Origin of the sequence: Shewanella ulleungensis (assembly GCF_014648315.1) — a bacterium.
Lineage (GTDB): Bacteria > Pseudomonadota > Gammaproteobacteria > Enterobacterales > Shewanellaceae > Shewanella > Shewanella ulleungensis.
In genome coordinates this window covers 1-52,909 of record NZ_BMQW01000017.1, presented here as the reverse complement: position 1 = coordinate 52,909, position 52,909 = coordinate 1, and the positions used below count along the sequence as shown (strand labels likewise).

The following is a 52,909-nucleotide window of genomic DNA, read 5'->3' as shown; positions in this document are numbered from 1 at the left end:
GAAACTAACTGTGCAAAAAGCACCTCTGACTTGAATAGTGCCATCTTAGGGTTAACCGATAAATGTCTCGGCTTTGGCTTCCTGCGTCGCTCTACCTCCTAAATCCATTTAGTCGTAGTGCCCCTGATATTTCAACGGATTGAAAAGAGTCAGGCAGCGATAAGATCGCACTAAGAGAGCCTCTATATGTGTTTGCTGTAAACGATGATTTGACAGCTAAATGACAGACGAAGTAGATGAATTTGTTGATTGATTTTAATTTGACTGCAAAAGCAGTCAAATAAGTTAGGCTCGCCTATTGACTGGCGGAAGGCTCATATGTGTTATGCATAATTGAACTCCACATGTTTCGCTAGTGTGGGTATATCAAGGTACTCATAAGCTGCATTTACCTTTTTAATAAAATGCTCATCGTTGGATAAGAGAATATTACAAAATGATGCTATTGATGCATGACTATTATCACTCGCTGCTGCAATGAACCGTCTTTCTTTGTGTACTTTTGAATCTGGATAATACCCCAAAGTGTTTAACATATTATAAATGCCCGTCACTTTTTGGTGCTTAAAATATGACTGTTCTGGGTAAATAGGATTCTTTTTTAGTTGAAAAAAGTCATCTATATCCACGTTTACTTGGCTATAAGCTGGAAGTGCTCTTAATTTATCAAAAATTTTGACAAGTACATTTGGCGGTTCAATATTATTAAGTTGTTTGGGACCAATTCCAACCTGTGAACGAAAATCTTTAATACCATCCCAATTTTTATCATCTTCAATGTTCTCAAGCATCAAGCTTTCAGTTTTTTCTAACGTTGCTTTGTACTGAGACGTCATTTTCTTGGTATAGATTTGTAATTGTCTTTGAGCTTCTTCGGGTAACTCATCAGAGTTTTCCATTATCGAATCCATTAGATCCGAGAATGCGGAGATTTGTTCGTTATGAATATCATTTAAACTATCGCCTTTTCTTCCTCCAGAAAATTTGAACAACCATTGCTGCATTGCATGTTCCATGTCGACACCATCGTCACTATTTTCACAATACTCTTTATATACATCAAAAGGATCGCGTATGCTTATTGTCGCCTTGTCCGTAATAGTAAAGTGAGGTTGCTCAACGATTAGTTTTAAATAGTTAGCTTTAAGATTCTTAAGCACGTTAAGGAAGCTTTCTTCAAAACCTTTAGAGCGACGAATTTCTTTGAGCGTTTCATCTGAGTACACTACTTGATAATCATTTATAAGTATTTGCCCGAACTCGCCTAATCCTTGTTTAGTGAAAAAATCTAAAACATTTTGATCAAGATAAACAGTAGGCTTTCCTTCGTATGGTGGAATTGACTCCATTGCTTAATCCTTTATGCATAACGTTTATTGAACGGCCAAATAAATTTAAAGTCGGCCGTTTAAGTTATTGATTAATATCATCCTACATTTACTATCTTATTGATGCAAAGCAGTTTTATTTAACGCCACTGACACATAATAGCGAGCTTGCGCGTTAAAAGTGGACCCAATAATCGAAAATAAATTAAAAGACACTAATATCAATGCATTAGAGGGTTCGTGAATTATTACTCGTACTACTTTAGTTTACTTATCAACCGATTAAACTTAAAAATACGCAAAAAAACCATTACAACTGTTTTTATGCACAGTACACACCACATAAAGGTGAGAGACTAGCTGCAACTGGATAGCTATCCGACATTTGTAAGCCTGTTAAAATGCAGTCAGGAGCTGGGTGAGTGCCACGACGTTAGTGGCCGCAGGCCATAAAAAAGAACAAATACCTGGATTCCGGCTCAAAAGCAAAGCCGGATAGTGTGTTACAGATAGACTTACGCTCATCTGCCGTGTACGAAGTACTTCGATGAAGTTGCCACAAAGTTAATCTTTATTCATTGCAACAGGGTCAGACTCATTCTTTTTCGCTGGCAGTTTTTGGATTGGCTGATTTCTAACGCACATTAAAGCGTCAGACATATACTGGCAACTGCCTATGTATAAATCCTGATGCCCACCTTCAAACTGGCAGTCATCTGAACGGGCTTTGTCATGGCATACGCTCACAGCCTTTTCATTGAGATGGCCTGAATGAGCCTGGGAAAAGCTTGCTATTAACATCAACAGACAAGTGACTATTACGGCTGGTAAACGCCTTTGCGACACTGAAATGGGCATGAATACTTGCGCTCCTATTACTTTCTTTCTGGCGGGTGGCCATCTCTTGGGGGCTTACCGCCTTCTGGTGGACGGCCTCCATCTGGTGGGCCTCCTGCTGGCCCGCCAGCGGGAATGACCGTTTCGCCATGCATGCAACCAATAAACATATTTTCACTCGGGCTTGCCGCATGGTAATGATAACCACGAGTATCATCCGTGATGCCACGGCATTCATCTAACGATTCCTCTTTTCCCTCAGAATTTCTCATAGCATAAATACCATAACCATCTGACGCATAACCGATAAGCGGTGCATGTCCATCACTGGTGGTCGTTGCCTGTTTATCGGTACAACCTGTGGTTGAATGATAATGATATCCTTGATGCGCATTAATGTGCCCCCCACAGTCATCAAACGCGGCAATGGTATAGCTCCCTAAAATAGCATTTACCGGTGCCGGGCCTGATAATTCTGCACCATCAAGCGCAATACCAACAGTATGCACCCGGCTAGATTGGGCCGCTGGAATAGGCGTTGTGGGTATAAGGTAAGTAAGAGAGAAGTCATCATCAAGATAGGATAGTTCACACTCGATACAATTTTGTTTGTATTGCTCTGCAACATCTGGACGTGCTGCGCCTAAACAAGCTTCTTTGGTTGCGGTATAACGGACTTTATTAGTCTTGGTATCATAAACGAGCCATTTTTCATCACCATAGTATTCACCCAGTTTTAAGATAAATTCACCAGTGATATCCACCAAATCGCCACTGCCCGTTTTACTGAACCACGCACCACCGACCTCGGCACCATCGGTAGTATTTCTTGGGCAAAAGGGACCAGGCTCTCGACCTGCTGGGGCGCCAGAGGTCGTAAACTCGTAACAGGTTGTTACCGTACCCTGCGCGGTTTCACACTCAACGATTTTAGGCGGTTGCGTAAATGCCCCCTCTGTAAACATTCCAAGATCGATTCCCGTGGTTTTTATTGTTGGTTCAATTTTATCGCCAGAGGAAAACTCACAACCGCTTAATAAAGTGAGGCTTAAAACCATAAGGCCTATCGATACGCTTGCTTTAGATTGCGTCATGAATGATTTCCTTTTCAATGAGTCACATTGATATTTGAATTGCTCTGCGTTGTAATATAGCTGAACCCTATTAATGTAGTAAGTACTAATTTAACTATCAAAACTACAACACTGAATAAAAAGGAGGCTTTCGCCTCCTCTCTTTATCCAACTAGCTAACACTACTTAGCGTCTTGCACTCGACGCTTTTTAAAGTCTGACTCTTCGAGCCATTTTGGCCAGTCGCTGTTGTTGGCAAGCTTTGCAATAATATCGCTGATCAAGGCTAAGTCTTGCTCTACCCCGCCTAAATTCCAGTTAACATCGTAATCGTCAGCACCTTGATGGTACTTATGGGCAATGTAGTCTGGATCGGTGTCGCCTAAACTCATAAATAACAATCCTGGGACACCTTGTTGCGCTAAGGCAAAGTGGTCTGAGCGAAACATAAGGCCATTTTGTGGACGAGGGTCGGCTTTGACTGTGCGCCCTTGTGCTTTAGCGGCATCATGTAAATAGGTCTCTAACTCTGACACGCCTTGGCCGTAACGCAGGATGTAATTAACGCCTTTACCTACATTCATGCCGTCAATATTTAAAAATGACACCAGTTGTTTTGTCGGAACAGGTGGATTGGCTGCAAAATATTGCGCACCAATGAGTCCAGTTTCTTCTGCTGTAAAGGCTGTAAATAGAATCGAGCGTTTAGGTGCTTTATTTTGCAATTTAAAATGACGAGCTAACTGCATTACACCTGCAACGCCAGAAGCATTGTCGACGGCACCGTTTAAAATAACCGTTTTACCGTCTTGAACGGTTTTGCCTAAGTGGTCCCAATGGGCATGCATGACTACCCATTCGTCGGCTTGAGTGGTACCAGGGATAAGTCCTGCTACGTTATAGGATGTAGCTAATTCAATAGTATTTTTTACTGTTAAATTGGCGTTGAGTTTAAGTGGTATAGACTTAAAACCAGCTTTAGCTGCAGTGAGTTTCACTTTGTCGAAATCTAAACCTGCGGCTTGAAACACCTTTTGCGCTGTGTTGTGTTGTATCCAGCCCATAACGCCTATGTGTGATTGATTATTTTGATCATCCACTAAAGTGTATTTGGTATTAGTATTACTGTTTTCAACGACATTCCAACCGTAAGCTGCTGGTGCAGTTTCGTGGACAATAAATACCGCTTTGGCCCCCTGCCTTGCAGCTTCTTCATACTTGTAGGTCCAACGGCCATAGTAGGTCATGGCATTACCTTTAAACACGTTTGGATCTTGAGTGGCAAAGCCTGGGTCGTTAACTAATACAATGACGGTTTTGCCTTTTACATCAATGTTGGCGTAGTCATTCCACTGATATTCTGGCGCATTAATACCATAACCAACAAACACCACATCACTGTTATCTAAACTGACTTGAGGTTGAACTTGTTCGGTACGTGCAGTGAAATCAGTGCCGTTATTGAACACGACATCACCTATAGTCAGCTGCATTGTTTGATCGGCTGTAATTTTAGCCATAGGCACAGCTTGGCGATAACTGTCACCAAAACCTGGGGCAAGCCCCATCGCTTTATAGGCTTTTTCTAAATATTCAACGGTAAGTGTCTCGCCTCGAGACAAAGGCCCACGACCTTCAAACTCATCACTGGCTAGTGTTTGCACATCTTGGCGGTAAGTTTTTTCATCGAATTGAAATGGTGTAGCGTTGACACTTGGTAGTAAAAGCACACCAAACACCGCTAATAAACGAAAGGTATTCACAGACAACATCCTTTGTTAAATATTAAGAAAAATAATTGTAACAGCTAGTGAGTAAATCGAAAGAAGTATATCGGCCCTTTTTAAATCAAGGTTAACGAATAAACTCAAAGCTTGACATATTATGTCGCAATAGTTAACTTAGGCTATCACATTGACATATTATGTCGTTTGCATTCCAGTAAAAACAAGGAAAGTATATGAAAATTATCATCATAGGAATTGTCAGCTTTATTTTAGGAATGAGTACCGCTGGTGTTGTCGGATTGAAGATACTTGCTTATGGCGGACAAAGTGTTGCAGCAGCTGAAATCCAAATGGCCACCACAACATTACAACTAATTGATTCAAAGCAGCTCGATGTGGCTGTCAGTAAATTGTGCTCAATACTGCCCATTGCATTAAACAATAAAGCAGACATGGACTCTTCATGGTTTGCTACTGAGTTTAACTACGGTACGAACATAAATGGGGAAAACATTGAAGCACAAGCTACTTCACTGCTTAAACAACATGGCATATGTCAACATGACTAGGCCTAATCGCTTTTTTATCTCTTTGTCAAAAGCGGCAAGCTAAGTCCCGGTTGTCCGGCATGAGCAATGTAACGTTTATCTATCCACAATCCGATGGCTGCAACTAATATGTCATCGTAAAAGATTAATGGGATTTGCTGGCGGCGCCATGGCGGAATTTGACACTCCTGCCAGAGCTTTTTAAGCTCTCGGGGTTTGGTACGTTGCGATGTGGCGAACTGTGGTTGGCATTTAATTGAACCCGCTGCGCCATATTTTATCGTAACTTGTACGTGAGTGGCTGGCAATGCAAGTAATGGTGTTGTTGATACTGAACCTTCTTGTTGTGCAAATTCAGCTTTACGCGACTGTATTTGCAAACTCACTGTCTGTTGTCCTACTTTGCCGTTAGCTTGATTTAACTCACCGGCAAACAACGCACGGATATCATTTTGCAGTCTTGTGGCATCCAAAGGCGCTAACGCTAGATTAGTTAACACATAAGCGCTATTGGCAAAGCGTTTAACTTGATAATCGCCCCATTGAATCGCCACATTTGCATCATCTTTTGCATCCAGCAGTTGTGACAAAATTTGCTGCAATTGCGATTGCGATGGCAAACTCACACTGCAATGTTGTAAATATCCCCGAAATAACAATGCTTGCCAAGCAGGGCTTAATTGGTTTAATTCTGCCAGTTTAAATCCGCTAGACTCTGTTACTAATCCATCGATATCCATTGGTAAGGTTAGCCAATGGGGTAAGCGATTACTGACTTCATCATCAATCACTTGCTGTTGCTCGGCGCACAATGCTGCGCTTCTTGCTGCAGTGGTGGCAATACTTGGCCAGCGTTGTTTTAAGCGGGGAATGATCTCTAAACGTAAGAAATTACGGTCATAACTGTCATCTTGATTACTTTCATCTTCTATATGATTAACACCATATTGCGCGGCAAACTGCTCTATTTGTGGGCGGCTAATGGAGAGTAAAGGCCTAACCAACCATGACTGCTTATAGGATTGCATCGGCGCCATTGCACCTAAGCCTTTTGGGCCTTGACCGCGCTTTAATGCGAGCAATAGTGTTTCGAGTTGATCATCTTGGTGATGGGCAGTAAGTAAGATATCTCCAGGATTGAGATAGCGTTCAAACGCCTGATAGCGTGCATCGCGAGCCTTCGCTTCTAAGCTTTCTCGTGGGCCTTTGTTAACGTTCACTCGTTCAATTTGTACAGGCAGTTGATAATAATTAGCACGAGAGATGCAATGGTCAACCCACGTGTTGGCATTAGGGCTTAGCCCATGATGTACGTGGATAAGCAGACAAGCGATATGCGGGTGTTTTTGTGCAAATGCACTCAAACCAAATGCTAATACCTCAGAATCAACACCGCCACTGTAAGCCAGCACTAACTTAGGCGCTTGCGCCTTGCTTTGTATACCTTGCTCATACAGCGGCAATATGGCTTGTTCTAGTGTCGTTAGCAGCTGTATTGCTGTTATTGAATCAGACATTAACGAAGTTTGTGTCATGATGTTAGCCTAATTAAAGGTGATTTTGACGTTATTAGACCCTAGCATGCTTTCAAGCGATAACATGAGCTCATCACTTGGATTTACTCGCCATTCATCACCTAAGGTAATTTTACCGCTGGCTTCTGGTTTAACATAATTAATCACTACTGGTACAGCGCCATTGCGCCATGGTGTCAAGGTTTGTTCAAAGGTTTCAAGCCATTCTGGCGTAACATCATTACCTTGAACATTAATTTCAACTGCGCGAGCAAAGTGGCTGCGAGCCTCACCAATTTCGATAACATTACGGGCATTCATGCGGTTGCCACCGGAGAAATCATCAAAGCTGACATCGCCTTCGCAGATTAAAATACGGTCTTTTTCAAGCAGGTGGCCAAACTTTTCAAACGGCTCGGTAAATAGCATTATTTCGAGACGCGCACTTTTATCATCTAGGGTAACCAGTCCCATTTTAGAACCACGTTTGGTGATCATCACTCGGGTTGCAACCACAAGCCCTGCCGCTTTAACGGTTTTACCGCGCTCGGTTGGGTGAATGTCTTTTAAACGACCATTGGTGTATTGCTTAAGTTCTTTTAAATACTGGTTTATTGGATGCCCAGTCAAATAAAGCCCTAAGGTTTCACGCTCGCCTTCTAGCCAAATTTTATCTGGCCATGGTGTGCATTGGACAAAGTTTTGCTTACTGTCTTCTGGCTCACTATTGAGCAAACCAAACATATCATGTTGTCCAATAGCTTCTGCTTTGGCATGTTGTGCCGCAGCGCTAATGGCTTCTGGTAATGTTGCCATCATTGAGGCGCGATGAGGGCCGAGAGTATCTAATGCCCCTGCTAAAATGAGTTTCTCAATAACGCGCTTGTTGAGCTTTTTTAAATCGACACGGGCACAGAAATCGAATAAATCGATAAAAGGTCCGTCTTTGCGGGCTTCTAAAATCGAATCCACAGGGCCTTCACCCACGCCTTTAATCGCGCCTATGCCGTAAACAATATTAAGCTCGTCATCAACAGTAAATTTAAACAAGCCTTTGTTCACATCAGGCGGAATAAGCGGTAAGCCCATGCGCTCGCACTCATCAACTAAGGTGACGATTTTGTCGGTGTTATCCATATCGGCAGACATTACCGCCGCCATAAACTGCGCAGGATAGTGGGTTTTAAGCCACAATGTTTGGTACGACACTAAGGCATATGCGGCTGAATGCGATTTGTTAAAACCGTAACCAGCGAACTTTTCAACCAAGTCGAAAATTTTCATCGACAGGTCACCGTCGATGCCATTATTTATCGCGCCTTCCTTAAAGGTACCTCGCTGTTTTGCCATTTCTTCTGGCTTTTTCTTACCCATTGCACGACGAAGCATGTCGGCGCCACCTAGGGTATAACCTGACAACACCTGGGCAATCTGCATTACCTGCTCTTGATACAGAATAATGCCGTAAGTGGGTGACAATAGCTCTCTCAACGATTCGTGTTGATATTCAGCATCTGGGTAAGACACTTCTTCACGACCATGCTTACGCTCAATAAAGTTATCAACCATACCTGATTGCAAAGGACCAGGGCGGAACAGTGCCACAAGCGCAATCATGTCTTCAAAACAGTCAGGCTGTAGACGTTTAATCAGGTCTTTCATACCGCGGGATTCAAGCTGGAATACGGCAGTAGTTTCATAACGTTGCAATAATCTGAAACAAGCGGGATCGGTAAGCGAAATGGATTCGATACGAACAGGCTCTTTGCCTTCTTTGACTTGGCGCGGATTAATCATCTGCAATGCCCAGTCAATAATGGTTAAGGTACGTAATCCCAAGAAGTCGAACTTAACTAAACCTGCGGTTTCAACGTCGTTTTTATCAAACTGGGTTACAGGGTTTAAGCCTTCTGCGTCACAGTATAGCGGTGCAAAATCAGTAATCCGAGTCGGTGCAATAACCACACCACCGGCATGCTTACCGGCGTTACGAGTTACGCCTTCTAAGCGGCGGCACATGTCGATTAGCTCTTTTACATCTTCATCGGCGGCATAGGCTTCAGGAAGCGACGGTTCGACCTCAAATGCTTTCGCAAGCGTCATCCCTGGTTCTGCTGGGATCATTTTGGTTAAACGTTCAACAAAACCGTATGGATGGCCTAATACTCGGCCAACATCACGTACTACCGCTTTTGCCGCCATAGTACCAAAGGTAATAATCTGTGATACCGCTTCGCGGCCATAAAGCTCGGCGACATGGTCAATAACCTCGTCACGACGGTCCATGCAAAAGTCGACGTCAAAGTCGGGCATAGAAACACGTTCTGGGTTTAAGAATCGTTCGAATAGTAGGTCATATTCTAACGGATCAAGATCGGTAATTTTAAGTGCATAAGCCACAAGTGAACCCGCACCAGAACCACGACCAGGACCAACGGGAATACCATTATCTTTACCCCATTGAATAAATTCCATTACGATGAGGAAGTAGCCTGGGAACCCCATCTGGTTAATCACTTTTAGTTCAATCTCGAGGCGCTCGTCATACTCTGGTCGTTTTTCGAGGCGAACTTGCTCATTTGGGAACAAAAACGCCAAACGCTCTTCTAAACCTTTACGTGAAACTTCGACTAAGAAGTCTTCAATTGATAAGTCACCGGTGGGGAAATTCGGTAAAAAATACTCGTGTAATCGAATGGTGACGTTACAACGTTTGGCGATTTCAATGGTGTTTTGAATTGCTGACGGAATATCGGCAAACAGCTGGCACATCTCATCTTGACTGCGTAAATACTGTTGATCGCTATAGGTTTTAGGCCGGCGAGGATCAACCAAAGTATAACCATCGTGGATCGCCACCCGAATTTCGTGAGCTTCAAAGTCATCTTGTTTTAAAAACACAACTTGGTTAGTTGCAACAACAGGTAAACCTCTGTTTGATGCGAGTTCGACCGCCATGTGCAAGTAGCGTTCTTCATCTGCTCGACCGGTTCGGATCAGTTCTAAATAATAGCGATCGTTAAAGTGTTGTTGATAAAAACTAACTAGTGAGTCTACTTGAGTTTGATTGCCTTTTAATAAAGCTTTACCGATATCACCCTCTTTTGCGCCCGATAATATAATTAAGCCACGATTGAACTTCACCAACCAATCTTGATCTATCACAACCCGACCATCAACTTGGCCACGTAAGTATGCTTCACTGATGAGCTGGGTTAGGTTTTGATAACCTTCGTTGTCCATGGCAATAATCGTTAACGCACAAAACTCCTTTTCAAAACCTGGGGTTTGCACCCAAAAATCAGCGCCAACAATAGGTTTAATTCCGGCACCATGGCAACCGCTGTAAAATTTGACTAAACCACAAAAATTGTTTTGATCGGTTAACGCTATCGCCGCCATATCGAGGCTTTCTGCTGCTGCAAGAATAGGCTTAACTTTTGCGACGCCATCAGACATCGAAAAATCACTGTGAACGCGTAGATGGACAAAACGAGGATCGGACATAGATTAATTATTCTTCGAAAAAGATGAATGAAACAACACGAAAAAGCGGGATTTAGACTATCAAAATAACCTAGTTTCTCCAATGATTAAGTAGGTTATTGTCTTTAATATCAGAATTTATTCTGCAGTAAAATACGTTCAGCCACAGGTTTAAAACTTTTACGATGCTCAGGCAACACACCATGCAATGCTAAAGCTTCAAAGTGCGCTTTGGTTGGATACCCTTTATGTTTAGCAAAACCATACTGGGGGTATTGGCTGTCTAATATAGCCATTTCTGCATCACGGGTTACTTTAGCAATAATAGATGCAGCGCTTATTGCAGCAACTAAACCGTCTCCTTTAATCACAGCATGGCTGGTAATACCAAAATCAGGTACCCGGTTACCGTCTACAAGCACGCGATGTGGTTGAATGCTTAATCCTGATACAGCACGCTGCATGGCTAACATAGTCGCATGTAAAATATTAAGCTCATCAATTTCAGCAGGACTGGCGCGGCCAACGCAGACACTGAGTGCGTTATCCATAATATCTTGGTATAGAGCATTACGACGTTTTTCACTGAGTTTTTTAGAATCGTTTAGACCAATAATAGGTTTATTAGGATCTAAAATCACCGCTGCGGTTACCACGTCTCCCACTAGTGGTCCACGGCCGACTTCATCAACACCGGCAACAATCCCTTGTGACAACAAATCGACTTGCTCTTGAGTGATATTTTTAATTACTACAGGAATGGTATCCAGCATCGTCATTAAGATTGTCCTATTGTCAGTAATGCGTCAACAGCATCGGCTGCGCGCTCACTGGCATTGCATTTAAGTAACAGATGCAATTGCTCGAATCGGGCATTTAGCGGCGTAAAATCTTGGTTAAGCTGGTTAATTACAGCATCTGCAATTAATTGCGGCTGGCAATTATCCTGAATCAGTTCAGGCACAATCACTTCATTGGCTAATAAATTAGGTAGCGAGTAATTCTTTATTTGCATCATGCGGATAGCAATAGCATAGGTTATCGGGCTAACACGATAAGCCACTACCATTGGGCGTTTTACTAGCATGGCCTCTAATGTGGCTGTGCCTGATGCGAGTAAAATACAGTCGGCTGCAGCCATCACTTCACGCGAATGACCATCAACAATATGAATTTCTAAATCAGGCGCATGTTGTTGCAGGGCGTCGTTAAATTGTTGCTTGCGAGCCTCATTAACCATTGGCGTAACAAACTTAATGTCAGGATAGGCTTGTTTAACGAGCAAAGCCGCTTTAACAAAAGGTTCGGCAAGTTGAGCTAACTCGCCGCCACGAGACCCAGGTAAAATGGCCAGGTATTCTGCTGAAGCGTCTAAACCTAGTTCAGCTCGAGCGGCTAACTTATCACTTTGCATCGGAATATCATCAGCTAAAGTATGACCGACAAAAGTACATGGGACTTGATGTTGGTCGTAAAACGCTTTTTCGAATGGCAATAAAGACAACACCATATTGGTGGCTTTAGCTATTTTAAAGATGCGTTTTGGGCGCCAGGCCCATACAGAAGGACTCACATAATGCACAGTTTTAATGCCTTTAGCTTTTAATTTAAGCTCAAGGCCGATATTAAAATCAGGGGCATCTATACCAATAAAACAATCTGGTGCTAATTCAGTAATTTGTTTGATTAGACTTGAACGAATATGCAGTAATCGAGGCAGTCGCGATAACACTTCCACTAACCCCATTACAGCAAGCTCTTCCATTGAGAAAAGACTTTCAAATCCGAGGGCTTGCATACGTGGACCACCGATACCAATAAAACGGGCATCAGGATGGCGTTGCTTAAGCGACTTAACTAAGCCGGCACCTAAAATATCGCCGGAGATTTCTCCGGCGACAATGGCAAATACTTTTTGTGAACGTTGAGTCATCATTTCTTCTATCGAATAATGCCGCGACCAGGTTGATTAATGAATTCCATAAATGCTTTTACATTATCATCTTTGTCAGCCAACTCGCTGATTTCAGCGTTCGCTTCTTCAATAGTTAAGCTCTTACGGAATACAGCTTTATAAGCATTTAAAATCGCACGCTGGCTTTCTTTAGTAAAACCACGACGCTTTAATCCTTCAAGGTTTAAGCCACGTGGCACAGCAGGAGAACCCGCAGCCATTACAAACGGAGGGACATCTTGTAAAATCAGTGACGCACCAGCAGTAAATGCATGATTACCAATGCGAACAAATTGATGCACACCTGTCATACCGCCAAGGATAACCCAATCGCCGACATGCACGTGTCCAGCGATTGAAGCATTGTTAGCCATAATCACGTTGTTTCCCACGACACAGTCGTGAGCAATATGAACATAAGCCATAAATAAGCAATTAGAACCAATACGGGTTTCGTTTTGATCTTGTGTTGTACCACGATGGATAGTCACAGACTCACGAATAATATTGTTGTCGCCGATAATTAAGCGAGTTTGTTCTCCAGCATATTTTTTATCTTGGCACTCTTCGCCAACAGAAGCGAACTGAAAAATCCGGTTACCTTTACCGATAACGGTTGGGCCTTTAACAACCACATGAGAACTAATCCATGTGTCGTCGCCAATCTCAACATTTTCACCAATATATGTCCATGGGCCAATTGTTACATTTTGACCAATTTTGGCAGTTGGGTGAACAAACGCTAATTTATCTATCACTTTTTAATCTCTCTACGTGCGCACATGATTTCAGCAGAACACACTAATTCACCATCAACCAATGCTTCACCAATAAATACTCCGATACCACGGCGTTCTTTGATCATTTTGACGTGAAAATGTATTTGATCGCCTGGCTCAACCACACGTTTAAAACGTGCTTTGTCGATACCAGCAAAATAGTACAATACGTCAGGAGAAGGTTCGGTGCTCATGGTTTTAAAAGCAAGTAAACCTGTGGCTTGTGCCATCGCTTCTAAAATCAACACTCCCGGCATGACCGGCTGAATAGGAAAATGACCTTGGAAAAAAGGTTCATTTATCGTGACGTTTTTAATCGCGTGCAATTGCTCGCCCACGGTAAAATCCAATACACGATCGATCAACAAAAACGGATATCTATGAGGTAGATATTTAAGTATCTCTTTAATATCCATGGTGTTTAATTGGTTTGACACACTACATTCCTTAATCAAGGCAGAATTGGCTTATTCTTCGCCTTTGGTGCTTTTCTCGAGATGTTTCACTCGATTAAATAATTCATCTAATTGACGGAAACGCACAGTGTTTCGACGCCATAGTTTGTTTTCCATTGCGATCGTCGCAGAAGAATACACGCCTTTCTCACGGATGATACTGGTTACGTTAGTGCCGCCAGAAACATGAACACCATCTGCAATACTTAAATGTCCAGCAACGGCAGAATTTCCACCAATAATACAGTATTTACCAATTTCGGTACTACCCGCAATCGTGGAGCTCCCTGCGATAGCAGTATTTTGGCCAATGATCACGTTATGGGCAATTTGAATTTGGTTATCGATAATCACGCCGTCATGAATTTCGGTATGAGACAACGCACCGCGATCGATACTGGTACACGCACCAATTTCAACCCGATTACCAATACGAACCCCGCCAGTTTGAGGAATTTTAATCCAGTTTCCACGCTCGTTGGCATAACCGAATCCATCAGAGCCAATCACTGTACCTGATTGAACAAGACAATGTTGTCCGATGTGCACGTCATGATATACGGTGACGTTAGCCCAAAGACGAGAATCAGAACCAATAATGCTGTCTTCACCGATAACACAGCCGGGTCCAATTTGGACGTTCTCACCCAGAATTGCCCGCGCACCAATAACCACATTAGCGCCAACAGCTGCACCCGAACCAATGATAGCCGACGGGTCGATTTGTGCAGATGGATGAATGCCCGACACTTGCTTGGGCGTGGTATCTAGGAGTTGTGCTACACGAGCAAATGCAACATAAGGGTCACTTATAATTAACGCATTCCCTTGATATAACTCAGCTTCTTTTTCGCTTAGCAATACCGCGCTAGCTTGAGTTGCCTCAAGCTGAGCACGGTACTTACTATTGGCTAAAAAAGAGAGTTGACCTTGGACCGCATCTTCAAGAGTCGCCACACTGGTAATTTCCAATGTGGCATCACCTTTAACCGTTGCCCCCAATTGCTGGCCAAGCTCTTTTAAAGTCACTTTTTGCATATTACTTATTTGCCTTTACTTAAGGCTTCAACCACTTTACCGCTGATATCAGCTTCTGGCTTAACAAAAATAACTGCGCCACGTTGTAGCACTAGGTCATAATTTTCTTTACCAGCAATGGTATTAATGGCTTTTTGAACTTGAACTAATAGCTTATTTTGCTCTTCACCTTGACGACGACGCATGTCTTCATCAAGTGCTTTGCCTTTTAATTGGAATTCTGATTTTAGAGAATCCATTTTACGCACTAGTTCAGTTTTTTGTGTGTCGCTCATTAATGCGCCGTCACGTTGTTGCTTTTCTACCAAAGAACGCATTTCTTCCTGCATTTTTTGAACTTCTGCAACACGATCACCAAACTCAGCTTTTAATGATTTAGAAATTTGCTCGCGCTGTGGCAACTGCTCAAATACTTCACCCATGTCAACCACAGCAATTTTTTCTGCGTGTGCAAGCATAGGCGTAGCAATTAATGCCAATGTTACTAGTGCGCGATTTACCATCTTTTTCAAAGTAGACTCCTGTTAAATTTGTTGTTATCAGCAAAACCTGCCGAGTGTATTTGTTTTAGAACGTTTTGCCAATATTGAACGAGAAAATCTCTGTGTCATCGTCTTCATATTCTTTTATCGGCCAAGCTAAACTGAACACCATTGGACCCATTGGTGATAGCCACTGCACGCTCATACCCCATGACGCACGAATACGCGACGGGTCACTATAATCACTTAACTGCGAGAATTGATCTGCTGGCAAATAACGATAGCCATCATAATCAAACTCGGTATCCCATACGTTACCGGCATCTAAGAAGAAACTGGTACGCACTGAGTTGGTGTAAGCCTCATCTAAAAATGGCGTTGGTACAATCATTTCTAAACTTGCTGTGGCAATCGCGTTACCACCAATAGAGTTACCTTCACTCACATAAACAGCGTCAACATCACCAGGCAAGCTACAACCATCTCCCGATGGATCTGGCGAACACGCTGAACTACCACGGTATAGGTAGAATGAACGCGGACCTACAGAGTTAGATTTAAACCCACGCAATGAGCTTGAACCACCTGAGTAGTAATTCTCCCAGAATGGTAAAATTTGCTCATTATCATTAAAGTTACCATAACCATTTGCGTAACCTAAATGCGCACGAGCTAACAACACAAATCCATGCTGACGGGTCAACGGGAAATAGAAGTTAGTATCAAAATCGGTTTTGAAATATTGTAAATCCGATCCTGGAACCGTCATTTTACCGCTTAGTCGCTGAGACGAACCATCTGTTGGGAATGTGCCGCGGTTAAGCGTGCTGCGGTACCAACCTGCGGTCAATTCAAAGTTATCAAAACTTAAATCTGAATCCACTTCATCGTTTTCACGGTAAATATTGTAAAAACGAACAGCTTGTTCATATGATGAAATTTCAGAAATCGTATTATGACGATAACCAATACCACCATTTAAACGGTTAGATTCGTTAATCGGGAAGCCTGAGTTAAGTGCTACGCCATAAGATTTATTCTTATAACGTTCAAGGTTAGCCTGATTAGCATCAAACTCGTTCCAGTACACACTGCCGCCTAAACTCACACCATCTTTAGTAAAGTATGGGTCGGTATAAGACAAGGTCGCACTTTTTGAATACTTGTTAGTATTAACACTAAAACCAGCTTGGTTACCCGTTCCGAGGAAGTTATTTTGCTCAACCCCAAACTGCAAGCTAACACCTGATTCAGTACCATAACCAACACCAGCGTTGAACGAACCAGAAGGCTGTTCTTTTACCGTTACGGCTACGTCAACAAGGTCGTCACTACCAGGTACTTGAACGGTCTCGGTCTCTACTGTTTCGAAGTAACCTAGGCGGTTAAGACGAGTTTTAGACTGTTCAATTTGTGCTGAGTTTAACCAAGCACCTTCCATTTGACGTAACTCTCGACGCATCACTTCATCTTTGGTCACAGTGTTACCTGTGAAATTGATAGAGCGAACATAAACACGTTTACCTGGTTTAATATTGATGTTTAATACAACTTCTTTATTTTCGTCATCAATTTCAGGATATGTTTTCACTTCTGGGTAAGCATAACCAAAGCGGCCTAAATATTTACTGTACATTTCTTCGGTGAATGTCACATCAGCACCGTTGTACATATTGCCTGCTTTAATTGGCAAAATAGATGTCATTAACTCTTCACGGCCCATTAAGTCGCCGACTAAGTTAACTTCTTTAACTTTGTATTTCTCGCCTTCATTAACGTTGATTGTGATGTACAAACCTTTTCGGTCTGGCGTCATCGCAACCTGCGTTGAAGTCACTTCAAAGCGGATATAACCTTGATTGTGATAATAGGTTTTAATGGTTTCTAAATCAGCCTGTAACTTTTGCTTTTGATAGCGACGTTCACCGAATAAATCCCACCACGCAACATAGTCTTTAAGCTCAAGCATGCTGATAAGCTCTGAGTCAGTAAATACTGTGTTACCTACTACGTTAATTTGGCGAATTTCTGCGGCTAAACCTTCAGTAAACTTAAATTTAAGTTCAACACGGTTACGCGGTAAGTTGATAATTTGCGCTTCAACTTTGGCGCCATATTTACCTACGCCGTAATAGAAATCTTGCAGACCTTTTTCGATGCCTGACAACATAGTTCTATCTAATGATTCACCAGATTTAACACCAGAGCCATCAAGACTTTCTTGTAACTGTTCGTCTTTGATGTCTTTATTACCTTCAAACGAGATAATACTGATGGTTGGACGTTCTTTTACGGCTACATACAATATGCCATTTTCATGACTTATACTGATGTTTTCAAAATTAGTTGAGCCATATAGGCTCTTAATTGCTTGCTGTAATTTAACTTCATCTATCGTGTCACCTATTTTCACAGGTAAGTTTAATAGCGCCGCACCGAGAGCAACTCGTTGCAGACCTTCTACTTGAATGTCGGTCACTTCAAAAGGTTGGAAAGACTCTGCCCAACCATTCCCTGAAAAAGACGCGCCGACGAATAACATCGAGGCAAAAATTTTATTCAATCTCATAGAGCACTTCTAATTATTAGTCTGTCCTTGCTCAGAGTCGGGCAAAATCGTTGAATAGGGCGACACCCATCAACATTAGCAGCAAAGCTGCGCCAAACCTGAAACCTATTTCCTGCACCTTTTCAGGTACAGGCTTACCAGTAATCACTTCAACAAAGTAATACAGCAAGTGTCCACCATCAAGCACTGGCAAAGGCATTAAATTAATGATGCCTAAGTTAACGCTGATGAGCGCGATAAACCCAAGAAAGTATACTAAACCGTAACTTGCACTGGCGCCTGCGCCTTGTGCAATCGAGATAGGACCACTTAAGTTTTTCACCGACACATCGCCGGTAAATAATTTTCCAATCATCTTGAAACTGACCACAACAAGTTGCCATGTTTTATCAGTCGCGGCGATGAAAGAATCTACTATGCCATACTCAAGATCAAAGCGCATATTGTCAGGCCATGGCGCTTGAGTAGGACTAATGCCAACAATACCAATGGTTTCCCCATCTGAGTTTTGTTGTGCTTTAGGTGTTACATCAACATTGATCACTTGCCCATCTCGTATCAATGTCATGTTTATCGTTTCATTTGCAGATGTTTGTACCACATCGACAAAAGCTTTCCAATCACTGTAAGGATGACCATTAATCGCTGACAATTTGTCTCCGACTTTTATTCCGGCTTGCTCTGCCGCACTCTCGGCCGACACTAAGGCAATGGTAGGGTCAATCCCTGGGCGGAATATGCCTAAACCAAGCGAAATAATAGGCGACGTTTTTTCTGGGTCAAAAATCCAAGCACTTGTATCTAATGTTACCGTTTTCGTTGGCATATCCATGCTCGATAGCGTGGCAAGGGGGGCTAAGGTTAATTCGATACTGGGATCACCAATATGCCCTACTAAGGCTAAATTCACTTCTTCCCACGTACGAACTTTCTGCCCTGACACCGCAATAATCTGTTGCGGTTCAACGACATTAATAATGCCTGCGGGGCTGTCTAATTTAGTGCTATCAATAACAGGCTTTAACGATGGTGTACCGATTAAGTACATAATATATAAAGCAACTATAGCAAAAATAAAATTGGCAATGGGGCCAGCTGAGACAATAGCAATTCGTTGCCAAACCGTTTTACGATTAAATGCTTGGTCAGCAAGTTCTGCTGGTACGTCTTCAACACGCTCATCGAGCATTTTGACATAGCCACCCAATGGGATCATCGCGACCACGTATTCGGTGCCGTCTTGACCCACTTTGCGCCAAATTGCCTTGCCAAAACCGATAGAGAAACGCTCTACTTTGACACCACAACGACGAGCAACCCAAAAATGACCGTATTCATGGGCGGTAATTAAAATGCCCAATGCCACGATAAAGGAACCAAGGCTCCAAAAAAAATCTATCATCATTTCCCTGAATTAATTAAGTGCGTTAATAACCGATTTAGCCGTTTTGCGCGCTTGCTCATCAAGCTGCAAAATATCTTCAATATTGGCTAAGCGTGTTTGTTGCACTGAGTCTAAACAATGATGATTAACATCAGCGATATCGGTAAAACGGATCTGACCTTTTAAAAATGAATCGACGGCAATTTCGTTAGCCGCATTTAACACTGTTGTCGCATCTTGCCCTTGTTCGCAAGCTTGCATCGCTAAGCGTAAACAAGGAAAACGACTAAAGTCAGGTTCACAAAAGCTTAATTCTCCGACTTTGAAAAAGTCTAAAGGTTCAACACCGGCCTGAATTCTTTGCGGATAGCTCATACAATGAGCAATTGGAGTGCGCATATCGGGATTTCCCATTTGCGCAATCACTGAACCATCTCGATATTGCACCATTGAATGAATAACACTCTGAGGGTGAATAACCACTTTTAGCTGGTCTTTTTGGGTGTTAAACAACCAACGAGCTTCGATAAACTCTAAACCTTTATTCATCATAGTGGCCGAATCAACCGAAATCTTAGGGCCCATAGACCAATTAGGGTGATTACACGCCTGAGCCGGTGTCATGGTGCTCAAGGTGGTTAAATCGGTATGAAGAAAAGGCCCACCTGATCCCGTTAGCAAAATATGCGAAATACCATTGCCATTAAGATCACAGTAACCAAGCTGGTCTTGTACTTGCTGAGGTAAACATTGAAAAATAGCATTATGTTCGCTGTCGACGGGTAACACTGTTGCACCAGAAGCTTTAGCGGTATTCATAAACAGTTCGCCAGACATCACCAACGCTTCTTTGTTAGCCAACAGCACGCGTTTACCCGCCTTTACGGCATCAAATGTCGGCACGAGTCCAGCAGCACCAACAATGGCAGCCATCACGGTATCTGTTTTACTGTCGGTAACTAACGCATTTAGCGCTTCTGCGCCTGTGGTGACTTGAGTGGCACTATGTGAAGGTAATAGAGCTTTTAGCTGCATAGCAGCAGCCTCATCGACCATATGAGCGTATTGTGGTTGATACTTAACACACAGGGCGAGCATTTTATCAACACTGGCATTGGCAACTAAGCCATAGACATGAAACTCGGCAGGGTTACTTGCTATCACGCTCAGAGTGCTTGCGCCAATGGAACCTGTCGCTCCTAGTATCACCATATTTTGCATCGACATTACATCCACATCGCGATATAGATAAAGGTAAACACGGGCAATGCAGCAGTTAAGCTATCGATACGATCTAAAATACCGCCATGGCCTGGTAAAATAGTCCCCGAATCTTTGATGTTGGCAGCACGCTTGAACATGCTTTCAGATAAATCACCAAATGCAGATGCTAATGCTGTCACTAACGTGACCACAACCAACAAGCCAAGTTCTTGTTCTGGGGCGACATACATTACGCCAGCAACCACTATCATCGTAGTTAATAAACCGCCAGCTAAGCCTTCTAGTGTTTTAGCAGGGCTAACGCTAGGCATTAACTTGTGCTTACCTAATTTACGCCCCGCAAAGTAGGCTCCAGTATCGGTAGCCCAAACCACCAACATCACCAAAAAGACTAATGCACCACCATAATAAGGGTCAACATTATTACTCAATGACTTAAGTGCAATCAATGAAGCAAAACACGGCACTAACGTTAACTGTCCAAACATAGACTTTAACATTGGGCTGGTTTTCCAAAATTTTGCGCTTTTAGGAAAACTAAAAACCAGTAAGCTACTGACAATCCACCAGAAAACACCGATGCTAATTATTGCCAAGTACATTGGGTGTAACTGGCCTTTAAACCACAAAACATCCACTGGCACGGTTAAATTAAGGGCAATTAACAAAAAACCTAACGTAGCGGTAAAAGACCATTGAGTTGCATTGCACTGGGGATCAATAAAACTGCCCCACTCTTTTGCGGCAATCAAAAAAACGGGCACCAATACCCAGGCAAATAAATTTGCTGGTAGTAAAAAAATTGCCCCGAGTACAATTGGGATTAACCACAATGCTGTTATTATTCGTTGTTTTAGCAAAAACTAATCCTCTTAATATTTTTTATATTGCGCGTATCTGTTCGATTTGACTCCCAGTCAAACCAAAACGACGCTGCCGACTTGCAAATATGGCAAGGGCATCTCGAAATGCTTGCTCATCAAAGTCAGGCCACAAGGTGTCAGTAAACACCAATTCGGCATATGCAGCCTGCCATAAAACAAAATTACTAATGCGGTAATCACCGCCAGTACGGATCATTAAATCAACTTCGCTCTGATTTTGCATGCACAAATGTTCATTTAGTGCATCTTCGGTCATCTGACTGCTGTTGATTTCACCAGTTGCGACCTTTTCGGCTAATTTTTGAGCCGCTTGTAAGATATCCCAACGCCCGCCGTAGTTAGCTGCAACATTCAATATTAGCCCTGTATTGGCTGCTGTTTTCTCTTGGGCTGCTGCTATCTGCTTTTGTAAGCGCGCTGAAAAGCGACTGGTATCACCAATAATATTGAGCCTTACTTGATTTTTATCGAGCAATTTTAGCTCACGCTGCAACACAGTAAAAAACAGCTCCATTAATAAACTGACTTCTTTATCTGGTCTGCGCCAATTCTCACTCGAAAATGCAAATAGCGTTAACGATTCAATCCCTAACTGACTTGCTGTGCTAACAGCACGACGAACGGCTTTAACACCTGCTTTATGGCCAAACACACGAGCTTTGCCCTGCAATTGTGCCCAGCGACCATTACCATCCATGATAATTGCAACATGCTTTGGTAGAGATTGTTTAACTACATCAGATAATTGTCCCGGCATTAATTGCGAAGACATAGCCTCCGGATCTGCATTAGGGTCTGATTCAAACTCAACTGTAGATGACATCTACGGCAATCCTTTATAAAAACAAACGCCGTGTAGTATACCCTTACACGGCGTGTTAACTCTAGCGTCTAAGTTGAGAGATTATACTTCCATCAACTCTTTTTCTTTAGCCGCTAAAATTGTATCGATATTTTTGATGAATGAATCGGTGTGCTTTTGCACGTCTTCTTCACTGCGGCGCACGTCATCTTCAGTACATTCTTTGGCTTTCTCAAGCTTCTTCACTTCACTGATCGCGTCACGGCGTACGTTACGGATAGCAATACGACCATTTTCGGCTTCGTTTTTAACCACTTTAATGAAATCTTTACGACGCTCTTCTGTTAATGCTGGTAATGGAATACGCAATGTTGCACCAGCTGTCATAGGGTTTAAACCTAGATCAGAGCTCATAATGGCCTTCTCAACAGCTTGTACCATAGTACGGTCAAAAACAGTTACCGTTAATGTACGAGAATCTTCAACACCAACGTTAGCAACTTGCTTAAGAGGTGCCATAGAACCGTAATAAGAAACCTGAATAGAGTCTAATAAACTTGGGTGTGCACGGCCGGTACGAACTTTAGCCATTTGGTTTTTAGTTGCATCTACGCACTTACCCATGCGCTCTTGCGCATCTAACATAATTGTATCAATCACAATAATTTCCTTTTTGTCACAAATTCATGTGTGCTTGAGCTTTAGTCTAAGAATGACACAAGCAATAAAACAGCTCAAACAGTTAATTTATTTGGTGTCACTATTTTTTACTTCTGTGATTAAGCAGGTTGTTTACTGCTAATAACAGTACCTTCTTCTTCGCCCATAATCACACGACGTAGTGCGCCAGGCTTGTTCATATTGAACACTAAAATAGGCATATTATGATCACGCGCCATTGTAAATGCTGCAAGGTCCATTACTTTTAATTCTGATTCAAGGACTTCAGCGTAGGTTAACGTATCATATTTAACAGCTTCAGGGTCTTTCATTGGATCAGCAGAGTATACGCCATCTACTTTTGTCCCTTTAAGTACGACTTCAGCTTCGATTTCGATACCGCGCAAACAAGCCGCAGAATCTGTTGTACAAAATGGGTTACCCGTACCTGCAGCAAAAATCACTACACGGCCAGATTTTAATAAGCTAATTGCTTCAGCCCAATTATAGTCATCACACACGCCTTTAAGCGGAATGGCTGACATAAGACGAGCATTAACATATGCACGGTGCAACGCATCACGCATGGCTAAGCCATTCATTACGGTTGCTAACATACCCATGTGATCGCCCACCACGCGGTTCATGCCAGCTTTTGCTAAGCCTTCACCACGAAACAGATTACCACCACCAATAACCACACCAACTTGAATGCCGAGTTCAACAAGCTCTTTTACTTCTTGTGCCATACGATCAAGTACTTTTGGGTCAATGCCGAAGCCTTCTTCACCCATTAAAGCTTCACCGCTTAATTTAAGCAGAATACGTCTAAACGCTGGTTTTGGATTGGTGCTCATAATTTTCGTCCTGATTATAACAAGACCGCAGCGGTTGCTGCGGTCTTAGGGTACTTAGAGAAAAGCGATTACGCTTTTTTAGTTGCAGCGATTTGCGCCGCTACTTCAGCAGCAAAATCTTCTGCCTTCTTCTCGATACCTTCGCCAACTTCTAAACGAATGAAGTTAGACACTGTTGCTTTTTTCTCTTTAAGAACTTCGCCAACAGTTTTCTTAGGTTCCATGATGTAAGCTTGACCAGTAAGAGAGATCTCACCAGTAAACTTCTTCATACGACCTACAACCATCTTCTCAGCGATTTCAGCAGGCTTGCCTTCATTCATCGCGATTTCGATTTGAAGCGCTTGCTCTCTTTCTACAAGTTCAGCAGGCACATCGTCTGGATTTACGAATTCTGGCTTAGAAGCAGCAACGTGCATTGCGATGTGCTTTAAGGTTTCTTCGTCAGCGTCACCAGCAACAACAACACCGATACGGTCGCCGTGGCGGTATGAAGCTAAGTTAGCACCGTCGATGTACTCAACGCGACGAACGTTGATGTTTTCACCGATTTTAGTTACTAGAGCAACACGAGTTTCTTCAAACTGTGCTTTAAGATCTTCAATAGTTACTTTCGATGCAGCAGCTACGTCTAACACTGCGTTAGCGAAACCTAGGAAGTTTGAATCTTTAGCAACGAAGTCAGTTTGACAGTTAACTTCTAAAAGTGCAGCGAAACCGTCGCCGTTCTTGATTAGAATTGTACCGTCTGCAGCGATGTTACCTGCTTTTTTAGCAGCCTTCGCAGCACCACTCTTACGCATGTTATCAATCGCTAGTTCGATGTCACCGTCAGTTTCAGTCAGTGCATTCTTACAGTCCATCATGCCAGCGCCAGTGCGGTCACGAAGTTCTTTAACTTGGGCAGCAGTAATTGCCATTGTTAAATCCTCTAATTTAATTCGTCTAATTTTGCATTTATAAAACAGGGGCCAAAAGGCCCCTGTTCACCAATTATCTTATTGGCAAATAAGGGAGATGGTAACCATCACGCCTTATTAAACAGCTTCTACGAAACCGTCTTGCTCAGCTTGAACAGCTAAATCTTGACCACGGCCAGAGTTGGCAGCAGCAGCAACAGATGAAGTGTACAAACGAATAGCACGCATCGCGTCGTCGTTACCAGGAACGATGTAGTTAACACCGTCTGGTGCAGAGTTAGTATCAACTACTGCAACAACTGGGATACCTAGGTTGTTTGCTTCTTTAATAGCGATATGCTCATGGTCAGCACCGATAACGAATAATACGTCAGGTAAGCCGCCCATGTTCTTGATTCCGCCTAAAGACTTTTCTAACTTGTCTAGTTCGCGTGAACGCATTAGCGCTTCTTTTTTAGTAAGCTTGTCGAAAGTACCGTCTACAGACTGGCTTTCTAGCTCTTTAAGACGCTTGATTGACTGACGAACAGTTTTCCAGTTTGTTAACATACCGCCTAACCAGCGGTGATCAACATAGTACTGGTCACAAGAAATTGCAGATTCTTTGATAGCTTCGCCAGCAGCGCGCTTAGTACCTACGAATAATACTTTACCTTTCTTAGAAGCAACGTTGCTAATGAAAGCTAAAGCTTCGTTGAACATTGGTACAGTGTGCTCAAGGTTGATGATGTGTACACCGTTACGAGCGCCGAAGATGAAAGGCTTCATCTTTGGGTTCCAGTAACGTGTTTGGTGACCGAAGTGAACACCAGCTTGTAGCATGTCGCGCATTGAAACAGTAGTCATTGTATTTACCTTAATGTAAGGGGTTAGACCTCCACGCATCCCATGTTTTCGACCCTCTAAACTCAATATGAATTAGAAAGCACCCCGAAAAATGTGTCGATACGTGTGTGATTTAGTATTTAAGTTAATTGCCATGTATAATGACCGCCATATTTTACGGTTTGCCGAACTCTTTGTGATGATTTGTTTAAAATGCTTATAAATAAGCGTTTAATTACACCAACCGACATCGAGTTAACTCGAACCGTACAACAACGATCTTATACACAACGGCGCGCTTTATACCATAATCGGCAACTAAATACAAATTTTTGCCATAAAATCCTTGGATAAAACTAGCCAATTTTGACCGCCAAATGATAGAGAGTTTTCATGAGTATTGTGATTAAAAATGCAGACGAAATAGCAAAAATGCGTGCCGCAGGCAAATTAGCAGCGCAGGTATTGGAAATGGTTGCTCCTTTTGTAAAGGCAGGCGTCACCACCGATGAGTTAAACGACATTTGTGCCAAATACACAGAAGAGCAAGGTGCTATTTCTGCACCGCTTAATTATCATGGTTTTCCAAAGTCTATTTGTACTTCGGTAAACGAAGTGGTCTGCCACGGCATCCCTTCTGGCTATGTGCTAAAAGAAGGCGATATGATTAACCTTGATATTACAGTGATTAAAGATGGTTATCATGGCGACACCTCTAAAATGTTTTTAATCGGTGAAGTGTCAGCAAAAGACAAACGTTTAAGCCGTATCGCGCAAGAAAGTTTATATTTGGCTATTCGCAAGGTGCGTCCAGGTTTAAAATTAGGCGAAATTGGTACAACCATCGAAAAATTCATCAAAGCCAGTAAAACAGGACTTGATAAGTATTCTATCGTGCAAGATTATTGTGGGCATGGAATTGGTTCAGGTTTTCATGAAGAGCCACAGGTCGTTCATTACAAGAATAATGACAAAACGACTCTTAAGCCTGGTATGTGTTTTACTATCGAGCCAATGATCAACGCGGGTCGACATACGACAATACTGGATAAAAACGACAATTGGACTGTGACTACGTCTGATGGTAAAAATTCTGCACAATGGGAACATACATTACTTGTTACCGAAACCGGTGTAGAAGTATTAACTTTACGCGAAGAAGAAGACTTCCCTCGTATCATTAATCACTAATCAAAAAGTAAGGGTTTCAATGAATACTGCGCTGGCCACCAAAAATGCATTAGTAGACTTAAACCAGCGCTTAGTTGAGCAATACACAGCAAAGCATCCAATCGCTGACATTGTTAAACATCGTAGTCAATTTGTTGATTCTTTACTCACTCAAGCATGGCAAGACTTTGCGTTAAACACTGACGCACTTGCCTTGGTTGCTGTGGGTGGTTATGGTCGCGGTGAATTGCACCCGCACTCAGACATTGATTTACTTTTTTTAGTGAATGATGAGCCTTTATCTGCTGAATTAGAGACTCAATTAAGTCAGTTCATCACCTATCTTTGGGATACCGGCCTTGAAATTGGCCATAGTGTTCGCACCATCGCGCAAACAATTGAACAAGGTAAATCAGACATTACCATTGCCACCAATCTCATTGAGGCAAGACTATTAACCGGTAATGAACATTTATTCGACCTGCTTTACGACAATATTCGTCAACACGACTTTTGGCCATCTTATGATTTCTATAATGCAAAAAAAGATGAACAAACCAATCGTCACAGTAAAGCCAGTGCTTTCGACTTAGAACCCAATATTAAAACCTGCCCAGGTGGACTTCGCGATATTCAAACCATCGCATGGGTTGCTATGCGTCACTTTGATGCGGCCACATTAGAAGAACTGGTTGAACATAATTTTCTGGCGCCAGCAGAGCTTGAAGAGTTGCTAGAGTGTCAAAACTTTTTATGGGAAATCCGCTTCGCCTTGCACATCACAGCTAATCGCAATGAAAATAGACTCTTGTTTGATTTGCAGCGCCAAATTGCTAGCTTACTCGGCTATGAAGACGCGACTCAACTGGCGGTTGAGCAAATGATGAAACGCTACTATCGCACGGTTCGCCGAGTGATGGAGCTCAATCAAATGCTGTTACAGCTATTTAAACGCGCCACCCTTGGGCATACGCAAGCTTTAGAAATTCAACCCATAAATAGCATGTTTCAACGCCGTGGACGATACATCGAAGTATTAGACGATGACTTATTTACTCGCGCTAATGAAGAAATTTTGCGTTTATTTCTAATGATAGCCAAAAACTCTAATATTCAAGATATTTACGCACCGACACTTCGCTTGTTGCGTAATGCTCGTCGGGGACTAACCGCACCATTACAAGATAACCCCGCCTGTCGCAAAGTGCTGATGGAAATTTTAAAGCATCCTAGAGGCATTGAAGCATTATCATTTATGCACAAGCACGGTATTTTATCTTCATATTTACCTGCCTGGCGTAAAATTGAAGGCCAGATGCAGTTCGACTTATTCCATGCTTACACTGTTGATGAACACACTCACAGGTTATTACTTAACATTGAGCGTTTCTCACAATCAGAGCAAAAAGATGAGTTCCCTTTAGGGGCGATTTTAATTAATCAATTGCCTAAAAAAGGTTTATTGGTATTGGGAGCAATATTTCATGATATTGCCAAAGGTCGCGGTGGCGATCACAGTAAATTAGGCTCAAAAGATGCCATCGACTTTTGTAAATTACATGGCATGAATGATCATGACGGTCGATTAGTCGCTTGGTTAGTTGAAAACCACTTAGTCATGTCTGTGACCGCGCAGCGCCGTGATATTTCAGATCCTGAAGTGGTCGCTGAATTTGCAGACAAAGTGCGCGATGCTATTCATCTGAGCTATTTATATTGCCTTACCGTCGCAGACATTTGTGCCACAAATGAAAAAACCTGGAACAACTGGAAAGGCTCATTACTGCGCGATCTGTACTTCTCGACTCAACGTGTATTAGCGCGCGGCAAAGAAAAACCTGTTGATGTAAAAGCGCGTGTAAAAGAGATACAAGCTAAAGCAAAAAAAGAATTAATAAGGCGTGGCATAAAAGAAAAAGACATGGACACCCTGTGGTCACGTTTTAAGTCTGACTATTTTATACGCCATCAACCTAATCAGGTCGCTTGGCATGCTGAAGCCATTCTAAAACACAATCGCGACGAACCATTGGTGTTAATGTCTAAACACACCACTAGAGGTGGTACAGAACTGTTTATTTACAGTAAAGATAAGCCCAAATTGTTCGCAACGGTAATGACCGTATTAGACAATAAAAATATCAATGTTCATGATGCTAACATTATGACGTCAAAAGATAATTATGCGCTCGACACCTTTGTTATTTTAGAACAAGATGGCGAGCCTATTTTGCAGTTGTCGCGTATTCAAAGTATTCGTAAAGCGCTTGAAAAAGCCCTAGCCAGTGAAAATCCGAAGCTGCCAAAGTTCAGAAAACTTGCGCGGATCATGAAACCTTTTAATGTTGCCACCCATGTGAGTTTCTTACCAAGTGCTCGTCATGGTACAAGTATGATGGAATTAATCACCTTGGACACGCCAGGCCTGCTCGCCAAGGTCGGCGATACGTTTTATCGTTGCGAAGTCACCTTATTAGCCGCCAAAATTACCACGATTGGTGAGCGCGCAGAGGATTTCTTTATTTTGCAGACCCAAAGTGGTGAAGCATTAGACGAACAGCAACAACGACAATTATCAGAAGCCCTTATATTGGCACTGAAATCCACTAACTAATTTTTTAAAACTCAATGTTTATGCTAATTTTGAGTTAATCATTACCTACTGGGAGAAAACAATGGAGGCTTTACGCCAACGCATTGAAGCAGCATTCGAAACACGCCAAGACATTTCACCTTCGAGTGTCGACGCAAGTGTACGTGCTGATGTTGAAACTGTAATCAACATGCTAGACAAAGGCGAAGCACGTGTTGCTGAAAAAATTGACGGTGAATGGCATGTTCATCAATGGCTTAAAAAAGCAGTTTTACTGTCTTTCCGTATTTTTGATAATGGCGTGATTGACGGTGGCGACACCAAATACTTTGATAAAGTACCGCAAAAATTTGCTGACTACGACGAAGCTCGTTTCAAAGCAGAAGGCATTCGTGTTGTGCCACCAGCAACGGTTCGTAAAGGATCATTTATCGGTAAAAACACAGTATTAATGCCATCTTACGTTAATCTAGGTGCGTATGTTGATGAAGGCACCATGGTTGATACATGGGCCACAGTCGGCTCATGCGCACAGATAGGTAAAAACGTACATTTGTCTGGTGGTGTGGGTATTGGTGGTGTATTAGAGCCATTACAAGCCGGGCCAACCATTATTGAAGATAACTGCTTCATTGGCGCACGTAGCGAAATCGTTGAAGGCGTTGTTGTTGAAGAAGGCAGCGTTATTTCAATGGGCGTTTACATTGGTCAAAGCACACGTATTTTTGACCGTGAAACCGGTGAAGTGCATTATGGGCGTGTTCCAGCGGGTTCTGTTGTGGTATCTGGCAACTTACCATCTGCTTGTGGAAAATACAGTTTGTATGCTGCAATTATCGTTAAAAAAGTGGATGCGAAAACTCGCGGTAAAGTTGGTATTAATGAATTATTACGTATCGTTGACTAATATTTGTTAATGAATTTACCCATTATAAAGGCGCTCTAAGCGCCTTTTTTGTTACTGAGCTTTTTTAAGAATCGCATTAGCCAAAATCTGCCACGTTAACATACCAATCACCTGATCTTTGTCATTTTGCACTAAAAGATACGTCGCGTTAGTTTTTTCTAGGGCTATTTTTGCATCATTCAAAATAGTATGGCCGTTAATCAAATTCATTTTGTGCGCCATAATTTGATGCGCACGTTTGTTAAGTAAACTTCTATCCGCCGCACGCTCTGCAGCTGTATCGATAAATGGGCTGTGCCAAAATGCTAGAGTTTGATTATCGACCACTCCAATAGGCTTACGCTCTTTTTCAGAAAGCACGACTGCCACCCCCATCTTAGCCTTTTTCATCATGGCTTCAGCGTGTTCTAACGTGTGGTACTCCTCTAAAAAGACAACTGGTGCCAATGTTAAGCTCGACACGTACTCTTCTTCTTTAAAATCTTCTACCGCTAAAATCTCTAAGCAGGCATCAACTACACCTGCGTCATATTGTATACCGCGACCGCGCATTAACTCTTGGGTTAAAGTATCCATACCTAAAGAAGGACGGTAGGGTCTGTGGCTTAAAATTGAGTCAGCGATATCGGCTACCGCAATAATTTTAGCTTCGAGTATGATGTCTTTACCTTTAAGGCCTTTGGGATAACCAGAACCGTCTAAACGTTCATGGTGTTGTAAAATCATTTGTTTAATAGGCCATGGAAACTCAACCTCATCAATAATTAATGCACCTTGCTCAGGATGCTCTTTAACCATGGCAAATTCAGCTTCAGTCAACCGTGATGGTTTGGATAATATTTGACTAGGCAATGCAAGTTTGCCGATATCGTGGATCAAGGCTCCCAGTTTTAGTCCTTCAAGGCATTCAGGCGATAAGCCCATTTTCTCGCCCATTAAATAGCTTAATTGCGCAACTGACTTTTGATGGCCTGCTGTATAGGCATCTTTTAGCTCTAGCGCTTCAGATATTGCTCCAATCAATTGGATCAATATTAACGTCATTTTCTCTTTTTGCGCTTTGATAATGCTCGATTGGTGAGACACAGCCTTCATCGTGCGAGGCAGTTCCACACTGTGCCATAAAATGGTAGCAAAAATAGTTAACGATTTTGCATCGACATGAGTATAAGGATTATCTCGATTACCTACGCCAATAATCCCTACCAACTTCTTACGGTAATGAATAGGAATACAAAGGTGGTTTTTAAAGGCAAAAAAGCCATCTTTTTGACTTTTATTGGCAATTAGCTCAGTTAAGTCATTATGAATAACGGGTTTGCGGTTTTTAATCGTTTCGGCCCAAACACCGGAATCGGCTTTATATGTTTGTTGCTTGGGGATAGTAAAGTAGTCGCTGACTTCATCATTCCAAGCCGTTTTGACTATCTGATTCGATTTTTCATTAAAAATATGAACATAGCCTACCTTCGACTTTGTTAATGATAAACCTTGTTTAATTGCTGTAACAAAAACTAAATCACCGCTCGCGTTAATGACTTCTTCTATTTGCTCAAGCCATTCATCACTAGACTGAATCGCTTGATGATAGTCAGGGTGAAGCTCATTTAACCAAGCTTTATCTAACTCAATCTCAATAATTGAAATACACCAGTGTTCACCGCTTTCTTCTATTGCGGTTAGCCTTGCTTGAAGCGCATGGCCTTTGTCATCGACAAAGTTGATTACATGGCTGTTTTGACGATCACTGAAATCAATGCCGTCGAGTGGTAACGTCGGAAATGCATTTAATAATGGTTGTTTTAATATTGCTGAAATAGGTTTTCTTGCTAATTTATAGAGCGGCTCACTTAACTTAATTAGCTCAAGACGATCGTTCAAAATCCCCCAGCACAATTTAGCACTTTTAGGAACTTCAGACGGCTTTAAGAAAAAATCAGCTTTTTGTAACATCGACCATCCTATTAAAAAATATTAAATTACCTGGTTACTTTAGGATTAATGGACCCGATCCAACTTGAACTATTGACCTTATTCACATGAATAGATTAACAATAGCACAAGACTTATATCGACAGTAATACGGCATAACTAAAGCAGAAATTATCGTTAAAACTAAGCTTAAGTGATGCCGACATAAATGCTTAAAAAACGACAGTTTTATTACCGTACACAACGACTTGTTCATTTAACACTAATTGCAATGCTTTGCTGAGTACGCTTTTTTCTACATCACGGCCATTATGAGCTAATTCTTCCGCACTATAGCTATGGTCAACAGAAATAACATCTTGCTTAATAATCGGCCCTTCGTCTAGATGATTATTAACAAAATGGGCTGTAGCCCCAATAATCTTAACACCACGATCCCACGCTTGTTTATATGGGGATGCACCGATAAATGCCGGTAAAAATGAATGATGTATATTGATAATTTTGTCCGCAAACGCTGACACGAATTCAGGGGTCAAAACACGCATATATTTAGCTAACACAACAAAGTCAGGATCGTAAGGTTTGATGACTTTGAGCATCGCTTGCTCATGCTCTTGACGATTTAATCCTTCATGGCTGACATAGTGAAATGGAATATCAAACTTTTCCGTCAATGGTTGTAATACATCATAATTACCCACAACAGCAGCTATCTCAACATCTAAGCCGCCATAATAAGACTTCATTAAAATGTCACCTAAGCAGTGCGCTTCTTTTGTCACCATAATTACAATGCGTTTGGTGCACATATCGACGAGCTTCATGTGATTCTGAGCTGGTAACACTGCACGTAATTCAGATAATAAACGTTCATCATCAAAGTGGCCTTCAAGCTCTGCACGCATAAAAAAACGTCCTTGAGCATGATCAACAAATTCAGTGTTTTTTATGATATTGAGCTGATTGGCAAAACACACATGAGTAATTTTTGCAATTAAGCCTTTTGCATCTGCACAGTCAGTAATTAATACTTTGCGCTGTAAAGGGGTTGAACTGGTTTTGTTTAATTGATGACTCACGCTTGCGACTCCGAATTTACTGCTGAGATTAATATCATCAGTTTGCCATTGAAAATGCATCTTGGGGGAGGTTTTTTAATGATAAATTCTCATAAATACTAAAATAATTGTATTTCGACACAATTTGCTAAACAACCATGAAATATTTGTTAACTAACGTAAGGTTATTTTCGAGAATCGAGATACTTTTGCAGTAATTTACGCAAAGACTCAGCCTTAGTGCCATATACAACCTGAACACCTTTGCCCATAACAACTACACCTTTAGCCCCCAATCGCATCAAACGGGCTTTATCAATAAGATCAGCTTGATTAACACTGATCCGTAAACGGGTTAAGCAAGCATTGATCTCAACAATGTTATCGCGTCCACCTAACGCTGAGATCATCGCACGTAAGCTTTCTTTTGGCTCTGTAATACCATCGGTTTGCTCAATCCGCCCTGGGGTTTTTAAGTTAAAAGCTAAAATACTTGCCCGAAAAAGAGCGTAGTAAATGATGGCGGTAATTGGGCCCAAAATCCAAATCCAATACGTATTGGCTGAACGGGAAAAGAGCAAACTGAAATCAACCAATCCATGTGAAAACACAATACTGTGGTGGACCTCTAATAATATACACACGCTGTAGGCAATACCCGTTAGCAAAGCATGGACGAAAAACAATAACGGCGCGATAAACATAAATGCAAATTCAATCGGTTCCGTCACTCCTGTCAACCAACTCGCAGTGGCCGCAGAGAGCATAATGCCGGCAACACGGTTACGCTCAGACTTATCAGAACAACGCCAAATAGCCAGTGCCGCGGCTGGCAGCCCCCACATTTTAATTAAATAACCACCCGCTAAATTGCCTGCTAGTGGGTCACCAGCTAAGTAACGAGCAACCTCGCCTCTTACGACTGTGTCCTGGTTAATGTATTGACCCACTTCGAGATAAAATGGTGCATTCCAAATATGATGTAAACCTAAAGGAATAAGCAAGCGCTCTACCGTGCCATATACACCAAAGGCAATTGCGGGATCTTGATAAACCGCCCAGTCGGATAAATGCTCAATGACGAAAGATAAAGGCGGCCATACATGACTTAATACATATGCCAACATCATGGACAGGGGGATAACAATAATGGGCGCGCTACGACGGCCTTCAAAAAATGAAAATATCGCAGGTAACTTCACATGTTGACTAAAGCTAACCGCAAGGCAAGTTATACCGCCCACGAGCATGCCACCGGCAATCCCAGTATCGATGGTTTGCATTCCCCATAATGGCCGAGACACAAGTCCATAAATATCGGTTAGCGCCCCCATTGTGGACAAAAACACACCAAAACCAAAAACGGCAGAAAATGCAGCAATCCCCTGATCACGACAAAAACCGATGGCAATTGCTACGCTAAACAGCAATGGCATCATGGTAAACACCAAATTGCCTACCGCTGACAGGACAATATTAAGCTCTGAAGGAATAAAAGGTAACGGGTTTACCGTAAGGCCAAGCATAACGCCAGCGGCAGGTAAAATAGCAATAGGGATCAACAGCGCTTGGCTTAAGCGCTGTGCAAATTTAAACCATTGTTGTGTAAAGAAACTTAGGCTACGTTTGCCGATGTGACTGCGTTGTGCCAACTGCCTATCCATGTTTTTGCTTCAAGTTCAGGTTCCATTGTTTCGCATGCATCAATTTCTAGTTTATCTATTAACGGTTTGGCGCCTAACTCAATAAACAACTCATCAAACTGTTTTATTGCACCGCAAAAAGTGTCGTAACTCGAATCACCTAAGCCAATTAAACTGTATTTAAGTGAGGGTAAATAAGGTGCATTATTTTTTAATTCATTAAACCAAGGTGCAATATCTTCAGGGATATCACCTTGCCCAGTAGTCGAACACACAACCATTAACTGCTCATCTTGTGGTGGAACAAAGCCAAGCAATTCAGTAGGCTGCCAAAGTGTAGTGGTAAAACCTAATTTTGCAATGGCACCCGTAATAGTTTCAGCAGTATATTGAGCACTACCATAAACAGTACCAAAAACAACATTGACCTTTTTCATGGTATACTATCCCCTTAAATCAAATACGATATAAAATGTGTTGAGAGTGAGTAACTTACTTTATTCGCTAAGCTTCTCGCAAGTGCCTTTTTAACGTATGTAAAATATTCAGAGCAATGATAGATACGCTCTATGTAAACTGAGACATTACGGAAACAGTACTATGCGACAAGTCAGTAGAAAGCGAAAACTCAAACTACAGCATAAATTCGCCCATATCCGCCGTAATTATTATTTCCATATAGAACAGAAGAAACACGACCGTTTGCCACCTATTGCTGAATTCGAAAAGCTTAAGCAGGCAATTGCAGACCACATGGAATAGTGTCAGTATTTCGCTATCGTGCTTAAAAAAGTTCTCATGATGATATTCATTAGCTTAGTAACATACTCGGCATTAACGATAATTGATCATCATCCCAGCCAAACGCCTCAAAAACGGTTAACCACTCCGCCTCTAAATCTGCTTCTATATGCATCGCTTGTTGGGTCACCGGATGCACAAACTGCAAACTCTTAGCAATAAGCCACAATCGATTAATGGCAAAGTGTTCTCTAAAAAACTTATTCTGCTTGCCATCACCATGAGTTGTATCGCCCACAATAGGATGACGTAAATGCGCCATATGCCGACGTAATTGATGCTTGCGGCCTGTATGGGGGCTTAAACGGATTAATGCATAGCGACTACTTGGATAACGACCCGAGCTAAATGGTATTTCTGTATTTAACAACGGCTGAAAATCAGTTACTGCATCTTGCGCCGCTTTATTAGGGTCGACGTGTTTGTCCCCTAAATCGTCAAATTCTTGCTTCAAGGCGTAATCTAAGGTACCAGACTCGTTCATATTACCGCGCACAATCGCTAAATATTGTTTTTTAATGCTGTGATCGGCAAACTGTTCGCACAACTGGCGTGCAACATCACTGGATTTTGCAAATAGCAGTACCCCAGAGGTTGGTCTGTCTAAACGGTGTACAGGAAAGACATGACATCCCACTAAGTCACGGGTCATTTGCATGGCAAAAAAACGTTCTCGTCGCGCTAAATAACTGCGATGAACCAACAATCCTGCCGGTTTATGAATAGCAACAATATGCTCATCTTCAAATAATATTTCAATCTTTGGCGGCAGTTCGTCTGACTCGACATCACTATCAATCAGCGTTTCAGTATCTTCTATAAATTGCGGATCATATAACTCATCGTTATCAACAGTGAGTTTGACATTAGTATCTTTGGCATTCATCTTGGAATCACTTAGGTCTAAAAATTAAGGCTTATTGCTGCTTATTCAGCAACACATCAAATGCTTGCAGATGGACAATAATAACATTGCGCTGAGGCATACCTTGCCACAATTGTTCTGCCATTGGGGCGATTGCCATTGTAGTTGGTAATGGATGCTTTTGGGCGATCAACTCGGTCATCTTAGGAATAAAAATAAACTGCAACCATTGCTCAAATGCCATCGTATCGCAGGCAAATGGTGCATGACTTGCCAAAGCCGATGCGCTAGGGAGAGCATCAGACCAAAGCTGACACTGCTTAAGCAATTGTTCTAATTTAATTAAATGATTTTTACTGGTTAAATAAAGCATAAACATGAACGACAATATCGAGGCAATGTCCGTTTATGATATCATTTAGCTTCTTGAATACCCATCCAACTTGTTTGATTTAGTGAAGATACCATGACCGAAATAACCACTCTTAGCCAATTCCTGACCACCGCCAATACCCAATTCCAAATTTATGATTTAGGCCGCCGTGTTCAGCATATTGATATGTTGGCATTTCAGCAAATCGATTCTTTATTAGCGCCGTATCCTTACCCTATTCAAGGGCATGCGCAATTTGCAATTGTATTTTGGCAACAACAGCAGCAACCGTATATTTGGTTCGTAAAGTTACCGTTAGACGAGCAAGGCTTATTATCTCCTGCCCCACGAACTCAATTTATCAAAATGATTTTAGAGGCGCTCGGACGCGATCCAACCCAAACGTTGAGCGATGAACAACAAGAGCAATTAGCCAATCATCCTTTTAGTTTTAAACCAAATCAAAATAAGCTTGCATTGTTTAATGCCTTAGTAAGGTTGCAACTTGGCCAAAGTGCCTCAAGCCAATATGAATTTGCCGCCCAATATTTATCAGGCCAAGCACCCGCTGATACCTGGCAACAATTAGGCCTACAAGGTTTAGCGGATATTTGCGTTCGCGCACATCAATTTGATCATCTTGATGACATCATTAATACATTCGACCATGCCCCCATTGAGGTACAAGCTGCATTGTGTCAATGCTTAGAGCATATCGCTATTGATAGACGTCTAGCTGAGCGATTATTACAGCTATTATCACAAGCCGATGCTAACTTAAAAGTGATGTACCTTGCTGCATTGGCATCAGACACACAATTGAGCATGGTGGCCATTAAGCAATTAAATGAACAACAATTGTTAAACGACAATCACTTAATTACCATTGCTGTTCGTAATTGGCTGGCACTAAAAGATGATGCAACCCGTAAAGTGTATTTAGAAGCATTAGCAAAACAGCCACAGCACTTCTTTAACCAGGTGTTTGCTGATATCGTGGCGATACCAAGCTTACGTCAAGGATTACTCACTGATTTACGTCATCCAGACCGCAGCATCCAATTAGCAACCGCTATCGGCGGATTATTTAAGGCAACCAGCCTATGATGAGTGATTTTTTATTATTTGTTGCTTTAGTCGTTGTTGGCGCATTTTTTTGGCAATTAAGGCAAATGGCCGAACTGAGTAGAACAATTGCCGAACAATCATGTAAAAAACAAAATGTTCAACTACTGGCCATTGCTATGGAGTCTGCTCGTCCAAGCATTGGCGGAAGTACTGGCATTTGCTGGAAAGCGACCTTTATGTTTGAATTTAGCACCGACGGTATAAACCAATACCGAGGCCATATTATGATGCATGGTAACCGTGCCAAAAAAATTGAATGGCCTATATTCCCTGAACCAGAATGGATGGAATCTCCTACTGCAAGTGGTAAGTTTGGTGGATGCGGCAGCAGTAAAAGTTGTGACTCAGGTAAATGCCATTAAAGCAGTTCTACTTTTTTAGGCAACATAACTAAGAAATGAATATAAAAACGCTATTTTTCAAAAATAGCGTTTTTTATTGCCACACAATACAATTAAGTTTGTGGATTGTTGAGGATTTTATAATCGCTGTAGGTAACAGTTTGAACACTGTCGAGTGACTTAAAAATTGCCGCTGTACCCATTATAGTGGTTGATGTATGAGCTGGCATCACTAATCCCTCAAACACATCAAAACTTAACTCTAATTCAAATTTAGTTAAAGTAACTGAAAACGCAGGATTTATCTCGTCAGTATTTCTGATGAGAATTTTACGTAAATGCTTGGATGTTTTATCCAAATAAAGCACGCCTGCTAATGCGTTATTGTCTAGCTCATCAATATTGGGTGTAAACGTAAATGACATATTATTGTCATCCTCACCGACAAAAACCAATGTCGACAAATCAATTAAATCAGAAAACGCTAATTCATAGCTAGTTTCGTCTTTATCTTCATGCAGATCTTGTTGACGCTCTCGGTATTCAGTTAAGCGCTTTTTACCAGGAGTATCACCATTTTCGGACACCAAACTCCAACGTTCAGTTTCAGGTAAGGATGCATTGAATTGTTCAATACGGGTCATGTCTGGCATTACTGTTTGCTGTGAATACTGCCAAAGCACCTTGGTACCGTCATTATTACTATTGAGATCGCTGAACGCTTGCTCAACCCATTGTTGTTGTTCTTCGGTCACGACTGCAATGGCGTTAGAGCAAACAAATGAAAAACCAATCAATAGTGCAACTTTAAACCCTTTCATGCTATCTCCTTATACAATAGTGGCCTAGAAATGAAGTACTAGAATGAAATACTAGGATGCAGTACTCAACCTCTGTACATACGCACTTTATAATTGGACACCATATCACTACAAAGTTCCATTGCCCTGAAAAAAACCAAAAGAAAGGCCGCGACAGTAACTGCCGCGGCCTCTATATCTCTTGTTAAGCTTTCCCGCTATTTAAGTGCTCCCTGCACCATCCATGCGTATAACTTGCGTCCTGCTCAATCCTTGGTCATTCCATGATGATCCTTGTACTTGCGTACTTTCCTTCTTACTCGATTATCCATTGACCGAGCCTGCTCAATCCTAAGCGTGTCCTTAAATCATCCATGAAATTTTTACATATCCTGTAGCAAATCATTTGCTGAGTATTTTGCTTCCTGCAACATTATCATCCTAATAATGTTTAAAACCCGTCGTTCCACATAAAGCGTATAACGTGTTTTTCGTTTCGTCCTGAAACTGTAATTCTTCCATAAAATCCGTTTAAATCAGGTCATCATGACCATTTCACTTCCTTTGTAATGTCCCCGTCCTAGGAACGAGATAAATAATAATTCATTTACCTCTACGTAAACAGATACCTCTTTATGAATAAAATACCACTGTTAATGCATAAAAAATTAAATCATTAAAAATTAACAAGTTAGAATTACAGTGGTTTATTTACTCAATAATAAAGTGATTAGTCTCACACTTCATGTGAGATATATCTCACAAAGAAACAAGCAAAAAAGGTAAAGATTTGATGTTCGTCTATGACAGGGTTGATATAGAAGTTGTATGTTATGACCGAAATGTTACGAAAACTAATTTTTTTGAAATGAAAATTTTGGAAGATTAACATCATCGATAGCAAGGATGCAGTAAAATTGCGATTCGAGATAGAGAATTAATTATGTTAACCTCCAGTCTATTGTTAATAAATTGTTAAACCTTAATTGGGAGGTAAAGCAGGTATGGATCATTGCGCAATAGATGATAATAGTGACGTCATTATACTCCCTATCGATCAACTAACCATTGGCATGTTCATTACCGCTATTGATCGCGACCAAAATAAAATAAAAATCCGCAACCCCGGTCAATTAAAATATCAAGATGCAATATTAAAACTAAAAAAAAGTAACGTCATTCGTGTTTGGGTCGATGTTAATCGGTCATCAAGTAGTTGTGGCCTAAGACCGCGAGACAAATCAAACTTCTTATTAAACCCACTATATAGAAAATCAACCATAACAAGGACAAGCCAGCAGATTCAAGCTAAAAAGCTACTAGCAGAAGCAAAAAGCTTAATTCAAAAATTTTTGTCGGGTACCTATGAAGGTAAAGACATTAACGTCAAACAATTTGATAATATTATCAACAACATGATTGAATCCGTTTTGACAAATGAAGACGCTTTTAAATGTGTACTAGCTCTACGGACTAAAGATGCTTATTTACTAGAACATGCTATAAACGTCGCATTTTTGCTTGTTACTTTTGGCCACCACCTCAAACTTGATGTCGACATTCTTAGACAACTTGCTATTGGGGGGATCCTGCATGATATAGGCAAAATAAGGATCGATGATCATATACTTCATAAACCTGGTAAGTTAACACCTGAAGAACTCGAACATATGAAATTGCACCAGAATTTCGCAATTGAAATCATGGCAGACACTAAGGGCTTATCTGATATAAGCAAAGATGTGTGTTTGATGCATCACGAAAAAATAGATGGTCGAGGCTACCCGAAAGGATTGAAGGAAGATGAAATCCCAATTCATGGTCGAATGAGTTGTATTATTGATATCTATGATGCATTAACTGCAACTAGAACCTATAAAGAAGCGATGAGCCCTGCAGCCTCGTTTAAAATCCTCATTAGCTTAACCCCATTTCACTTGGATCAAGAATTAGTTTATGAGTTTATCCGCTGTATTGGAGTCTATCCTGTTGGTTCATTAGTTGTACTCTCTGATGAACGTGTCGGCATAGTATGGGAAGCCAAAGATCGAGATGTATTACAACCCATTGTAAAGTGTTTCTATTCACTCAAACATAAACGTTACATCGATATTATGATGGTTGATTTATTAAGGTGTGATCTCAATATTGAACGAGGAATATCGCCAAGTAGCTTAGATATAGACCCATCTTCATTTTATTGAGCAGTAGAAAAACAGTGGTTTAGAGTATCTATGATCCCAGATTGATTATGATTGAAATAATACTGTCTGATAAAATATTAACCTGGCAAAAAGCAAAAAGGCACAACCTTAAGTTATAAGGTTGTGCCCGTAACACTTTTGTCAGCGTCCTACTGAAATGTGCTCCCTGCGTCGTCCATGTAAACATGCATCCTAGCAATCCGTTTCCATTTTTGCTCATTTCCATGACCTTTGTTTATACGAATATAATCAAAGTATCTTATGAGTGTCATTCCATTGAACAGCCTATCCATCGACTGAGCATTCATTCCGTTGAATCATCCTTGCTGCATCCTGCAATCCTATCCTTAAATCCTTGTGTCGCTTTCGCTTCACCCTTCCTTGATTCGACTATCCATTTGCCGAGCTTATGCCCTATGTCCTTGGGCGTGTCCTAATATCGTCCTTGAAAATTTTTACTAACAATCTACTTCAAAAATTGGGCTCATCGGCTGCAAATTAACCTTTATTTCTCATCCTAAGAAAAGCCAGTTATTCGTTCGCTTTGATGTGTACATTCTAGCTAAAAAGCATTGCATGAAAAGCCATTAAAACCGACCGAAACAAAAACTTAACATAACAAAAAACGGCCAAAAATCAACAAGCAACTGTTTTTAAACACTTTTTAATTACTCCACTCGATTAATACTCACAACTTTAGATAAGAATACCTACATCGATGTAGGATAATGCTCACAAATGTGTGAGCTAGGCTCTATTTTGACCCAATAACGTTACGCCACTGGCGTTTTAACATTTGCCCAAACATCACCCAATCAGCCCGCAAACTGTACAGCGGATAAGTAAATGTCGCTGGACGATTTTTTTCAAACATAAAATGGCCCAACCAAGCAAACCCATACCCTACAACTGGTAAAAGCAGCAATTGCCACCAATGCTGATTTATCATTGTGCTTATAATAATCACAACAATAATACTGCTGCCAATGTAATGCAGCCTGCGACATACAGGGTCTTGATGTTGCGACAGGTAAAACGGATAAAACTCTGCAAAAGATGTATAGCGTTTAGGCTGCATGACTGGCTCCATAATTTGTTAGCTTAGACACGGTAAAAAACATGAATTTGATTACACTTAACTTAGTGTCGTTATTTTGGGTTACGCGCTCAAATGAACCTAACGTTGAGTCGCCGCCTTTTGTTTGTTATAAAATAAAATCTCGCCATCAACCTTGCCAATATTGACCTTAGCAATACTCATAAACCCTTGCTGGGCAAACACTGCATGATGCTTAGGATGAGTGACAAATACGCCAATACCGTCAAGCTTAGGTTGTTCATCGCACCAACTTAATACCGCTTGAATTAATCTTGCGCCATAGCCTTTGTTTTGCTCATTAGGTGTCAGAGCAATAAACTGTAAAATGCCGCATTTATCAGAGGGTAAATGTTCTAAAATACAGCTCTCTTTTTCCATTAAGCTCTGGGTTGCTTTCCAACCAGTACCTAACACCATCTTTAAACGCCAATGCCAATATCGCGCTTCCCCTAACGGCACTTGCTGAGTAATGACACATGCTACGCCTATAAGCCTTTCATCATCAAATAAACCTATTAGTGGCTGCTCTTGTTGCCATAGCTCATTTAGTTCTTCGCGAATAGCTGCACGTAACTTTTGTTCATATTGCGCTTGATCTTGTTGCCCTAGCACATCAATAAAATAAGGGTCGTCATGGTATGCGTTATAGAGGATTGAAGCCGCCACGCGTAAGTCTTCAGCAGTTAAATATACTGCTCGCAGGGTTTCCAAGGTTCGGTTATCCATTATTGTTATTCCTTGTTTGATGACTCATTTGCTTAACTTGTTCAGTTAACAAGTGAATAACTTAGCAAGTTAACAAGTTTGAAACAATCTACAAATACGGTTTACCTTTATAATCAATAAATAGCTTTATTGATTAGTTCTTTGCAATTTGAGTATCGAAGATTAATACTGGAAATGCCAACGGGTCATATAACGGAGTTGTCTAAATGGATACCACAGAAAATGATTTAAGCCACTTATTCCAGCAGCTAGGATTAGCGCACTCACAGCAAGACATTAACGAGTTTGTTAGCCAAAACAAACTCGCAGCACATACCCTGCTGATTGACGCCCCATGCTGGAATCCAAGTCAACGTGCATTTATAAAAGAAGCCTTAATGGAAGATGCCCAATGGTCTGAAGTTATCGACCAATTGGACGTCATGATGAGAGGTTAGCCAGGCCCTTACAATAATAGACCAATTCAAATCGTCTTATATTTGTTGCAAAGCCGTGTCACCCCAGCCAATTAAAGTATTGTCTTTAAAGACTACTGGGGTGCACTCATCTTTAGTCGTTTTACCATCGCCTTTAGCCCATTGAGTGCGATAAAACAGCACTTTAATTGCCTGTTCATTATTAGTCGCATTGGTTTTTGAGTATGCTTCACTAAAATCAGCGGTTCCCATTAATGTCTGCACTTGCTCACTCGTCATGCCCAAAGATAAACTGTTTAAAAGCGACCGATTTCTATCTTGCTGCTTTTCCCAATAATCGTGACCTTTATCCGACTCATGATCGCCAACGCTAATCACGCACCCGCTTAATCCTAAAGATAAAACGGCCATTGCACTAGCTGCGATAAGTTTTGATTTCATGTTGCATCCTTTTTGTTAAAATATAATCCGCATTGTTATTACAGATCCTTGTAGCTAAAATCATGCCAAAACTTAATGCACTGATTTAAAATGATTTTCAATCAAACAAAAAATAAATTAGTGAAAATTGCTACATATAATTAAGGAATTTAACCAACAATGAGTCCAATTGAACAAGTACTTGCTGCAGCAAAAGCAATAGCAAATAATGGCCATACTCCTAGTTTAGCTTTAATCAAAAGTCGTTTAGGTAATCGCTTTGCGATGCCGATACTGATCCAAGGCTTACAGCAATTTAAAGCATTACCTAAATCAGAATGGCAAAACTTACCTGAGTTAGCCGACATCCCAGCACAAGAACAACCGTCAATAGGAGCAGCCGACCCCATGGAAAAATTGCAATTACAAATAGACGGCATGCAACAACATATCGATTTACTCACAAACAGAGTCAGCGAATTAGAACAAGTCGTAAATATCATTAAAAATAAGGCACCGTAATCCATGTTTGTTACTGAACTTCGCTTTGAATGCTTTGCCGACACCACTATTGATGCAGCAGAAAAAGCCATTAATGGATTATTAGAAGCCTTACGCGCCAATGGCCAAATCTTAGGACGCGAGTTTGCAGTAGCATTTAATGACGGTGAATTTAGAGTTCGCTTGTTGCTACCTGAAAAAACCAGTTTATCGAATCGTTATAATAGCCCTTGGGTAAAAGTAACTTTAGCGGGTTTAACAACAGCAAAATTATTGGCGCCACGAGAAAAATTAATAGGCCAAGACATTAACTCTGAAGTCAGCAATACTGATATACCTTCATGGCAATTGTTGTATACCAGTTATGTTCATATGTGCTCTCCACTGCGTAATGGTGACAACCTATTACCGATCCCGCTTTATAAACTGCCCGCTACGTTTAACGGTGACCATAAACGCATCATAAAATGGCAAACAGAATGGCAAGCATGTGATGAACTGCAAATGGCGGCAGCCACCAAGGCTGAATTTGCGGCATTAGATGAAATAACTCAGCCAGATAGCGACTTATTTAGACGTGGATGGGATTTACGCGGCAGAATAGAATATTTAACCAATACACCGACTTATTATTATCTCTATCGAGTAGGCGGTGAATCATTACAAGCAGAATTAGCCCGCCCTTGCCCACGCTGCGGCTCACATGAATGGAAGCTCGAACAACCGTTATTAGACATGTTTCACTTTCGCTGCGAACCTTGCCGTATTGTGTCTAACTTATCGTGGGATCATCAATAAATGGAATTGTGCCATTGAGTTATCAGCAGATAATTTCGTACTACAAAGATTGCTATAAGGAAGACAGTGCCTCCATCAATCTTTGGAATGTGAACAAGTTTAAGCAAGAGGATCGTCTGATCCTTGCAGGGCAAGATGAACTAGGTACTGGTTTTTTACCTCGTTTACCTATCCCGCAAGAATTCGCCGAACCAATGCTTAAGCGAGTAGCAATCTATCAAAGGGAAAGAATACTGCTATACGCACGATTTTTATTTGTCGGTAAAGTCACTATTAAAGGTGAGCTCAAAACGGTTGTCTCGCCTCTACTGTTTAATGAAGCCACCATTGAACAAGAAAACAATAACTTCTATTTTTCGACCCAAATTGCAGATACTGAAATCAATGAAGCTTTACTGCAACAATTACTACCAGAAGATAATGAGCTTTCAGATAATCTCATCAATGAAGACATACATTCACCGTCGTTTTGGACATCATTCTTTAATCATAATCACATTGAAATTAACTCGCTTGAATTACTAAACTACCCAAAACTTGCTGAAAACCAAGATATAAAAAAAGCGTTAACCCAAAAAACACCCCGCTTGTTACCTATTTCGATGTTACTTTTTGTGGAACGATCATCAAGCAGTCGTGGAGTGCTTCACGAATTAGAAAGCATCATTAACGCTAATGAGCAATCGGCTCCTATTTGTAAACTGTTTAACCATAAGTATGATAATCGTGCGGTAAAGCTTAGAGAACCCAAACTTAAATATGACTTCTTACCGGGGTTATTATCGACACCACAAAAGAAAGTGATTCATATCGCTGCCAATGCCGATTTAGGCTGTGTCTATGGTCCACCAGGAACGGGCAAGAGCTACACTATAGCGGCTGTAGCTGCCGAACATATGGCGCGCGGAGAGTCAGTGCTTATTGTGGCTAATAATGACGTAGCCCTTGATGTGATTGCAGATAAATTGGCGAGTAATTTTAACTTGGGCGATGTGTCTATTCGCGCAGGACAAAAAGTATTTTTAAAACAATTAAAAGAGTATACCGCTGACTTACTCGCTGGATACTTTAGTGATGATTTAAGTAAAACCCCACAAGCATGTGAAGACGATCTGAATAAGTTGCAACGATTACTGGTAAAACTGGAAAAACGCTTCATAGCGTTCAGTCACAAGTCTATTCGCCGAGGTTTGAGCTTACATAAGCTTCAAACACAACAATCAACATGGTTAAAGCAGGTTTATTTGTTTTTTACCAAGGGAGCAATAAACCAATGGCATCGTCAATGGGATGCCTTGAACACCATTAATAAACACACTGTTACGCGGGAAACACTGGCAGCTGAATATCTTAATGCACTAAAAAAGAATAACTTAAATACATTGGTTAATCAGCACCGCAAATCGCTACAGGCCTTTAACCAAGCTATTCGCAGTAGAACATCCAGTAAACAACTCGCGTTGTTTGAAAAAATAGAATACGCCACATTATTTGCCGCATTTCCCATATGGCTTGCCAGCTTAAACAGTCTACATAGAGTATTGCCACTTAATCGTGAAATGTTTGATTTAGTGATTATTGACGAGGCAACGCAATGCAACATCAGTAGTTGCTTACCTGCGCTATACCGTGCCAAACGAGTATTAATTGTTGGCGACACGAAACAACTAAAACACTATTCCTTTTTAGCCAGAAGCAAACAAACTCAATTACTCGGCAAAAATAATGTGCCTGAAGACAGCCCTTGCGCTGTCAGTTATCGAGATAACTCGATTTTAGACTTAGCGTTGAAAACATTAACTAGCGCGCAAGAATTGGCATTTTTAGATGAACACTTTAGAAGTAAGCCTGAGCTTATTCATTTTAGTAACCTATCTTTTTATCAATCTAAATTAAAAATCATGCAGCATCGCCCCTGCACCCGTTCAGGTAATTTATACCTTCACCGTGTTGCAGGCATTCGTGACGCATCGGGCATTAACCCACAGGAAGCACAGAGTTTATTGGCCGAGATCCAACATCAAATAACACAAGATGCCCAAACGGGTATAACCCACAGTATTGGGGTTATCTCGCCATTTAGTGCACAGGCAGAATATTTAGCAACATTGATTGAGCAGCATTTACCTCAAGAAGATGTGATTAAACACAACATACGCGCTGCCACACCGTTTGGCTTTCAAGGCGAAGAACGGGATATCATGCTGATTTCGTTCGCAATTGATAACAACAGTAAACGTGCGGCTACATATTTGAATAAAGCAGATGTGTTTAATGTCACGATAACCAGAGCACGTCAAAAGCAATTGATATTCCTTTCTATTGACGACTCGTTATTGCCCGAAAACAACCTGTTACGTCAATATGTTACTTCTATAACAACCTTTAATGCCAAACACAGCGTGACCTCAGAAATAGACGCATTTCAACAAGAGATCAATGAAGCGTTAACACATTACCATATTGATACTTGGGCAGGATATGCCATTGCCGGCACTGAAATAGACCTCTTATGCCGCTACGCAGACAAATATCTTGCGATTGATCTTATTGGTTTTCCTGGGCCTTGGGCTAACTTTTTTGAGCTGACAACGTACAAACTATTTAAACGGGCCGATATTGATGTATTGCCCATCAGCTACGGATTATGGATTGTTGATAAACAAACGTGCATAGACAAAATAACTCAAACACTAGAGTGTAGAGTCAATAACCTAAGCGAAGCATAAAAGAGGATGTTACGAGAAAGATGAGTGTCTGAATGTTCGTGTCTAAATGCGATGAACGCATTGAAGCCCCCTAAAATGGCACTTCAATGCTTAATGCGATTACTTTTTACGTAACAAATAATCCCACATAGTTTTAATACGTTGCCAAATACCCGGGTGATCAATAGTTTGTGCAACATCTTCGACGGGTTTTAATGGTGGTTTGACCATCGGCGATAAGCTTTCTAAAAATTCGGTCAATGATTCTGCTAGCTTAGTGCGCTGCTTTTCGCCCGGGATTTCAACCCATACACTGCCATCATCATTGTTTACCGTCAGCATTTCGTCGCCATCACCCAATACACCAATAAACCAGGTTGCAGGTTGTTTAAGCTTTTGCTTCATGATCAAATGACCGATTACATTTTGTTGCAAATTTTCGAAGTCGTCTTGGTTCCACACTTGTAATAATTCGCCATCACCAAAGGACGCGGTAAATTGCAAAGGCGCAGAAAAATACTGGCCATAAAATGCATGAATATCTTGGTGTAATTGAATATTTAATGCATGCTCTACGTTACTAAAATCAGCTGCAATGTCACGTTTAACAGGCTGCCAAAACACAGTATCATCAGTTCCTGCATTCAATGTCCCTTGAATACATATTGAGTCTTCGCCCAAAGGATAATAGCGCGGAAATTCAGATAAGGTATCTTGATAAGATTTAAGATAATTTTTTATAAAGCAATCTAATGCAGATGAACAAGACACTTAAGCCACTCGTAGTTTATAATAAAACCATATTTTGACACGGAAACCGATTAGATGACACACAATCACGACCCTTATAGTGATGCTGAGGCACTTAAAGGCCTAACACTAGGCCATGCGACTGTTTATCAGGCTGAGTATGACGCGTCACTGCTGCAAGGGGTTCCACGTAAACTTAATCGAGATGCAATTGCATTAAGTGGTGATCTACCATTTCATGGTACTGACATTTGGACAGGCTATGAATTGTCATGGCTGAACGCCAAAGGTAAGCCAGTTGTGGCCCTGTTAGAAGTGCAACTGGATATTAATAGCGCAAATCTCATTGAATCAAAATCGTTTAAACTGTACCTAAATAGTTTTAACCAAACTAAATTTGATAGCGTTGAAAATGTACAAGATACATTAAGCCGTGATTTAGCAGCTTGTGCTCAAGGCGAAGTGACCGTGAAGGTCATTGAACCTAAACACTTTAACCTTGAGCGCATTGTCGATTTACCAGGCACGTGCATTGACGATTTAGACATCGAAGTCACAGAGTACGAATTTAATCCAGACCATTTAGTTGGCAGTACAGATCCTGACAAAAATGTCGCTGAAACCTTAAATTCAAATTTATTAAAGTCTAATTGCTTAATCACCTCACAGCCAGACTGGGGCAGCGTGATGATCCGCTATCAAGGCCCTAAGATTGATCGTGAAAAATTGCTGCGCTATTTAATTTCTTTCCGCCAGCATAATGAATTTCACGAGCAGTGCGTTGAGCGTATCTTTGTCGACTTAAAAAAATACTGTCAGTGCACTAAGTTAACTGTGTATGCTCGTTACACTCGTCGCGGCGGCTTAGACATTAACCCCTACCGCAGTGATTTTGAAAACCCGCCAGAATCTAACCGTCTCGCGAGACAGTAAAGACACTAACGCTAGCGTAATACGTTAAAAGCCAATCATCATCGATTGGCTTTTTTGTTGCTAACTAAAGCGGTATAAGCTTGTTGCATTAACGTGATTTGTCATAGCAAAATGCTGAATACCCCTTTATTTCAACAAGTCGCATAATTAATGGAAATGGTATAACTCAACAGCTCGATTATCATTTGGTAAGTCGTCCACATTTTAGGGCAATTTAATGCAAACTTTACCATCCTCTCTACTAAACTTGAGTGAAGCAAAGCAGCCCTTTAATCAATAACAGCACTTAATTAACCCGAATCGATACATCTTTAATATTGTTGGTTATTTTTAAGTGATTAGCGACCTAGGCATTCGCGTCGACCAACAATTGTGCCAGTGAAAATTGATAAACCGTTAATGCACTATCGCCACAGTCGTCAGCTCTCGTTAACTCGAGCCCAATATCTTGTTTATTTACGCCTAAGGTAACGGCAAAACGATAATGCTGATCAAGTCGGCCCATTTGCGTTTGCCATATCATCGTATTGGCAATATCTTCAGCATCGGTAAAATTGAGCCTAACCCCTTGATGTAACACAACAGATTGCTCAACCTTGCCCTTCAATTGCACATACCCTTCATTTAACTCACTAAAATCAACAGCAAAGGACTTAAGTGACAAGGCTAAACCTAATCCACGCGCTTTAATATAAGACTCTTTTACCGCCCATAAATCAAAGAAACGTTGCCGCTGTAGCTCAATGGGTAGCTGCAATAATGCCTCGGTTTCAGCCTGGGTAAAATAATGATTTAAAATTGGCACAATATCGGTACTGCTGCGCTCACGTTCAATATCAACACCAAAGCACAGAGATGGAAGATGCACAGATTGAGTACTTTGGGTTAACTCAACACTAAGCTCTGGCTCGAGGTTTACGTTTTGCTGGCTGGTCGTAGTTTCAATCACGCCAATCATTAACCATTGGCCACTGTGACTTAAATTGAAATCTAAACCCGTTAACGCAGATAAATCATGGCTTAATGCAGGTTTACCTTTGGCGCCATAAATAAACTGCCATTGAGCAGGCTTAACCTTGCTGTGACGGGATAATACCGCCCTTAACGCTAATCGTACTTGTAAGGCATTGTTACGCGCCGACGGGCTTTTATAACGGGCGACTTTAGCGACTTCATCTTCGCTTAGCCAGCCAAGAGCTAACCCCGCACTAAAATCTGCTGAATGAAGTTCATCATCAAGCGGCACAAAGTAAACATGCGGAGTTATGGGCGGATAACATTGATTTTTATCGGCAATAATGGGCATTAAAACAACAAAACTCGAGTAGGCAATAATAAGGTTAAATTACCGTAATATGCACAATGCAGCGAGTAATTTGTCGATTAAGCGCTTATTTTCACTCAAGCTGTTGCCGATTGCTGTCATTTAATCAACAATCAGCGCTACAGTCTTACAGGAGACAATCGATTCATGGGTAAATTTAGTGCTGTTATTGTCATCATATTGTTTACATTCAACTCGCATTCGGCCTTTGCCCAGTGGCACCAAAAGAGTTTTCATGTCATGGGTACCCTCGCCCACGTTGAATTTTGGCTAGAGGATGATGCAGCTCAAGCAACGGCAGATGAACTCATCGTGGCGGTTGAACAAGAGATGCAACGCATTGATCAAACTATGAGCCCTTATATCGCCACTAGCGCACTGAGCGTGATTAACCGAGATGCGGCCACTCGCCCTGTTATTGTTAGTCAGGAATTGTTTGATTTACTCACCGATGCCCACGATGTTGCAGAATTAACCCACGGAATGTTTGATATCACTTATGCCTCTATCGGTTATCAATACGATTACCGCAAGCATCAAAAACCCAATCAAGATGCAATCAAACAAGCATTAACCGCCATTAATTATCAAACGGTTATCTTAGATAAACCAAGCTTATCCGTTAAATTTACCGATGCGGATGTTAAAATTGATTTAGGCGGTATAGCCAAAGGTCATGCGGTTAAAAACTGTATCGCCATTCTTAAGAAAGCCGGCATTGAACATGCACTCATTAGCGCTGGCGGTGACACCACACTGCTTGGCGATCGTATCGGTCGCCCGTGGTTTGTGGGCATTAAACACCCTCGCGCCGAAGACAAAACTGCGGTGCAGTTACCTCTTAGTAATGAATCGATATCCACATCTGGCGATTATGAGCGTTACTTCATCGAAGACGGCGTGCGTTATCATCACATTATTAACCCCAAAACCGGCGACTCTGCCCGCAATGTGGTGAGTGTGTCGATTATTGGCAAAAATCCGACTTACGTCGATGCCCTCTCCACCGCCATTTTTGTGATGGGATTACAACAAGGTATGGCGTTAATCAATGAGTTACCTGAATACGAAGCCATTATTATCGACAACCACCAAACCTTGCATGTATCAACGGGGTTACAGCAAGACTGATGCTATAGCTCTGCTATGTGCGTGAGAGTTTCTGGATGGCGTTGTAATGCTGTACTAATTACAAAAGAGTAAAAGAGTAATTGCTTGCCCAATCGGCGCACTGCGTCCTTGCTCCCAGTTATCTAAAGTATGAGATCATCTTAAAAGAGTAGATAAAGCGAAATCTATTGTTTATTATTTGGACAAATGGGTTGGGTAGCCATGTTAATTAGTATTCCCGTAGCAAAAGGGCTTCCCTATTGACTGGCGGGAGGCTCATATATGTTAGTTGTCGTTTACCCATCAACTAATTGTAAAATAAAAAGGCCTTCTATTTTACTGCCACAAGCGTAGCTTTTTTTCTCTTTTGTTGAGAAGGAAAGTCCCGCTAACTCACCCATCCGAAACCCAAGCTCCCCATCAAATTGGCAATCATAAATGATGTGGATAATATCGTCTTCAACAATTGCCATACTTATGGATAGAGTGAAAATAGTATTTTCTCTATCAACACTGAATTTCCCACCATCAACCAAATCAATTTCAGCCACTTTATTAGCAGAAGTAATTTGAAGCTTCTGTTCTGCACCTAAAGATGATCCTGAAATAAAAATCATTAATAAAAGTGACATCCATTTCATAATACTCAACCTATTTTGAGACCACTAACGAGACTGTAGAATAACTCTAACAGTCAAACTCAATGAAAAATGAGCTCATCAAATCAATACTAAGCGCTTTTAAGACACTAGGTAATGCATTTGGAACCCTAAAAAATGGCTACTTTTGAATAAAAAGAGAAATTCTACAGCCTCAACGCTTTGCCAATGGGCAAATGCGAACGTTGTTGGGCGAAGCCCAGTGAGTATTTGTCCCAGCCGCGCTGTTTGCGGCGAAATTAGGCAACTTGTTATACATCACATTTTAACCAATACAGATTGAACAACTTCTTCGTTAGAG

The 52,909-nt window shown here is 41.4% G+C and carries 48 protein-coding genes and 1 pseudogene; 14 read left to right on the top strand and 35 right to left on the bottom strand.

Annotated features, from left to right (window positions below; translation table 11 throughout):
• Window positions 1–323: 323 nt before the first annotated feature.
• The 4 genes from IEY40_RS19580 to IEY40_RS19565 all read right to left on the bottom strand — a co-directional run bounded on the left by IEY40_RS19580 (window position 324) and on the right by IEY40_RS19565 (window position 5,010).
• Window positions 324–1,349 (bottom strand): hypothetical protein, encoded by a 1,026-nt coding sequence (locus tag IEY40_RS19580; protein WP_188959238.1) that lies wholly within the window; start codon window positions 1,347–1,349, stop codon window positions 324–326.
• A gap of 543 nt (window positions 1,350–1,892) precedes the next feature.
• A complete protein-coding gene (locus IEY40_RS19575) occupies window positions 1,893–2,186 on the bottom strand; it encodes a hypothetical protein (RefSeq protein ID WP_188959236.1) in 294 nt (97 codons plus the stop codon).
• A gap of 17 nt (window positions 2,187–2,203) precedes the next feature.
• The gene (locus IEY40_RS19570; protein WP_188959233.1) at window positions 2,204–3,259 is read right to left on the bottom strand and encodes a YHYH protein; all 1,056 of its coding nucleotides are present in this window, start codon (window positions 3,257–3,259) and stop codon (window positions 2,204–2,206) included.
• Window positions 3,260–3,420: 161 nt separating this feature from the next.
• On the bottom strand, window positions 3,421–5,010 hold the full coding sequence (locus IEY40_RS19565; RefSeq protein WP_188959231.1) for a M28 family metallopeptidase: 1,590 nt from the start codon (window positions 5,008–5,010) through the stop codon (window positions 3,421–3,423).
• Window positions 5,011–5,198: 188 nt separating this feature from the next.
• Here IEY40_RS19565 and IEY40_RS19560 point away from each other — a divergent pair, with 188 nt between their 5' ends.
• Window positions 5,199–5,534 carry a hypothetical protein gene (locus tag IEY40_RS19560; RefSeq protein ID WP_188959229.1) on the top strand — a complete coding sequence of 112 codons (336 nt, stop codon included), beginning with the start codon at window positions 5,199–5,201 and terminating at the stop codon, window positions 5,532–5,534.
• A gap of 14 nt (window positions 5,535–5,548) precedes the next feature.
• On the opposite strand, the gene tilS is transcribed toward IEY40_RS19560, so the two are convergent.
• The 17 genes from tilS to rpsB all read right to left on the bottom strand — a co-directional run bounded on the left by tilS (window position 5,549) and on the right by rpsB (window position 25,367).
• On the bottom strand, window positions 5,549–7,048 hold the full coding sequence (gene tilS, locus IEY40_RS19555; RefSeq protein WP_188959227.1) for a tRNA lysidine(34) synthetase TilS: 1,500 nt from the start codon (window positions 7,046–7,048) through the stop codon (window positions 5,549–5,551).
• Between the two features lie 9 nt (window positions 7,049–7,057).
• Window positions 7,058–10,534 (bottom strand): DNA polymerase III subunit alpha, encoded by a 3,477-nt coding sequence (gene dnaE / locus IEY40_RS19550; RefSeq protein WP_188959225.1) that lies wholly within the window; start codon window positions 10,532–10,534, stop codon window positions 7,058–7,060.
• Window positions 10,535–10,644: 110 nt separating this feature from the next.
• Window positions 10,645–11,286 (bottom strand): ribonuclease HII, encoded by a 642-nt coding sequence (gene rnhB / locus IEY40_RS19545; protein WP_188959248.1) that lies wholly within the window; start codon window positions 11,284–11,286, stop codon window positions 10,645–10,647.
• A gap of 5 nt (window positions 11,287–11,291) precedes the next feature.
• Complete coding sequence (gene lpxB / locus IEY40_RS19540; protein ID WP_188959223.1) at window positions 11,292–12,446, bottom strand: lipid-A-disaccharide synthase; 1,155 nt, start codon at window positions 12,444–12,446, stop codon at window positions 11,292–11,294.
• An 8-nt stretch (window positions 12,447–12,454) separates the two neighbouring features.
• The gene (gene lpxA / locus IEY40_RS19535; protein ID WP_188959221.1) at window positions 12,455–13,225 is read right to left on the bottom strand and encodes an acyl-ACP--UDP-N-acetylglucosamine O-acyltransferase; all 771 of its coding nucleotides are present in this window, start codon (window positions 13,223–13,225) and stop codon (window positions 12,455–12,457) included.
• Entirely contained in the window at window positions 13,222–13,683 is a 462-nt protein-coding gene (fabZ, locus tag IEY40_RS19530; RefSeq protein ID WP_188959219.1) for a 3-hydroxyacyl-ACP dehydratase FabZ, read from the bottom strand. Before fabZ ends, lpxA begins: the two co-directional genes overlap by 4 nt.
• Window positions 13,684–13,713: 30 nt before the next feature.
• Window positions 13,714–14,739 carry a UDP-3-O-(3-hydroxymyristoyl)glucosamine N-acyltransferase gene (gene lpxD / locus IEY40_RS19525; protein WP_188959217.1) on the bottom strand — a complete coding sequence of 342 codons (1,026 nt, stop codon included), beginning with the start codon at window positions 14,737–14,739 and terminating at the stop codon, window positions 13,714–13,716.
• Window positions 14,740–14,744: 5 nt separating this feature from the next.
• Entirely contained in the window at window positions 14,745–15,242 is a 498-nt protein-coding gene (locus tag IEY40_RS19520) for an OmpH/Skp family outer membrane protein (RefSeq protein ID WP_160053907.1), read from the bottom strand.
• Between the two features lie 64 nt (window positions 15,243–15,306).
• Window positions 15,307–17,790, bottom strand: coding sequence for an outer membrane protein assembly factor BamA (gene bamA, locus IEY40_RS19515; protein ID WP_188959215.1), 2,484 nt, complete (start codon window positions 17,788–17,790; stop codon window positions 15,307–15,309).
• A gap of 31 nt (window positions 17,791–17,821) precedes the next feature.
• A complete protein-coding gene (gene rseP / locus IEY40_RS19510; RefSeq protein WP_188959213.1) occupies window positions 17,822–19,192 on the bottom strand; it encodes a sigma E protease regulator RseP in 1,371 nt (456 codons plus the stop codon).
• Window positions 19,193–19,204: 12 nt separating this feature from the next.
• Window positions 19,205–20,395: a 1-deoxy-D-xylulose-5-phosphate reductoisomerase gene (gene ispC, locus IEY40_RS19505; RefSeq protein WP_188959246.1), complete on the bottom strand. Its 1,191-nt coding sequence runs from the start codon at window positions 20,393–20,395 to the stop codon at window positions 19,205–19,207.
• Between the two features lie 5 nt (window positions 20,396–20,400).
• A complete protein-coding gene (locus IEY40_RS19500) occupies window positions 20,401–21,258 on the bottom strand; it encodes a phosphatidate cytidylyltransferase (protein WP_188959211.1) in 858 nt (285 codons plus the stop codon).
• A gap of 22 nt (window positions 21,259–21,280) precedes the next feature.
• Window positions 21,281–22,105, bottom strand: coding sequence for a polyprenyl diphosphate synthase (gene uppS / locus IEY40_RS19495; protein ID WP_188959209.1), 825 nt, complete (start codon window positions 22,103–22,105; stop codon window positions 21,281–21,283).
• Between the two features lie 81 nt (window positions 22,106–22,186).
• On the bottom strand, window positions 22,187–22,729 hold the full coding sequence (frr, locus tag IEY40_RS19490; protein ID WP_283108111.1) for a ribosome recycling factor: 543 nt from the start codon (window positions 22,727–22,729) through the stop codon (window positions 22,187–22,189).
• A gap of 134 nt (window positions 22,730–22,863) precedes the next feature.
• Entirely contained in the window at window positions 22,864–23,601 is a 738-nt protein-coding gene (gene pyrH / locus IEY40_RS19485; protein WP_188959206.1) for a UMP kinase, read from the bottom strand.
• A gap of 68 nt (window positions 23,602–23,669) precedes the next feature.
• The gene (gene tsf, locus IEY40_RS19480) at window positions 23,670–24,521 is read right to left on the bottom strand and encodes a translation elongation factor Ts (protein WP_188959205.1); all 852 of its coding nucleotides are present in this window, start codon (window positions 24,519–24,521) and stop codon (window positions 23,670–23,672) included.
• 117 nt (window positions 24,522–24,638) lie between these two features.
• Window positions 24,639–25,367, bottom strand: coding sequence for a 30S ribosomal protein S2 (gene rpsB, locus IEY40_RS19475; protein ID WP_188922121.1), 729 nt, complete (start codon window positions 25,365–25,367; stop codon window positions 24,639–24,641).
• Window positions 25,368–25,739: 372 nt separating this feature from the next.
• Here rpsB and map point away from each other — a divergent pair, with 372 nt between their 5' ends.
• The 3 genes from map (at window position 25,740) to dapD (ending at window position 30,016) form a co-directional block, all read left to right on the top strand.
• Window positions 25,740–26,537 (top strand): type I methionyl aminopeptidase, encoded by a 798-nt coding sequence (gene map, locus IEY40_RS19470; RefSeq protein ID WP_188959203.1) that lies wholly within the window; start codon window positions 25,740–25,742, stop codon window positions 26,535–26,537.
• Window positions 26,530–29,130, top strand: coding sequence for a bifunctional uridylyltransferase/uridylyl-removing protein GlnD (gene glnD, locus IEY40_RS19465; protein WP_268244208.1), 2,601 nt, complete (start codon window positions 26,530–26,532; stop codon window positions 29,128–29,130). Before map ends, glnD begins: the two co-directional genes overlap by 8 nt.
• Window positions 29,131–29,191: 61 nt before the next feature.
• Window positions 29,192–30,016: a 2,3,4,5-tetrahydropyridine-2,6-dicarboxylate N-succinyltransferase gene (dapD, locus tag IEY40_RS19460; protein WP_160053895.1), complete on the top strand. Its 825-nt coding sequence runs from the start codon at window positions 29,192–29,194 to the stop codon at window positions 30,014–30,016.
• 51 nt (window positions 30,017–30,067) lie between these two features.
• Here dapD and IEY40_RS19455 read toward each other — a convergent pair whose 3' ends face one another.
• From IEY40_RS19455 to IEY40_RS19440, 4 genes are all read right to left on the bottom strand, one after another.
• The gene (locus tag IEY40_RS19455) at window positions 30,068–31,969 is read right to left on the bottom strand and encodes an HD domain-containing phosphohydrolase (RefSeq protein ID WP_188959199.1); all 1,902 of its coding nucleotides are present in this window, start codon (window positions 31,967–31,969) and stop codon (window positions 30,068–30,070) included.
• 191 nt (window positions 31,970–32,160) lie between these two features.
• Window positions 32,161–33,030: a formyltetrahydrofolate deformylase gene (gene purU, locus IEY40_RS19450; protein WP_188959197.1), complete on the bottom strand. Its 870-nt coding sequence runs from the start codon at window positions 33,028–33,030 to the stop codon at window positions 32,161–32,163.
• Window positions 33,031–33,194: 164 nt separating this feature from the next.
• On the bottom strand, window positions 33,195–34,673 hold the full coding sequence (locus IEY40_RS19445) for a PTS transporter subunit EIIC (RefSeq protein ID WP_188959195.1): 1,479 nt from the start codon (window positions 34,671–34,673) through the stop codon (window positions 33,195–33,197).
• A complete protein-coding gene (locus IEY40_RS19440) occupies window positions 34,625–35,089 on the bottom strand; it encodes a flavodoxin (RefSeq protein ID WP_188959193.1) in 465 nt (154 codons plus the stop codon). Before IEY40_RS19440 ends, IEY40_RS19445 begins: the two co-directional genes overlap by 49 nt.
• Window positions 35,090–35,252: 163 nt before the next feature.
• Here IEY40_RS19440 and IEY40_RS19435 point away from each other — a divergent pair, with 163 nt between their 5' ends.
• Entirely contained in the window at window positions 35,253–35,414 is a 162-nt protein-coding gene (locus IEY40_RS19435; protein ID WP_188959191.1) for a hypothetical protein, read from the top strand.
• 49 nt (window positions 35,415–35,463) lie between these two features.
• On the opposite strand, the gene truC is transcribed toward IEY40_RS19435, so the two are convergent.
• Complete coding sequence (gene truC, locus IEY40_RS19430; RefSeq protein ID WP_188959189.1) at window positions 35,464–36,339, bottom strand: tRNA pseudouridine(65) synthase TruC; 876 nt, start codon at window positions 36,337–36,339, stop codon at window positions 35,464–35,466.
• A 31-nt stretch (window positions 36,340–36,370) separates the two neighbouring features.
• A complete protein-coding gene (locus IEY40_RS19425) occupies window positions 36,371–36,691 on the bottom strand; it encodes a YqcC family protein (RefSeq protein ID WP_188959244.1) in 321 nt (106 codons plus the stop codon).
• 93 nt (window positions 36,692–36,784) lie between these two features.
• On the opposite strand from IEY40_RS19425, the gene IEY40_RS19420 reads away from it, so the two are divergent.
• Both IEY40_RS19420 and IEY40_RS19415 read left to right on the top strand, forming a co-directional pair.
• Window positions 36,785–37,798 (top strand): DUF3549 family protein, encoded by a 1,014-nt coding sequence (locus IEY40_RS19420; RefSeq protein WP_188959187.1) that lies wholly within the window; start codon window positions 36,785–36,787, stop codon window positions 37,796–37,798.
• Window positions 37,795–38,181, top strand: coding sequence for a DUF3301 domain-containing protein (locus IEY40_RS19415; protein ID WP_188959185.1), 387 nt, complete (start codon window positions 37,795–37,797; stop codon window positions 38,179–38,181). Before IEY40_RS19420 ends, IEY40_RS19415 begins: the two co-directional genes overlap by 4 nt.
• Window positions 38,182–38,273: 92 nt before the next feature.
• On the opposite strand, the gene IEY40_RS19410 is transcribed toward IEY40_RS19415, so the two are convergent.
• Complete coding sequence (locus tag IEY40_RS19410) at window positions 38,274–38,981, bottom strand: hypothetical protein (protein ID WP_188959183.1); 708 nt, start codon at window positions 38,979–38,981, stop codon at window positions 38,274–38,276.
• 983 nt (window positions 38,982–39,964) lie between these two features.
• Between IEY40_RS19410 and IEY40_RS19405 the strand changes: the two genes are divergently transcribed.
• Window positions 39,965–41,164, top strand: coding sequence for an HD-GYP domain-containing protein (locus IEY40_RS19405; protein ID WP_188959181.1), 1,200 nt, complete (start codon window positions 39,965–39,967; stop codon window positions 41,162–41,164).
• 754 nt (window positions 41,165–41,918) lie between these two features.
• Here IEY40_RS19405 and IEY40_RS19400 read toward each other — a convergent pair.
• Window positions 41,919–42,242 (bottom strand): Mpo1-like protein, encoded by a 324-nt coding sequence (locus IEY40_RS19400; protein WP_188959179.1) that lies wholly within the window; start codon window positions 42,240–42,242, stop codon window positions 41,919–41,921.
• 99 nt (window positions 42,243–42,341) lie between these two features.
• Window positions 42,342–42,989 (bottom strand): GNAT family N-acetyltransferase, encoded by a 648-nt coding sequence (locus tag IEY40_RS19395; protein WP_188959177.1) that lies wholly within the window; start codon window positions 42,987–42,989, stop codon window positions 42,342–42,344.
• Window positions 42,990–43,195: 206 nt separating this feature from the next.
• On the opposite strand from IEY40_RS19395, the gene IEY40_RS19390 reads away from it, so the two are divergent.
• Window positions 43,196–43,426, top strand: coding sequence for a DUF2789 domain-containing protein (locus IEY40_RS19390; RefSeq protein ID WP_188959175.1), 231 nt, complete (start codon window positions 43,196–43,198; stop codon window positions 43,424–43,426).
• 36 nt (window positions 43,427–43,462) lie between these two features.
• On the opposite strand, the gene IEY40_RS19385 is transcribed toward IEY40_RS19390, so the two are convergent.
• Entirely contained in the window at window positions 43,463–43,846 is a 384-nt protein-coding gene (locus tag IEY40_RS19385) for a DUF3192 domain-containing protein (RefSeq protein ID WP_188959173.1), read from the bottom strand.
• Window positions 43,847–44,005: 159 nt separating this feature from the next.
• Between IEY40_RS19385 and IEY40_RS19380 the strand changes: the two genes are divergently transcribed.
• The 3 genes from IEY40_RS19380 (at window position 44,006) to IEY40_RS19370 (ending at window position 47,853) form a co-directional block, all read left to right on the top strand.
• Window positions 44,006–44,347, top strand: a complete 342-nt coding sequence (locus IEY40_RS19380; RefSeq protein ID WP_188959171.1) for a hypothetical protein — start codon at window positions 44,006–44,008, stop codon at window positions 44,345–44,347.
• Between the two features lie 3 nt (window positions 44,348–44,350).
• The gene (locus IEY40_RS19375; RefSeq protein ID WP_188959168.1) at window positions 44,351–45,124 is read left to right on the top strand and encodes a Zn-ribbon-containing protein; all 774 of its coding nucleotides are present in this window, start codon (window positions 44,351–44,353) and stop codon (window positions 45,122–45,124) included.
• 89 nt (window positions 45,125–45,213) lie between these two features.
• The gene (locus IEY40_RS19370; RefSeq protein WP_229777172.1) at window positions 45,214–47,853 is read left to right on the top strand and encodes an AAA domain-containing protein; all 2,640 of its coding nucleotides are present in this window, start codon (window positions 45,214–45,216) and stop codon (window positions 47,851–47,853) included.
• A 99-nt stretch (window positions 47,854–47,952) separates the two neighbouring features.
• On the opposite strand, the gene syd is transcribed toward IEY40_RS19370, so the two are convergent.
• Complete coding sequence (syd, locus tag IEY40_RS19365; RefSeq protein ID WP_188959166.1) at window positions 47,953–48,603, bottom strand: SecY-interacting protein; 651 nt, start codon at window positions 48,601–48,603, stop codon at window positions 47,953–47,955.
• 54 nt (window positions 48,604–48,657) lie between these two features.
• Here syd and queF point away from each other — a divergent pair, with 54 nt between their 5' ends.
• Complete coding sequence (queF, locus tag IEY40_RS19360) at window positions 48,658–49,515, top strand: NADPH-dependent 7-cyano-7-deazaguanine reductase QueF (protein WP_188959164.1); 858 nt, start codon at window positions 48,658–48,660, stop codon at window positions 49,513–49,515.
• Window positions 49,516–49,861: 346 nt separating this feature from the next.
• Here the strand turns inward: queF and IEY40_RS19355 are convergent, their stop codons facing one another.
• Window positions 49,862–50,821 (bottom strand): 4'-phosphopantetheinyl transferase family protein, encoded by a 960-nt coding sequence (locus IEY40_RS19355; RefSeq protein WP_229777171.1) that lies wholly within the window; start codon window positions 50,819–50,821, stop codon window positions 49,862–49,864.
• Between the two features lie 165 nt (window positions 50,822–50,986).
• Here IEY40_RS19355 and IEY40_RS19350 point away from each other — a divergent pair, with 165 nt between their 5' ends.
• Window positions 50,987–51,970: an FAD:protein FMN transferase gene (locus IEY40_RS19350; protein ID WP_188959162.1), complete on the top strand. Its 984-nt coding sequence runs from the start codon at window positions 50,987–50,989 to the stop codon at window positions 51,968–51,970.
• Window positions 51,971–51,972: 2 nt separating this feature from the next.
• On the opposite strand, the pseudogene IEY40_RS20325 reads toward IEY40_RS19350, so the two are convergent.
• A pseudogene (locus IEY40_RS20325) lies at window positions 51,973–52,105 on the bottom strand (helix-turn-helix domain-containing protein); the annotation flags it as partial.
• A gap of 140 nt (window positions 52,106–52,245) precedes the next feature.
• A complete protein-coding gene (locus IEY40_RS19345; protein ID WP_188959159.1) occupies window positions 52,246–52,590 on the bottom strand; it encodes a hypothetical protein in 345 nt (114 codons plus the stop codon).
• Window positions 52,591–52,909 lie beyond the last annotated feature (319 nt).

Bases quoted from the DNA above. Each gene is read 5' to 3' on its own strand.
- IEY40_RS19575 (WP_188959236.1), bottom strand. From the start codon at position 2,186: ATGCCCATTTCAGTGTCGCAAAGGCGTTTACCAGCCGTAATAGTCACT.
- IEY40_RS19570 (WP_188959233.1), bottom strand. From the start codon at position 3,259: ATGACGCAATCTAAAGCAAGCGTATCGATAGGCCTTATGGTTTTAAGC.
- IEY40_RS19385 (WP_188959173.1), bottom strand. From the start codon at position 43,846: ATGAAATCAAAACTTATCGCAGCTAGTGCAATGGCCGTTTTATCTTTA.
- IEY40_RS19375 (WP_188959168.1), top strand. From the start codon at position 44,351: ATGTTTGTTACTGAACTTCGCTTTGAATGCTTTGCCGACACCACTATT.
- bamA (WP_188959215.1), bottom strand. From the start codon at position 17,790: ATGAGATTGAATAAAATTTTTGCCTCGATGTTATTCGTCGGCGCGTCT.
- IEY40_RS19565 (WP_188959231.1), bottom strand. From the start codon at position 5,010: ATGTTGTCTGTGAATACCTTTCGTTTATTAGCGGTGTTTGGTGTGCTT.
- tsf (WP_188959205.1), bottom strand. From the start codon at position 24,521: ATGGCAATTACTGCTGCCCAAGTTAAAGAACTTCGTGACCGCACTGGC.
- IEY40_RS19350 (WP_188959162.1), top strand. From the start codon at position 50,987: ATGGGTAAATTTAGTGCTGTTATTGTCATCATATTGTTTACATTCAAC.
- map (WP_188959203.1), top strand. From the start codon at position 25,740: ATGAGTATTGTGATTAAAAATGCAGACGAAATAGCAAAAATGCGTGCC.
- IEY40_RS19560 (WP_188959229.1), top strand. From the start codon at position 5,199: ATGAAAATTATCATCATAGGAATTGTCAGCTTTATTTTAGGAATGAGT.
- IEY40_RS19395 (WP_188959177.1), bottom strand. From the start codon at position 42,989: ATGGATAACCGAACCTTGGAAACCCTGCGAGCAGTATATTTAACTGCT.
- IEY40_RS19455 (WP_188959199.1), bottom strand. From the start codon at position 31,969: ATGTTACAAAAAGCTGATTTTTTCTTAAAGCCGTCTGAAGTTCCTAAA.
- IEY40_RS19435 (WP_188959191.1), top strand. From the start codon at position 35,253: ATGCGACAAGTCAGTAGAAAGCGAAAACTCAAACTACAGCATAAATTC.
- truC (WP_188959189.1), bottom strand. From the start codon at position 36,339: ATGAATGCCAAAGATACTAATGTCAAACTCACTGTTGATAACGATGAG.
- IEY40_RS19425 (WP_188959244.1), bottom strand. From the start codon at position 36,691: ATGCTTTATTTAACCAGTAAAAATCATTTAATTAAATTAGAACAATTG.
- IEY40_RS19410 (WP_188959183.1), bottom strand. From the start codon at position 38,981: ATGAAAGGGTTTAAAGTTGCACTATTGATTGGTTTTTCATTTGTTTGC.
- rseP (WP_188959213.1), bottom strand. From the start codon at position 19,192: ATGATAGATTTTTTTTGGAGCCTTGGTTCCTTTATCGTGGCATTGGGC.
- tilS (WP_188959227.1), bottom strand. From the start codon at position 7,048: ATGACACAAACTTCGTTAATGTCTGATTCAATAACAGCAATACAGCTG.
- lpxD (WP_188959217.1), bottom strand. From the start codon at position 14,739: ATGCAAAAAGTGACTTTAAAAGAGCTTGGCCAGCAATTGGGGGCAACG.
- IEY40_RS19580 (WP_188959238.1), bottom strand. From the start codon at position 1,349: ATGGAGTCAATTCCACCATACGAAGGAAAGCCTACTGTTTATCTTGAT.
- dnaE (WP_188959225.1), bottom strand. From the start codon at position 10,534: ATGTCCGATCCTCGTTTTGTCCATCTACGCGTTCACAGTGATTTTTCG.
- rpsB (WP_188922121.1), bottom strand. From the start codon at position 25,367: ATGACTACTGTTTCAATGCGCGACATGCTACAAGCTGGTGTTCACTTC.
- IEY40_RS19520 (WP_160053907.1), bottom strand. From the start codon at position 15,242: ATGGTAAATCGCGCACTAGTAACATTGGCATTAATTGCTACGCCTATG.
- IEY40_RS19345 (WP_188959159.1), bottom strand. From the start codon at position 52,590: ATGAAATGGATGTCACTTTTATTAATGATTTTTATTTCAGGATCATCT.
- IEY40_RS19400 (WP_188959179.1), bottom strand. From the start codon at position 42,242: ATGCAGCCTAAACGCTATACATCTTTTGCAGAGTTTTATCCGTTTTAC.
- IEY40_RS19405 (WP_188959181.1), top strand. From the start codon at position 39,965: ATGGATCATTGCGCAATAGATGATAATAGTGACGTCATTATACTCCCT.
- IEY40_RS19420 (WP_188959187.1), top strand. From the start codon at position 36,785: ATGACCGAAATAACCACTCTTAGCCAATTCCTGACCACCGCCAATACC.
- rnhB (WP_188959248.1), bottom strand. From the start codon at position 11,286: ATGCTGGATACCATTCCTGTAGTAATTAAAAATATCACTCAAGAGCAA.
- queF (WP_188959164.1), top strand. From the start codon at position 48,658: ATGACACACAATCACGACCCTTATAGTGATGCTGAGGCACTTAAAGGC.
- IEY40_RS19415 (WP_188959185.1), top strand. From the start codon at position 37,795: ATGATGAGTGATTTTTTATTATTTGTTGCTTTAGTCGTTGTTGGCGCA.
- IEY40_RS19445 (WP_188959195.1), bottom strand. From the start codon at position 34,673: ATGGATAGGCAGTTGGCACAACGCAGTCACATCGGCAAACGTAGCCTA.
- lpxB (WP_188959223.1), bottom strand. From the start codon at position 12,446: ATGACTCAACGTTCACAAAAAGTATTTGCCATTGTCGCCGGAGAAATC.
- frr (WP_283108111.1), bottom strand. From the start codon at position 22,729: ATGTTAGATGCGCAAGAGCGCATGGGTAAGTGCGTAGATGCAACTAAA.
- dapD (WP_160053895.1), top strand. From the start codon at position 29,192: ATGGAGGCTTTACGCCAACGCATTGAAGCAGCATTCGAAACACGCCAA.
- uppS (WP_188959209.1), bottom strand. From the start codon at position 22,105: ATGTCATCTACAGTTGAGTTTGAATCAGACCCTAATGCAGATCCGGAG.
- pyrH (WP_188959206.1), bottom strand. From the start codon at position 23,601: ATGAGCACCAATCCAAAACCAGCGTTTAGACGTATTCTGCTTAAATTA.
- IEY40_RS19380 (WP_188959171.1), top strand. From the start codon at position 44,006: ATGAGTCCAATTGAACAAGTACTTGCTGCAGCAAAAGCAATAGCAAAT.
- IEY40_RS19355 (WP_229777171.1), bottom strand. From the start codon at position 50,821: ATGCCCATTATTGCCGATAAAAATCAATGTTATCCGCCCATAACTCCG.
- ispC (WP_188959246.1), bottom strand. From the start codon at position 20,395: ATGCAAAATATGGTGATACTAGGAGCGACAGGTTCCATTGGCGCAAGC.
- IEY40_RS19440 (WP_188959193.1), bottom strand. From the start codon at position 35,089: ATGAAAAAGGTCAATGTTGTTTTTGGTACTGTTTATGGTAGTGCTCAA.
- IEY40_RS19390 (WP_188959175.1), top strand. From the start codon at position 43,196: ATGGATACCACAGAAAATGATTTAAGCCACTTATTCCAGCAGCTAGGA.